Annotated in this window: 46 protein-coding genes and 1 tRNA gene; 25 read left to right on the top strand and 22 right to left on the bottom strand. The window is 41.6% G+C overall.

Translation table 11 applies throughout. From position 1 onward, the window contains the following. Nucleotides 1-162: 162 nt before the first annotated feature. The 4 genes from V7K46_RS05520 to V7K46_RS05505 all read right to left on the bottom strand — a co-directional run bounded on the left by V7K46_RS05520 (nt 163) and on the right by V7K46_RS05505 (nt 1,837). Complete coding sequence (locus V7K46_RS05520) at nt 163-606, bottom strand: type II toxin-antitoxin system VapC family toxin (protein ID WP_335111608.1); 444 nt, start codon at nt 604-606, stop codon at nt 163-165. Next, on the bottom strand, nt 594-833 hold the full coding sequence (locus tag V7K46_RS05515) for a hypothetical protein (protein ID WP_335111607.1): 240 nt from the start codon (nt 831-833) through the stop codon (nt 594-596). The genes V7K46_RS05520 and V7K46_RS05515 overlap by 13 nt, the downstream gene beginning before the upstream one ends. Before the next feature lie 91 nt (nt 834-924). After that, nucleotides 925-1,089 (bottom strand): hypothetical protein, encoded by a 165-nt coding sequence (locus V7K46_RS05510; protein WP_335111606.1) that lies wholly within the window; start codon nt 1,087-1,089, stop codon nt 925-927. A gap of 205 nt (nt 1,090-1,294) precedes the next feature. Beyond that, a complete protein-coding gene (locus V7K46_RS05505; protein ID WP_335111605.1) occupies nt 1,295-1,837 on the bottom strand; it encodes a hypothetical protein in 543 nt (180 codons plus the stop codon). A gap of 297 nt (nt 1,838-2,134) precedes the next feature. Between V7K46_RS05505 and V7K46_RS05500 the strand changes: the two genes are divergently transcribed. Beyond that, entirely contained in the window at nt 2,135-3,775 is a 1,641-nt protein-coding gene (locus V7K46_RS05500; protein WP_335111604.1) for a metallophosphoesterase family protein, read from the top strand. A gap of 169 nt (nt 3,776-3,944) precedes the next feature. Here V7K46_RS05500 and V7K46_RS05495 read toward each other — a convergent pair whose 3' ends face one another. After that, nucleotides 3,945-4,877 carry a serine hydrolase gene (locus V7K46_RS05495; protein WP_335111603.1) on the bottom strand — a complete coding sequence of 311 codons (933 nt, stop codon included), beginning with the start codon at nt 4,875-4,877 and terminating at the stop codon, nt 3,945-3,947. A gap of 9 nt (nt 4,878-4,886) precedes the next feature. Here V7K46_RS05495 and V7K46_RS05490 point away from each other — a divergent pair, with 9 nt between their 5' ends. The 3 genes from V7K46_RS05490 to V7K46_RS05480 all read left to right on the top strand — a co-directional run bounded on the left by V7K46_RS05490 (nt 4,887) and on the right by V7K46_RS05480 (nt 8,371). Then, nucleotides 4,887-5,591 carry a C40 family peptidase gene (locus V7K46_RS05490; RefSeq protein WP_335111602.1) on the top strand — a complete coding sequence of 235 codons (705 nt, stop codon included), beginning with the start codon at nt 4,887-4,889 and terminating at the stop codon, nt 5,589-5,591. Nucleotides 5,592-5,605: 14 nt separating this feature from the next. After that, nucleotides 5,606-6,619, top strand: coding sequence for a glycosyltransferase family 2 protein (locus tag V7K46_RS05485; protein WP_335111601.1), 1,014 nt, complete (start codon nt 5,606-5,608; stop codon nt 6,617-6,619). A gap of 477 nt (nt 6,620-7,096) precedes the next feature. Then, entirely contained in the window at nt 7,097-8,371 is a 1,275-nt protein-coding gene (locus tag V7K46_RS05480; protein WP_335111600.1) for an MFS transporter, read from the top strand. A 37-nt stretch (nt 8,372-8,408) separates the two neighbouring features. Here the strand turns inward: V7K46_RS05480 and V7K46_RS05475 are convergent. Continuing rightward, nucleotides 8,409-8,482 (bottom strand) — tRNA-Arg (locus tag V7K46_RS05475). Nucleotides 8,483-8,516: 34 nt separating this feature from the next. Here V7K46_RS05475 and moaC point away from each other — a divergent pair. The 4 genes from moaC (at nt 8,517) to V7K46_RS05455 (ending at nt 10,376) form a co-directional block, all read left to right on the top strand. After that, the gene (gene moaC / locus V7K46_RS05470) at nt 8,517-9,026 is read left to right on the top strand and encodes a cyclic pyranopterin monophosphate synthase MoaC (RefSeq protein ID WP_442939804.1); all 510 of its coding nucleotides are present in this window, start codon (nt 8,517-8,519) and stop codon (nt 9,024-9,026) included. A gap of 164 nt (nt 9,027-9,190) precedes the next feature. Beyond that, nucleotides 9,191-9,445 (top strand): hypothetical protein, encoded by a 255-nt coding sequence (locus V7K46_RS05465; RefSeq protein ID WP_273767384.1) that lies wholly within the window; start codon nt 9,191-9,193, stop codon nt 9,443-9,445. A 119-nt stretch (nt 9,446-9,564) separates the two neighbouring features. Next, nucleotides 9,565-9,873, top strand: a complete 309-nt coding sequence (locus V7K46_RS05460; protein ID WP_273767386.1) for a DUF3181 family protein — start codon at nt 9,565-9,567, stop codon at nt 9,871-9,873. A 287-nt stretch (nt 9,874-10,160) separates the two neighbouring features. Then, a complete protein-coding gene (locus tag V7K46_RS05455) occupies nt 10,161-10,376 on the top strand; it encodes an acetyltransferase (protein ID WP_334724935.1) in 216 nt (71 codons plus the stop codon). Between the two features lie 129 nt (nt 10,377-10,505). Here V7K46_RS05455 and V7K46_RS05450 read toward each other — a convergent pair whose 3' ends face one another. The 3 genes from V7K46_RS05450 to V7K46_RS05440 all read right to left on the bottom strand — a co-directional run bounded on the left by V7K46_RS05450 (nt 10,506) and on the right by V7K46_RS05440 (nt 12,981). Further along, on the bottom strand, nt 10,506-10,985 hold the full coding sequence (locus V7K46_RS05450) for an ABA4-like family protein (RefSeq protein ID WP_335111599.1): 480 nt from the start codon (nt 10,983-10,985) through the stop codon (nt 10,506-10,508). Between the two features lie 48 nt (nt 10,986-11,033). Then, nucleotides 11,034-12,074, bottom strand: a complete 1,041-nt coding sequence (cobW, locus tag V7K46_RS05445) for a cobalamin biosynthesis protein CobW (RefSeq protein WP_335111598.1) — start codon at nt 12,072-12,074, stop codon at nt 11,034-11,036. A 190-nt stretch (nt 12,075-12,264) separates the two neighbouring features. Then, complete coding sequence (locus tag V7K46_RS05440) at nt 12,265-12,981, bottom strand: biliverdin-producing heme oxygenase (RefSeq protein ID WP_335111597.1); 717 nt, start codon at nt 12,979-12,981, stop codon at nt 12,265-12,267. A 648-nt stretch (nt 12,982-13,629) separates the two neighbouring features. On the opposite strand from V7K46_RS05440, the gene glmM reads away from it, so the two are divergent. From glmM to hpsP, 7 genes are all read left to right on the top strand, one after another. Next, the gene (gene glmM, locus V7K46_RS05435; RefSeq protein ID WP_335111596.1) at nt 13,630-15,099 is read left to right on the top strand and encodes a phosphoglucosamine mutase; all 1,470 of its coding nucleotides are present in this window, start codon (nt 13,630-13,632) and stop codon (nt 15,097-15,099) included. Between the two features lie 406 nt (nt 15,100-15,505). Then, the gene (locus tag V7K46_RS05430) at nt 15,506-16,246 is read left to right on the top strand and encodes a glycosyltransferase family 2 protein (protein ID WP_335111595.1); all 741 of its coding nucleotides are present in this window, start codon (nt 15,506-15,508) and stop codon (nt 16,244-16,246) included. A gap of 66 nt (nt 16,247-16,312) precedes the next feature. Next, the gene (gene hpsL, locus V7K46_RS05425) at nt 16,313-17,959 is read left to right on the top strand and encodes a hormogonium polysaccharide biosynthesis protein HpsL (protein WP_335111594.1); all 1,647 of its coding nucleotides are present in this window, start codon (nt 16,313-16,315) and stop codon (nt 17,957-17,959) included. 11 nt (nt 17,960-17,970) lie between these two features. Beyond that, the gene (locus V7K46_RS05420; RefSeq protein ID WP_335111593.1) at nt 17,971-19,131 is read left to right on the top strand and encodes a glycosyltransferase family 4 protein; all 1,161 of its coding nucleotides are present in this window, start codon (nt 17,971-17,973) and stop codon (nt 19,129-19,131) included. A 47-nt stretch (nt 19,132-19,178) separates the two neighbouring features. Then, nucleotides 19,179-20,159, top strand: coding sequence for a hormogonium polysaccharide biosynthesis glycosyltransferase HpsN (gene hpsN / locus V7K46_RS05415; RefSeq protein WP_335111592.1), 981 nt, complete (start codon nt 19,179-19,181; stop codon nt 20,157-20,159). Between the two features lie 69 nt (nt 20,160-20,228). Beyond that, complete coding sequence (hpsO, locus tag V7K46_RS05410) at nt 20,229-21,425, top strand: hormogonium polysaccharide biosynthesis glycosyltransferase HpsO (RefSeq protein ID WP_335111591.1); 1,197 nt, start codon at nt 20,229-20,231, stop codon at nt 21,423-21,425. A 14-nt stretch (nt 21,426-21,439) separates the two neighbouring features. Then, nucleotides 21,440-22,618, top strand: a complete 1,179-nt coding sequence (gene hpsP, locus V7K46_RS05405; RefSeq protein WP_335111590.1) for a hormogonium polysaccharide biosynthesis glycosyltransferase HpsP — start codon at nt 21,440-21,442, stop codon at nt 22,616-22,618. Here the strand turns inward: hpsP and V7K46_RS05400 are convergent. Further along, on the bottom strand, nt 22,615-22,845 hold the full coding sequence (locus V7K46_RS05400) for a hypothetical protein (protein ID WP_335111589.1): 231 nt from the start codon (nt 22,843-22,845) through the stop codon (nt 22,615-22,617). The two genes, hpsP and V7K46_RS05400, sit on opposite strands and share 4 nt — an antisense overlap. 198 nt (nt 22,846-23,043) lie before the next feature. Between V7K46_RS05400 and V7K46_RS05395 the strand changes: the two genes are divergently transcribed. Together V7K46_RS05395 and V7K46_RS05390 are read left to right on the top strand one after the other, a co-directional pair. Next, complete coding sequence (locus tag V7K46_RS05395) at nt 23,044-23,682, top strand: peroxiredoxin (protein ID WP_335111588.1); 639 nt, start codon at nt 23,044-23,046, stop codon at nt 23,680-23,682. Nucleotides 23,683-24,070: 388 nt separating this feature from the next. Then, nucleotides 24,071-24,655: a Uma2 family endonuclease gene (locus V7K46_RS05390; protein ID WP_335111587.1), complete on the top strand. Its 585-nt coding sequence runs from the start codon at nt 24,071-24,073 to the stop codon at nt 24,653-24,655. A gap of 386 nt (nt 24,656-25,041) precedes the next feature. Here the strand turns inward: V7K46_RS05390 and V7K46_RS05385 are convergent, their stop codons facing one another. The 5 genes from V7K46_RS05385 to V7K46_RS05365 all read right to left on the bottom strand — a co-directional run bounded on the left by V7K46_RS05385 (nt 25,042) and on the right by V7K46_RS05365 (nt 31,320). Then, nucleotides 25,042-25,320, bottom strand: a complete 279-nt coding sequence (locus V7K46_RS05385) for a hypothetical protein (protein ID WP_335111586.1) — start codon at nt 25,318-25,320, stop codon at nt 25,042-25,044. 15 nt (nt 25,321-25,335) lie between these two features. Continuing rightward, nucleotides 25,336-26,010, bottom strand: coding sequence for a DUF305 domain-containing protein (locus V7K46_RS05380; protein WP_335111585.1), 675 nt, complete (start codon nt 26,008-26,010; stop codon nt 25,336-25,338). A 217-nt stretch (nt 26,011-26,227) separates the two neighbouring features. Continuing rightward, a complete protein-coding gene (locus V7K46_RS05375; protein ID WP_335111584.1) occupies nt 26,228-28,459 on the bottom strand; it encodes a dynamin family protein in 2,232 nt (743 codons plus the stop codon). Nucleotides 28,460-28,883: 424 nt separating this feature from the next. Next, complete coding sequence (locus V7K46_RS05370) at nt 28,884-30,962, bottom strand: dynamin family protein (protein ID WP_335111609.1); 2,079 nt, start codon at nt 30,960-30,962, stop codon at nt 28,884-28,886. Between the two features lie 52 nt (nt 30,963-31,014). Then, on the bottom strand, nt 31,015-31,320 hold the full coding sequence (locus V7K46_RS05365) for a DUF3040 domain-containing protein (protein WP_335111583.1): 306 nt from the start codon (nt 31,318-31,320) through the stop codon (nt 31,015-31,017). A 610-nt stretch (nt 31,321-31,930) separates the two neighbouring features. Between V7K46_RS05365 and V7K46_RS05360 the strand changes: the two genes are divergently transcribed. From V7K46_RS05360 to V7K46_RS05350, 3 genes are all read left to right on the top strand, one after another. Continuing rightward, complete coding sequence (locus tag V7K46_RS05360; protein ID WP_335111582.1) at nt 31,931-32,905, top strand: cysteine synthase A; 975 nt, start codon at nt 31,931-31,933, stop codon at nt 32,903-32,905. 236 nt (nt 32,906-33,141) lie between these two features. After that, nucleotides 33,142-33,480: a (2Fe-2S) ferredoxin domain-containing protein gene (locus V7K46_RS05355; RefSeq protein ID WP_335111581.1), complete on the top strand. Its 339-nt coding sequence runs from the start codon at nt 33,142-33,144 to the stop codon at nt 33,478-33,480. Nucleotides 33,481-33,529: 49 nt separating this feature from the next. Next, nucleotides 33,530-34,564, top strand: a complete 1,035-nt coding sequence (locus tag V7K46_RS05350; RefSeq protein WP_335111580.1) for a DUF5331 domain-containing protein — start codon at nt 33,530-33,532, stop codon at nt 34,562-34,564. A gap of 5 nt (nt 34,565-34,569) precedes the next feature. Here the strand turns inward: V7K46_RS05350 and ygfZ are convergent, their stop codons facing one another. The 4 genes from ygfZ to V7K46_RS05330 form a co-directional block, all read right to left on the bottom strand. Continuing rightward, nucleotides 34,570-35,565, bottom strand: a complete 996-nt coding sequence (ygfZ, locus tag V7K46_RS05345; RefSeq protein ID WP_335111579.1) for a CAF17-like 4Fe-4S cluster assembly/insertion protein YgfZ — start codon at nt 35,563-35,565, stop codon at nt 34,570-34,572. A gap of 352 nt (nt 35,566-35,917) precedes the next feature. Next, a complete protein-coding gene (locus V7K46_RS05340; RefSeq protein WP_335111578.1) occupies nt 35,918-36,310 on the bottom strand; it encodes a nuclease A inhibitor family protein in 393 nt (130 codons plus the stop codon). A 422-nt stretch (nt 36,311-36,732) separates the two neighbouring features. After that, nucleotides 36,733-37,209 carry a hypothetical protein gene (locus V7K46_RS05335; protein WP_335111577.1) on the bottom strand — a complete coding sequence of 159 codons (477 nt, stop codon included), beginning with the start codon at nt 37,207-37,209 and terminating at the stop codon, nt 36,733-36,735. 81 nt (nt 37,210-37,290) lie between these two features. Further along, nucleotides 37,291-38,571 (bottom strand): proton extrusion protein PcxA, encoded by a 1,281-nt coding sequence (locus V7K46_RS05330; protein WP_335111576.1) that lies wholly within the window; start codon nt 38,569-38,571, stop codon nt 37,291-37,293. 606 nt (nt 38,572-39,177) lie between these two features. Between V7K46_RS05330 and V7K46_RS05325 the strand changes: the two genes are divergently transcribed. From V7K46_RS05325 to V7K46_RS05315, 3 genes are all read left to right on the top strand, one after another. Beyond that, nucleotides 39,178-40,365 (top strand): glycosyltransferase, encoded by a 1,188-nt coding sequence (locus V7K46_RS05325; RefSeq protein ID WP_335111575.1) that lies wholly within the window; start codon nt 39,178-39,180, stop codon nt 40,363-40,365. A 320-nt stretch (nt 40,366-40,685) separates the two neighbouring features. Then, entirely contained in the window at nt 40,686-41,033 is a 348-nt protein-coding gene (locus V7K46_RS05320) for a DUF3592 domain-containing protein (protein WP_335111574.1), read from the top strand. 244 nt (nt 41,034-41,277) lie between these two features. After that, nucleotides 41,278-41,673, top strand: a complete 396-nt coding sequence (locus V7K46_RS05315; RefSeq protein WP_335111573.1) for a hypothetical protein — start codon at nt 41,278-41,280, stop codon at nt 41,671-41,673. Nucleotides 41,674-41,757: 84 nt separating this feature from the next. Here V7K46_RS05315 and V7K46_RS05310 read toward each other — a convergent pair whose 3' ends face one another. Next, a complete protein-coding gene (locus V7K46_RS05310; protein ID WP_335111572.1) occupies nt 41,758-42,924 on the bottom strand; it encodes a pyridoxal phosphate-dependent aminotransferase in 1,167 nt (388 codons plus the stop codon). 186 nt (nt 42,925-43,110) lie between these two features. Between V7K46_RS05310 and V7K46_RS05305 the strand changes: the two genes are divergently transcribed. Then, nucleotides 43,111-43,779, top strand: a complete 669-nt coding sequence (locus tag V7K46_RS05305; protein WP_335111571.1) for a ribonuclease T2 family protein — start codon at nt 43,111-43,113, stop codon at nt 43,777-43,779. Nucleotides 43,780-43,868: 89 nt separating this feature from the next. Here V7K46_RS05305 and V7K46_RS05300 read toward each other — a convergent pair whose 3' ends face one another. Beyond that, a complete protein-coding gene (locus V7K46_RS05300; RefSeq protein WP_335111570.1) occupies nt 43,869-44,951 on the bottom strand; it encodes a class I fructose-bisphosphate aldolase in 1,083 nt (360 codons plus the stop codon). A gap of 129 nt (nt 44,952-45,080) precedes the next feature. On the opposite strand from V7K46_RS05300, the gene V7K46_RS05295 reads away from it, so the two are divergent. Further along, on the top strand, nt 45,081-45,398 hold the full coding sequence (locus tag V7K46_RS05295) for a hypothetical protein (protein ID WP_335111569.1): 318 nt from the start codon (nt 45,081-45,083) through the stop codon (nt 45,396-45,398). Between the two features lie 621 nt (nt 45,399-46,019). Here V7K46_RS05295 and V7K46_RS05290 read toward each other — a convergent pair. Continuing rightward, the coding region (locus tag V7K46_RS05290) for an AAA family ATPase (protein ID WP_335111568.1) at nt 46,020-48,505 on the bottom strand (2,486 nt) is incomplete at its 5' end.

Below are 48,505 nucleotides of genomic sequence, written 5' to 3'. Positions count from 1 at the left end.
GAATTCGTAAACAACTCATTCAATTTGACTGTCTTCGAGATGCCATAGAAAATATTCTTCGCACAGCGTCCTAACCGTCTTGGCGATTGCTATATCTAGAATCTTTGAAAAAATAATTGTCCTAAGGTGCATGAAATTTATTTAACGCAGCATATCCAGAGTTCAAGATGCTAAAACTTCGCTGAGGATAATAACTGGTAAACCGGGGACATTGCGAAAGCCTTTATCGTTGGTTATAAACTGGTTGCTATTAACAGACAAGGCTGTAGCTGCATGAATAGCATCAGGTGTTTTTAAGTTTGTTGTAGCGCGAAGGTTAGCAGCTTGTCGCAGTATAAATTGACTGATAGGAACTAGTTGCATATTTTCTGACAACAGCAGTTCTTCGTATGCATTGAGCAAAAAGGTATCATTGTTTTTCAAAGGAGTAACTAAAGTCTCCATCAATATAAGTTCACTGCTGACAACTTCAATTTCTCCTATCTGAAATTTTAACCATAGGGGTCGCAGTAGTAAATAGTAATTGGGGTTCCACTCAACACTGTAAATTACGATTGATGTATCTATATAGATGACGCCACAAGAAGGGAGTATTAACTGTCCCATGAATCCCGTTCCTTTTGCAGCTGTCTATCTATTTCTTCAGCACTTTTTGGTGTGCGTTTAGCGTGAACTTCTTCTATAATTTCTATTGCAGAACGCCGTTTTACTTTAGGCTTTTCTGGCAAAATAACAAATACATCAACGGTGTCACCAATCTCGGATTCTGGAAGTTCTATTTCTATTTTGTTTCCTGGTAAAACTTTAGTTGTGATGCGTAAAGCTGCTTGCATGATTTTTTCAACCTTATATAGTTAGGATATTTTCGTAAATATCTGCCATTGTTAGGGTTAACCCTATTGAGTTTAATTTTAGTCTATTGTCCTACAAGCCATACAGGGCAGCGACTCGCTCATCTATTTCTTTCTCCCATATTTCACAGTTAATGCCTTTTGCGTCTAGGCATTTTTTGACTAGTTGAGATATGGCTTCTCGCTCTCTAGTCGAAGCGTTGGGAATGGGAATTTGTTCAACATAAAATGATTTCAATCGAATGCGTCCACCTTTATCAGCATTCCCAAGTACTGCACACTTTTCTGCTATATAAGACCAGACTACTTTATGAAAGGTGGAGAAGTCTACAGATGAAGCGTAATACTGAAACTGTAGCGCTTCTGGGTTGAGTCCAATACAGACCTAATCCCCAGCCCCTTCCCTTGTAGGGAAGGGGAGTAAATTCAAAGCCTCTCTCCTTTTAGGCTACGGTGTACACACAAGTCGGAAAAACTTCATCCACCAAAGATTTGCGGTTCAGCAGCGCTCTTGGTAGGGAAACCCTGTGCAGGCGACTGCTGTTAGCGCAGCGTAAAGCCTGCGGCATGGCAACTCTTAGAGACGCTGTTCGCGTTCGCTTAGAGCGACGCAGGAGCGTCACCTGTACCCTTCGGGATATTGCTACGCGTAGCGTCTCCTGTCTTGAGAAGGGTGCGTTACGCTGGCGTGACAAAGCTAAATTGTTGGAATCATGGCGATGCTTGCGGTTCTTGCTAGCCAACTCATTTGTTATTTCGGCGAACGCATTTGTTATTTCGGCGAACGCATTTGTTATTTCGGCGAACTCATTTGTTATTTCGGCGAACTCATTTGTTATTTCGGCGAACTCATTTGTTATTTCGGCGAACGCATTTGTTATTTCGGCGAACTCATTTGTTATTTCGGCGAACGCATTTGTTATTTCGGCGAACGCATTTGTTATTTCGGCGAACGCATTTGTTATTTCGGCGTCTCCATAACGCACCCTACGAAACAACTAGAATTGAAACCTATGCTAGTCATACTTGTGTGTACACCGTAGCCTTTTAGGAGAGAGGTCAAAGTGTATTGCATACAGACGAAAAGCCCTATGGAGGATAAGTTTTAAACCCTGTTCGCAAAAAAGGCTAATAATAAGATTGCGTTCAGTCGGTGAATACCCTAAAAATTTGGTATGTTACTCATGCTCAGACGCTTAAGTAGCCGTAAAATCTCCTTAGTGGCTATGCTTGCCCTTGTTATATGCTTTATGGTAAGTGTGCGTTTATTTGGGCAAACAATTATGACATCAGCACCCCAACTGCTCACCGACCCATTTTTGCAACTGCCAACTGAAACCTCAGTGCGAGTAGTTTGGTTTACGGAGTTTGCTGGTGTGAATCACACAGTAACCTACGGGGAAAATCTCAAACAAACTGCTAAGGCAAATACTACCAAACTTAGTCGCACGCGTGAAGACCAAGAGTCAAGAGTTGCAAACCAAACCAAAAATAACCAAGTTTATCAAAAACCCGTCCAGCGCGACATTTGGCGACATGAAGCTGAAGTGACTGGATTAACTCCTGGTGTGCGGCTAAACTATCGTGTTACCAGTGGGGGAGAAGACGGCGAGAGTGTTAGCAGTGATGTTTTTAGCCTCGCAGCTACTCCAAAACCGAATACACCATTAAAAATTCTACTCACCTCTGACCATCAGTTAAAGCCGATGACATCTGCAAATCTGCAAAAGGTGGTAGAAACAATTGGACGAGTCGATGGGGTATGGTTTGCTGGTGATTTGGTCAACGTTAGCGATCGCGCCTCAGAATGGTTTGATAATAATAGTGGTGGTGCATTGTTTCCCGGTTTACAAGGTCGTGCTAAATATGAAATGACGCACGACGGTGTTAAGACAACCTATACTGGTGGACAAATAATTCAAAATGCACCTATGTTTACTTGCGTTGGTAATCATGAGGTGATGGGGCGATTTGCCAGGATAGGAAGTTTAGATGGTGAATTTGATGATACAATTCCCCGTGTCCTTGCTCAAAAAATCTACCAGGACAAATCTTTAATAGATAATTCTTTTAATACTAATACCTACGAAGAGATTTTCTCTTTACCAAAAAGTAAAGAGGGTGGAAAAAGGTATTATGCAGTCAGTTTTGGTGATGTGCGTTTGGTGGTACTGTACGCTACGAATATGTGGCGCCCTCCCAGCTTAGATGGAAAGCGTAAGGGTAGATATCAGGAAGCAGAAAAGGATTTAAATAATCCGGAAAATTGGGGTTATGGACAGTTGATTTATGAGCCAATTGCTAAAGGCAGCAAGCAGTACAATTGGTTAGAGGCAGAACTCGACAGCCCTGAGTTTAAACAAGCAAAATACAAAGTCGTGATGTTCCATCATCCGCCCCACACTCTGGGTGATAATATAGTTCCTGCTTATACAGATCCAATTCAAATAATTGAACGAGATGGTAATAATATCAAAGCAGTGCGTTACGAGTACCCGAAAGACGCAGATTATATTATCCGCGATGTTGTGCCTTTACTAGAAACAGCTAATGTGCAATTGGTATTCTATGGGCATTCCCATTTGTGGAACCGCTTTGTTAGTTCCAGTGGAATGCACTTTCTGGAAACATCTAATGTGGGCAATACTTACGGTGCTGCTTGGGGTGATAGAAAGCGAGAAGTACCAATTGGGTATCAAGAGGATTATGTTAAGGTTGGTGATCCCAATGGTTTAGAGCCGATAGTGCCAACAATTGCTCCCTTGCTGGGCGAAGATGGGAAGCCGATGCCTTATATTACGAGTAATGATATTACGGTTTTTAGTATCTTTGATACGGGGACGGGTACGATAAGTAGTTATCGTTTTGATACTCGCAAGCCTGATTCGCAGGTATTGAAGTTTGATGAATTTAAATTGAAATAGTATATATACACAGATGTGCATTGGTGTCAATTTAAGCCGAAACTTTTGAAAATCTCGTTTCCAGGTTACATTTTGAAATGCTATTCATTGGGCTGCTGCCGCTAATGAGGGAGGCAGAGCCTCTGAGTAGGCATTCCCAGTCGAAGACTGGGAACGAGGCAATTTGGAATTATAGACTAGCGATCGCATCGGCAACTAGTTTAGAAACAAAGGGCAAAATTGCCTGACTCTTAGCCTGCGCTTTCCCTTCAGTAAATACCACTAAGAGGTAAGGGCGCTGTTCTGGTATTTCAATATACGCGACATCATGGCGAACTTGACTTGTCCAACCTGCTTTTGACCAAATTTGAGCATTTTCAGTCAGTCCACCACCTAAGAAACCTGTTACCTGATTTTCCTCGGTGTCAGTGGGTAAATCGTTGAGAGTCCGTTTGAGCAAAGCCATCATTGCTTGCGATCGCCCACTTGAAACTGCCACCCCGCCTACAATACTATGCAGTAACCTGGCGATCGCATTTGTTGTTACCATATTGCGATTTTCCAGTAACTCTCCCACAAACGCCCGTTCCCGTCCATAAGGGCCATCACCCCAAGTTTTTTGACAGACGTTAATCGTTTCCATTTCTTCCCAACCCAAGGATTGGTAATAGCGGTTAACAATATTACGCTGATATTTCCAGGTTTCAAAGGGCCCAGTTGGTAAATGTGGGCCTGAGGTGGTGCCACTCAAAATATCCACAATCAAGCTGGTAGCATCATTACTAGAATCTACAATCATATCCTGCAAGGCTCGCTCCAACTCCTTGGAGGTTTGACTCATGCCTTTTTCTAACCATTCGTTTACCGTCACCAGATAAAATAGCTTGACTACACTGGCGGGATAAATCCGCTCAACACCGCGATAAGTGAAACCACGAACTGGGTGATCCCAAAAAGCTTTGGGAGTCAGAGCGCCACCAGTATTTACTAGCACTGGTGGATCGTAAACAACCCAAGTTAACGCAATTTGGTTACGGGCTAAAGTCCCAAATGCTGCCCAAGTTGCATCTAAAATGCCTAACCCAAGATTTTCGAGTTGTTCGTCTTTATTAAAAAAAATCATTCTCGAATAATGTCCTTTAATCTAAAATCCAAAATCCCAAATCCAAAATCAGGGGAGTATCAGTGTCTAGCTAACCTGAACTTATATGATTCTCCTGAATGTACACGCTTGGCAACTCAAGCCGCATCTGGGCGACATTTATGGGTAACATCAAATCATCAAAATTCAGCGGTTGAGCTGTATTTGTGTGAAGATGACTATCCGGGATGGGTATCCCTTTCAGATTTTGATTCATTACAATCTGCTACTGTACCTTATCAGGCTGCAACATTTTCTGAATCTGAAATTAAAAAACTCCTAGCAAAGGTGATCACCTTTACCCAAAAAGCGATGCAACAATCCAATTATTACCTTTGGGGTGGTACAGTAGCACCAAATTATGACTGTTCTGGGTTGATCCAGGCGGCGTTTGCTTCGGTGAGTATTTGGTTACCCAGAGATGCTTATCAACAGGAAGGATTCACTCAACCAATTACTATTGCAGAATTAGCAGCCGGGGATCTAATATTTTTTGGAACTAGCCAAAAAGCAACCCATGTCGGACTTTATTTAGCGGATGGTTATTACATCCATAGTTCTGGGAAAGAGCAGGGACGGGATGGGATTGGGATTGATGTTCTCTCGGAACAGGGAAATGGGGTTAGTCAGTCGTACTATCAGCAGCTGCGAGGTGCTGGTAGAGTTATCAAGAGTTACGAACCACAGAGACGCTGAGGGCGCACAGGAATATGAGGAGTGGGTTGGTTTCCGAAAGGACTAGTGAGGAAAATGGGGCGATTTCCGTAATTGTCCCAGATGTTTCAGTGGTGGTGCCGATACATGACGAGGTGGAAAGTTTGCCGCTTTTACTAGAAGCGATCGCATCTACTTTATCCTCTAGTCAGATAAATTATGAGATAATTTGTGTGGATGATGGTTCTACAGATGGTTCCGGGGAATTTCTCAAACAACAGGCGCAAATCCGCACTGATTTAAAAGCGGTGATTTTGCGTCGCAACTACGGACAAACTGCGGCTATGGCTGCTGGGTTTTATTATGCTGTAGGTAAAGCGATCGTCACTTTAGATGCTGACCTCCAGAATGACCCAGCTGATATCCCGATGTTATTAGCAAAGCTGGCCGAAGGTTACGATTTGGTGAGTGGTTGGCGACAAAAACGCCAAGATGGTGCTGTAAATCGGTTACTTCCTTCCAAAATTGCCAATTGGCTAATTCGTCGCACCACTAGCGTGAATATTCATGACTATGGCTGTTCACTGAAAGCCTATCGGGCAGAACTGTTAGCAGATATGAATCTCTACGGGGAACTACACCGATTTTTACCTGCCCTGGCATACATTGAAGGAGCTAGAATTACTGAAATACCAGTGCGTCATCACGCCCGTCGCTTTGGTCAGAGTAAATATGGGATTTGGCGGACATTCCGGGTGTTGATGGATTTGTTAACCATTCTGTTTATGAAAAGATTCCTTACCCGCCCAATGCACGTTTTTGGGCTATTGGGCTTGATTTCAATGGTTTCGGGGACAGGGATCGGAATTCACTTGACGTTCGTCAAATTTGCTTTCCATGAGGACATTGGCAATCGCCCTCTGCTGATTTTGGCAGTTCTCATGTTAGTAACTGGAGTGCAGTTATTTTGCTTCGGTCTTTTGGCAGAATTGCTCATGCGTACTTACCATGAATCCCAAGGACGGCCTATCTATCGTGTGCGAGAGGTGGTAGCAAAAAATATTGACTAAGGTAACAATAGTTATGGAGGAATGGCATTAAGAAAAGCCGAAAGGCTTGTGTAACCTTGTTCCCAGTCTTCAGACTGGGAACGAGTTCCAAGAGGCTCTGCCTCTAGTCAAGAAAGAGGAGGCGGAGCCTCCCAAAAAGTTTCCCAGCCTCCAGACTCTTAACGAGGCAAAACAAGACTTTGGACTTATCTTAGTGCCATTGAGTTATGGGGCATTGGGCATGAGTAAACAGTCAAGAGTAAATATTGGTTTACTTTTGACTCCTAACTCCTAATACCATTTCTTTGTGAGGCTGCGCCAAACCCTTTTAACTTCTTTCTTTCTTTGTGTCCTACCCTGCGGGAAGCCCCTTTGTGTCTATGCGTCCTTTGCGTCTACGTTTTTCTTTCTTACACTTAAATATGGTTTAGCGTATCTTCATACAGAATTGGTATAACTCCTAACGATTGACAAAAAATTCATTAAATTGCATCTACTTTGAAAACATTTAATATCTTTGATGCCGAACTACGGCGCAACCTGCTGATTTTATTTACAGCAGGTTTATTATTCTGGTCGAGCATATCTTCGCTCTTACCAACTCTACCGCTTTACATTGATGATGTAGGCGCAAGCAAACAAGAAATTGGGATTGTGATGGGCAGTTTCGCCATTGGGTTATTGCTATCTCGCCCGATGCTGGGACGATTAGCCGATAAAGATGGTCGAAAAATTGTCTTGTTGATTGGTACGATCGTAGCTGCGATCGCACCCTTTGGTTACTTGGCAACCCAATCAATTCCACTGTTGATCCTGGTGCGAATTTTTCATGGCATTAGCGTTGCCGCTTTTACCACTGGCTACAGTGCCTTAATCGCAGATTTAGCTCCATCCGAAACTCGTGGTGAAATCATTGGTTACATGACCTTAGCAACTCCCCTTGGTTTAGCAATTGGCCCTGCCTTGGGTGGGTATTTAGAAGCTACAAGTGGTTACGGGATATTATTTCTCTTCTGTGCCGAATTGGGTTTTGTCGCTCTCTTAGGAATTGTACAAGTCAGGAATCCGCCAGTGCAGACACAACAGCAAACAGAGGGAAACGATGTCTACGACGGGCTACGCCTACGCAACTTTTGGCAAATTTTGAGCAGTCCACGGGTAAAAGTTCCAACTATAGTTATGTTGCTGGTTGGTTTGTCTCTCGGTGCTGTACATACCTTTGTGTCGTTATTCCTCAAATCCACCGATGTGGACTTTAATGGCGGACTGTTTTTTACAGCTTCGGCAATTTCAAGTTTTAGTATCAGAGTGTTTGCTGGTAAGGCAAGCGATCGCTTCGGTCGTGGTTTGTTTATTACCTTTGGTATTTTTTGCTACGTTTTAGCCTTAATACTGCTGTGGCAGGCTCACAGCGTAATCTTTTTCTTACTGGCTGCGATCGCTGAAGGTGCTGGTGGTGGTACACTGATCTCCATGATGATCACGATGATGGCAGACCGCTCACTGCCGCAAGAACGGGGGCAAATTTTTGCTCTATGCATAGCTGGACTTGACCTGGGAATTGCGATCGCTGCTCCTCTTCTGGGTATCATCGCTGAACAGGTAGGCTACCGCGATATGTTTGGCTACGGTGCTGCGATCACTTCTGTTGCACTTGTCCTTTTCCTCACCCAGTCGAGCAAAAACTTATCCAACTCTCTGCGCTTTGCACTAGGTCTAGCTCCAGATGCTTACGCCTTGAACAACTTAAAAATTAGGAGTGAGGAACTTTAATTCCTCACTCCTAACTTTCAACTTTAATCTTTAAAAACGGGCGAGGAGGGATTCGAACCCCCGACACCGTGGTCCGTAGCCACGTGCTCTAGTCCACTGAGCTACACGCCCTCACCGACAATCTATATTAACACGTTCTAATCAAATGATGCAAGATAATTCTCCATCTAATTTTGCCAACTTAACCCATCTAGATCGCCAAGGACAGGCACAGATGGTGGATGTGTCTGACAAAGCACTTACCGTCCGCCAAGCAGTAGCCGCTGCCAATGTGCGGATGCTGCCTGCAACCTTCGCTGCCATTCAAGCCGGAAATGTGCCAAAAGGAGATGTGTTAGCAACTGCAAGATTGGCTGGGATTATGGCAGGCAAGCAAACAGCCACTTTAATTCCTTTGTGTCATCCGTTGCCTTTACAAAAAATCGCAGTCGAAATTATACCCGATCCGCAACTACCTGGTTATCAAATTCAAGCCACAGTCAAAACCAAAGCTGAAACTGGTGTAGAGATGGAAGCCTTAACTGCCGTTTCTGTGGCTGCCCTGACTTTATACGATATGGCAAAAGCTCTAGAAAAGTCGATTCAAATTGAATCGATTCGTTTAATCAGTAAGAGTGGCGGGAAATCAGGAGATTATTTCCTGCAAGAGCATTAGATAAGGGCGCATTTTACTTTGAAAAAAATCTGTAAGTATGCTGCCAATTGTTCTGCCCGTTGGCTTTTTTAATTAGATTATCACTGGTTATAGAGGTCTAATAGCAACCGCTGCCCCAAATACCTTAGAATGAGTAAGTGTATTTAAATCTGTAACAAATATTTATGCCTCCTCGTTGGCCTCGCGAACCCGATCGCAAAGACCCTGATTACCGCAAGATAGATGATCGGATGAATTTTGCCATCCATGTGGCGATCGCTGCTAGTATTAATTCTGGCTTGTGGTTTTTCCACATTTTGAAAGCCACTACCTGGGAGTGGCTGCCTGGGGTGACTTTAAGTTGGACAGGAATATTGTTAGTACATCTAATTTATATTGCTGCGATCGCTAACTACAGTGATCCATCTAAATCCATCTGAAGACGGACTACTGATGCTGGGGCGATTGTAACCTGTGGTAGTAGGATTAGCCTCTCAATTGAGCGATAATCAAAAAAAGCCTAAGATTTTGCGCTCTTTTTTAATGTAGGGTTATTTTTATGGCTAAGACTAACACCACAGAACTACTAGAAGCCCTAGCAGCTGAAATTGGCGAAAACGTCTACATAGACATTGCCAAATGGCACCTTTATTTATCTAATGCCAAACTGCATACCCTTGTAGCTGAACAGTTGTATCCCTTAATTACTTCTAATAATGTAAATGAAGACCAAGTTATAAAAGTCTTGAAATCAATTCCAGTAAAAATTGGTGGAGGGAAAAGCGAACTTCCTTTAATCGATTTACTACCACTGCAATCCCAGGTCACCTTAGTAGATATTTTAGAAAAATATCAACGCGAAATCTAATCGCTAAAATCAAGATTATTTTAATTAGATAATTTTATCGGTCAGCATTCCCTTATTCAATTTTCGATTGATATACTGAATTGGGGATTTGTTTGCTGTATCAATTTTATAAAAAAATAAAAACTACAGATACACATAGATAAATCTCGTGTAATTTATGTATGCATATCTGGTAAAATTTCCTTTAATAATTAAGGAATGTCAGTGTTCTAAATCAGTTGAGATTTGAGCAAGTTTATCTTGAGACTGGTTTTGAACTTTCATGCAAACTCATTGAGGCAATTTCTATGCTTTTACAAGTCAAAGATAGTGGAGAATTGGTAAAAATTCTTGAAATTCAGGAATTACTTGACCCTAATAGTGATGTTGTTCACGCAAAAGACCAAGAAGGTCAAGAAGAACAGCAACCTGAAACTTTTAAAAAAGAAAATCTCGTTTTCCCTTCAGGTGAGGTTTTACCACGCTGTTGGTTAGATGCCGACTATAGACATGACAACGCTTAATAATTTTAAAATCAGATAATTGGTAATAGCAGTAAACTGATTCCCTAATTATCAAGCCACAGATCCCTGACTTCTTTGAGAAGTCGGGGATCTGCTTTTTCATAAACAATTTATGATTACTATATATAATTATGTGCCAGATGATGCAGCTTTTTCTCCTACCGTCACCGCTTCATTCTGCTGAAACTTCGGGAAAAATGTCTTAGTAATCCAGCTAGTCAAGATGTGAGACAGTAATCCCAAAGGGCCAGCAAAGAAACACAGTGCAAGGGAGTGAATTGTCCAAATACCTGTTTTTTGCCCTTCCCAATAAATCCAGCGACCGACGAATAAATCCATCGCTAAAAAATGAATCCAACCCGTTGCAGCAGCTGTTTCATTTGCAAAAAATCGCGCAATATCAGCTAATTGGGGATTCGATAAAGCTTGGGCATTTTCTGGCGTAATGCTGTTGATAAACAAATACAAATATGCTCCAGCTAACAGCACAAAAGGCAGATATGATTCCATTATCCGTCGTGTCACTTTCCAATTTGGCAAGAGAATCATCAATGTCCAAAAAGGCAATACGAAAAGATTGGCAACGTTAAATAGTTGAGAAATAGTCATAGTTTTGTAAAGTCAGGATTGAGGATTTAAGTTAGGAGTTATAAGTACTTATAAAGCTACTAGCTGCGATTCGATTTCTGAGGATTTCAAATCACGACCGATGAAAACTAAGCGAGTTTGCCTGGACTCTTCTGGTTTCCAGGGGCGATCATAAAATTTATCAAATCGAGTTCCTACACCCTGCATCACTAGGCGCATGGATTTATTTGGCACTGCCACAAAGCCTTTAATCCGGTAAATTTCTTGTTGTTGTGCGAATGTTTGCAACAGCAGTTGCAGCTTTTCTGGGTCAAAGGTACGATCCAAAATTAAATTAGCTGAGGTAATTTCTTCGTCATGATTGTGGTCTTCTTCGGTATCGTGATGACTGGGACGAGAATCTAAGTTGTCTTCGACTGCGGCTTGAAATCCTAATAATATAGATGCATCAAGTTGAGAACGATCGCTCTCGACAATCTTCACCACTCTGGGCAACTCTTGTTTAATCAATTCTTCAACTCTAGCTTTTGTCTCGGCATCTACCAAGTCAATTTTATTTAACACCACCAAGTCTGCACAAGCAAGTTGGTCTTCAAACAGTTCTTGCAAAGGTGTTTCGTGTTCTAGACTATCATCTGCTTGCCGCTGGGCTGCGATCGCCTCTGGATCACTGGCAAATGTCCCTGCTGCTACCGCCGCACAATCAACTACCGTAATCACGGCATCCACAGTGGCCGCATTCCGAATTTCCTGCCAGCGAAAAGCCTTCATCAGCGGTTTTGGTAAGGCTAAACCAGAGGTTTCAATCAAAATGCAGTCGATGCTATCTCGCCGCTTGATTAACTCTTGCATCGTCGGATAAAACTCTTCCTGCACAGTGCAGCATAAGCAGCCGTTGGTTAATTCAAAGATATTACTGTCGCCCTCAGCATCTTCCGGGCAAATTTGACAGGATTTTAACAATTCGCCATCAATTCCGAGTTCGCCAAATTCATTGACTAAAACCGCAATGCGGCGTCCTTGATTGTTTTGTAGCAGGTGGCGAATTAGGCTGGTTTTTCCACTACCCAAGAAGCCTGTGATCACTGTGACAGGAATTTTTGTTGCCATTATTTAATCAATTGTGCCTGTTTATATCTTCCCTGATCGCTGACTAGATTAGGAATCAGAGTTTATATATTCTGTAGATAGAATTAGCTAACAAACAGCAGTAGGGGCAACGTCTCCGCGATCGCCTGATTTTATTCAGGTGAACCCAGAGAGGTTACCCCTAGATTTACAAAATTTTACTTAATAAAATTTACTTAGCGGTGACGAGTTCAGTACTACCGCGTGTACGACGCCGTGTGAGACTATTGTACAGCATCACACCGATCGCCTTGATCAAATTGCCTTCCAATTCTTGAAACATATTCATGTTCGTGCCAAAAGCGGCGTTAGCTTCATCAACGATGCGATCGGTTGTAGCATCATCAAGGGGTAATTCGTCCAAAGTTTGACGATATTTCGCTTTGAATGCCTTCTCATCAGGAATCTCTGGAAACTCATAAAAGGCTGTTCCTTGCCCATCAGACAAATTCATCGCCGTTACAGCAATATTTTTGAGAATTTGTCCCCCAGATAAGTCACCCAAGTAACGAGTATATGAATGAGCGATTAACAGTTCCGGTTCTGTGGCAGATATTTCTCGGATGCGCTTTACATAAGCTTCACCTGCGGGAGATAGTTTGATTTGCTCTCTCCAGTTAGCACCAAAGTAATAACCCAGGTCTTGCTCTAGAGTATACTTGCGGTTTAGCTGGGGAAAGTTAATTTTAGAAAGAATTGGGTGCTGGCTATGCTTTTCCATTTCCTCTTCCATCGCTGAGTAGACGAAGTAGAAGTTAGCAACTAGTTTTCGGTAAGAGTTTTTCTCGACTACTCCTCTTAAAAAGCACTTGACAAAACCTACATTTTCTGCCATTGTGTGGGCTTTTTTAGTGCCTACACGTAATTTGGTTGCTAAATTGCTGCTCATGCTAAAATTCTCAACTTTAAAAAGTTAACTGCCGGAGTTTTAATTCACTAACGGCTAAAAAAGCCATTAAAAGGTTACCTTAAAACTATTTGATGAGAATTTATATTAAAATTTTTTAAGCCCCCATCGTTTTGTAGTTTTTTACACAGCAACAACGCTAATACCAATTACCCGTGAGGTTGCTCCTAAACTGGGGGATTTTGCCCCAAGTCTGACCAAGCTTGATTTTGTACAGTTTCACTAACAAGGGGATATAACTTTACATTCCGGCGTTTTAATTTTTTGTTATTAGCTAAATTTCGCTTTCATTCTCAGCTTTCCTGAAAAACACTTGTGATGAAATAATGGTAATATTTATTACAATTTGTTTTAGCGATTAGGATTGAAAAGTGTGAATTAATACAAACAACAATTAAGACTAAAGTTGAGGACATAAAAGGAATAGTCAGCTAGAATGTGGAAACTTTACTAAAAACGGAAAACCAATACTGACTTTGTAAAAGATTTTCAATCAAAATTACTTACGTATTTTTACGTAGTTTGTTTTTGATTTAGAATGAATTTCTAAAGATAATAAAGCATGTCAAAATTGCTGAATAAAGTCTTAAGTGCTATTTTTCAGTGTGATTGTGTGGAGTATTTAAACATATGGTTTCATCTATAACTCGGACACCAGGCATTCCTGGGGATTCTACTTCCGAAGCTGAGGAATTAGACAAAGGGATTGAGAGCAGTTTTGCATTGAATTTAATCCCATTACCAGCAAATCCCTTATTTGGCACAGATGGTATTCGCGGAAGAGTCGGAGAATTACTAAGTGCGCCCTTAGCATTACAAGTTGGTTTTTGGACGGGTATTGTTTTACGTAACAATGCTACTCAAATAGGGCCAATCATTCTCGGACAGGACTCTAGAAACTCCAGCGATATGCTGGCAATGGCTTTGAGTGCAGGTTTAACAGCAGCGGGGTTAGAGGTTTGGTATTTGGGATTATGTCCCACTCCTTGCGTTGCCTATCTTACCAGCATCAGTGATGCCATCGGCGGAGTGATGATTTCTGCCAGCCACAATCCCCCAGAGGACAATGGTATTAAAGTTTTTGGTGCGGATGGTGGGAAGTTACCTCAAATATTGCAGGCAGAAATTGAAGCGGGACTGCGTGGCAAGATATCACCTATTGCTATCAGTAATTACGGACGGCATTACTCACGTTTGGAGTTAGTGGGGCATTATAGCGAGGCGTTGAAAAAACCCTTAAACAGTGCCCTAAATCTTCAGGGAATGAAGATTGTCTTAGACTTGGCGTGGGGAGCAGCAGTAGGATTAGCACCATCAGTATTTACAGAAATGGGGGCAGAGGTGATCTGCTTGCATAACGAAGCAGATGGCGATCGCATTAATGTTAACTGCGGTTCTACTCACCTAGATATTCTTGCAGCAACAGTACAAGAACACAACGCTGACATCGGCTTTGCCTTTGATGGCGACGCCGATCGCGTCTTAGCAGTAGACAATACCGGAAGGCAAGTTAACGGCGATTACATTCTCTACCTATGGGGAAGCCAATTACAACAAAACCAACAACTGCCAGATAACCTGATTGTATCTACAGTCATGGCTAATTTAGGTTTTGAGAAAGCTTGGCAACAAATTGGTGGTAAGCTGATTCGCACCGCAGTCGGCGACCAATATGTACAAGCAGAAATGCTGCGGACAGGGGGAATGTTAGGCGGCGAACAATCAGGTCATATTCTTTGCCGTCATTATGCCGTGACTGGAGATGGCTTGTTAACAGCCTTGCATGTAGCAGCTTTGGTGAAACAGGCGGATATTTCCCTAGCAGAATTAGTAGATCAAAGCTTCCAGACTTATCCGCAACTGTTGCGGAACGTGCGAGTCGTAGATCGTGATCGCCGTTTAGGATGGCAAGATTGCCAACCTGTACAACAAGCGATCGCTCTTGCTGAAGCTGCAATGGGTGATTCCGGCAGAATTTTGGTTCGCGCCTCTGGCACAGAACCAGTGATCAGGGTTATGGTAGAAGCAGCCAATGCCGACCTTGCCAACCACTGGACAAATGAATTAGTTTGGCAAGTCCAGCAACACATAGCCGTCTAAGTTACTCCCTTCACCGTCTAAGATTACCTATCTACTTTTCTTCTTCCTTCTCTTCTCTACCAGAGGTGCAAGGAAAGGGTCTTCACGGTTCGTTATATTGGGTATTCTTAGTGGAGAAGGGAGTGGCTACTATCTCACCTTTCAAAAGTGCAACTTTTTCGTCGTCACAACTTTTGCAAATTAACCAGCCTTGGTCATCTGTAGAAGACGTAGTATTTGCACTTTTACGTATATTCTAAACCTCTTTTCTAACAAGGAAAGAGGTCTATGCATGTTCTTTGGTTATCTTCTATAGCAATCCGAATTGAAATGTGAGAAAATACGGAGATTAAAAGTACGTATTTATAGGCATCTTTGCGATTTTTTCTCTCACGAATGATTTAGGATTGCTATATAAGGTAATAAAATGCTTGTTTTTGTTATCCCACTTAAAAGTCCGCAAGTTTCCAATTCCTGGGAGCGTGTCACACAATCATTTGAAAGATGCATCAAATCAATTTGCAATCAAATCTCTCCTGATTTTCACGCTATTGTCGTTTGTCATGAACAGCCAAAAATAGAATTTAATCATCCTCAGATAACATACATTACAGTTGACTTTCCTCCTCCCAATGAAACAAACCCTATAGCTAGAGGAGACACAGATAAAGGGCGAAAAATCTTGAAGGGATTAATCTATGCTCGTCAATTTTCTCCAACTCACACGATGGCAGTTGATGCAGATGATTGCATCAGTAAAAACTTAGCCACATTTATTAAGCAACATCCTAACTCTAATGGATGGTTTGTCAATAAAGGTTATAAATATAAAGAAGCTAGTAAATATATATATATTAAAAGAAAAAATTTCTATTCAATGTGCGGCACATCCAATATTATCCGATATGACTTAAATTTCCTCCCAGAAAATGCAGAATATAATCGGGGTTATGGATACTACAAATATTATATAGACCACGGTAAAGTTAGAGGTGTATTAGAAAATAAAGAGAAACCTATTGAATCATTACCATTTCCTGGGGCAGTTTACATTGTGGAAACAGGGGAAAATCTTTTTTACGGTTCGATGAAGTTAAACTTCAATATTTTTGATCGAAAATCCTTAACTCAATCAGTTAAGGATGAATTCGGTTTGTACACGCTATAGCCATTGCAATCCATTTGTATGTAAGCTATAGATTGTTTTTTAAGGCTGATAGGCTACAGCGCCACTATGCCAAAATCCAAGTCAAAAAATAAAAAATCAAAAAAACAGGCTAAAAAAGAAACTCCTACTCTTAGCCTCAAAGAACAGTTAGCCCAAAAGCGCAAAGCAGCCCAAGCACGTAAAGAATTCACTAGCTTACTCACCACTGCCACTATTGGCGGTGTCTTCTTTGGCATTGTGCTTTTTTTTGTAGGTGGAATTAAAGCAGCAGTTCCTGGTGTTTTGGGGATACTCATCATCTCCCTTTCCTACAAATACCCGCGCCAAGCGCTATATGCCTTCATCATTTACGTACCTATTGGGGGTACTATCACTTACTACTTGGGCAATAGTCCCATACTCCAATTAGCTAAAGATGCTTTTTACGTTCCAGCGCTAATTGGACTTTGGCAAACTTGCCGTAAACAAGGGTTACCCATAATTATTCCCCAAGGCATTAAAACCCCACTTTATATTGTTTTGGGTTGCAGTCTGCTAACGCTGTTGTTCGTTAATGGTGGACAGCAGTTTAACCCACCTAGTGTGGGACTATTGGAAAAAGCGCCCAACGAAATACCCTTAGGCATGGGAATTCTGGGACTAAAAGTATTTTTAGGCTATGTCCCCCTGATTGGTTGTGCCTACTATCTAATTCGCGATAAGCGGGATTTTCTATTTTTATCGCGCCTCCAGATTGTCCTCATACTCATTTGCTGTGTGCTGGGATTTATTCAATACCTGTTACTACTAACTGGTGTATGTCAAGGCACTAGAGGTCTTGAAGGAAATGCCCTATTTGTCACATCACTAGAAGCCCGGTGTTATTTTGGTGGAGCGCTCTTATATAGTCCCGAAGAAGGGGTTATTCGCTTACCAGGGACATTTGTAGCTCCTTGGCAGTGGGCATGGTTCTTAATTTCCAGCACCTTTTTTACCTTTGCCACCGGCTTCACCGACCCTTCCCCAATATGGCGGCTAGTCGGTTTAGGTTCTTTAGTGACAGTCTTTATCAATGCTGTAATCTCTGGACAGAGAATTGCCTTAGCCTTAGTACCAATCTGCTTTGGGATTTTACTATTGCTTACTGGTCAAATTGCCAACCTTAAACGATTTATCCCTATAGGGATAGGACTTGCTTTAGTTTTGGGAATTGTGATGGTGACTAACCCTGCTGTCGTGCAAGAGAGAACCGAGAGTTTTACCGGTCGCTGGGACGCTTCGCCACCTCAAGATTTTATTGTCCAGCAATTTGAAGAGAATTGGAAAAACGTAGACGGCCCCTTGGGAAGTGGCTTAGGTCGAGCAACTAACTCTGCTCGTGTAATGGGTTCAACCAAACTTGTAGAAACCTACTATCCCAAAGTCCTTTATGAAGTTGGAATTCTTGGAGTACTAGCTTTTCTGGGTTTAGTAACAAGTTTAACAATTATTGGCTTTAAGACCTATCGCTCCATAAAAAACCGTAATTTCCGCAGTTACGGAGCAGCTTTGTGGGTGTTTATATTGTTTATTAGCTACAACACCTACTACTATCCTCTAGATGTTGATCCGGTTGCTGTCTATTATTGGTTTTTTGCCGGAGTTCTTTTTAAATTGCCAGAACTGGAGAAACAAGATCAAGAAGATGCCAACCCTCAGCAAAAAAACAAGAGAAAACGTCTAAAAACAATTTAAATGAAATAAAAATGGCAAAAGTTATCATAGCAGGTCAAAAACACCTCAGCATTCCAAACCTACCTCGAAATTCTCGGCATACACTCATTCGCCCCAAGCCTTTCCCCGCAGGCAGATATCCTATAGAAAAAATTTGGTATCCTTTAAGCAGCTTTATGGCTTGGCAACCTGTATGGGGAAGATACCAAGCAATTCATTCTTTCAACAGAATTTTATATACAAATAAACCTTGGTTTTTCACCTTTGAGGATCATCGTGTTTTATATAGAAATCCTCAAAATAAAAGTGAAGCTGCAATTTATGAATTATTAAATAATCGGTTAGCGTTAGACAATTGCCAAAAACTTATCGCTATTTCCGATTATGCCAAATTGAGATTAATTAAGCGGATAGAAGGTTGGAAGATAGAAGAAAAAGTAAGTAATAAATTAGATGTTATTCATCCAAACTTCCCAGTCAGAGTTAGCCAGCCCAAACTTTATCAGGAACAGCAAAATCTCCAGCTTGTATTTATCGGAAATCACATTGCCCGCAAAGGCGGAGTTGTTGCTTTAAGACTCGCCAAGAAAGCTGAAAAATTAGGTTTACCTATTACTGTACATATAATTTCAGATATGGGGCATGGTTCAGGAGTCCCGACTGATTTTCCCGATACCACGAAATATATAGAGGATTTAAATTTACTAAAGTTAAATAATGTTGTGTTTCATAACAATATTGCTAACGACAAAGTTATTGAGTTATTATCGCAAAGTCATTTTCAAATAATGGCGACATTACATGATACTTATGGTTATAGTATCATCGAAGGCTTTTCCGTTGCAACTCCTGCGATTACAACAAATGTATGTGCTTTACCAGAGTTTATTCGTAATGGCGAAAATGGCTATATTTTAGAATTACCAATTAATGAACTCAGGCACTGGAGCAATTGGTTGCACGGAGATAAAATCAAAACTAATGAATATTGGGAAATTTTAAACAGCACCTATGACTATTTGGCAGAGCAAGCATTGCAACAAATCATTCAATTTTTTGATAGAAGTGATAAACGAGAACATTACGAATTTTTAAGTGCAGGAGCATTAGCTCAAGCGCAAATTGTGCATAACTCCGAAAAGCAAAATGAGTTATTTGATAATCTTTATGCAGCAGTGTCAGAAGTATATTAATTTTTATAAGGTTATTATCAAAGTAAAAAAATCGCTTAATAAAAATTATGAATAATTATCCTTTAGTTACTGTAGTTATCCCGACCTATGGTCGAGAGGAAGCGCTACAGGATAGCATTGTAGATGTCCTGAAACAAGACTATCCAAATTTTGAGGTTTTAGTGGTAGACCAAACCCCAAAACACCAACCAGAAATTCAAGCCTACCTAGAAGAGATGGTGGGGGCAGGTAAAATTAAATGGTTGCGCTTAGATTGGGCGAGTTTGCCAGGGGCGCGAAATTACGCTGTGCGGCGGTCTTCTGGTGAAATAATATTATTTATTGATGATGATGTTCAGCTAACCCCAGAATTGTTAGCAGCCCATGCGAAAAATTATTTGCAAAATCCAGAAGTGGGGGCTGTGGCCGGACGGGTATTTGACAGAATGAAATTGGGTGATTCTGGAGGAGATTTACAGATTGAATATCTGCCTCCCGAAGCAATGGACCCAGGAATTGCTTGGTATCATATTGATTTAGTACATACTATCAAACCCCAACAAGTGCTAACAGCAAGGGGTTGCAATATGTCATTTCGCCGTGAAATTTTTACTAAGTACGGGCTGAGGTTTGATGAGAGGTTTGGCGGTAGTGCAGTGCGGGAAGAGTCAGATTTTTGTTTACGGGTGCGACAAACAGGATATAAGATTTGGTACGACCCAGAGGCCCATTTGGTGCATCTAGGCGAAGAAACAGGGGGTTGTCATGATATTAGTATGCGATCGCTCAAATATCAACTCACCTTTTATCACAACCATTTCCTACTAGGGCTGAAAAACCTTACTCCTATTCAAGCTTTACGCTTATACGGGCGTTTATTTGACTGTCACGTTCTGGGACGCCCACCTTGCCATAAAAGCGGTTCCCCCATCAAAATTGCCACTCGTGCTATTTTCTACACTTTAGGTTTTTTCAAAGCCTTGGGTACTGTTATCCAATCACTATGGAACGATGGTCAAATTTACAGTCGATTGGATGAACAAGTTTAGTTAGGAGTCAGGAGTTAATGAAAAACAAAGGACAACTGACAAAAAATAAATAAGAATTAATAAATATCAATGAAAATCTTAGTTGCTAGTCACACTTATATTGTAGACCTCAACTGTGAGAAATTACGCGCTTTATCTCAACTAGAACCTAACATTGAAGTGACAGTTATAGTCCCAAAGCGTTGGAAACCAGGTGGCGTGCAAAACAGAATTATTGAAACTGAATACCGAGATGAAGGCACATTTAGAATAGTTCCAGTTTCTAATCTTAGTCAAAATCATCAGGGACTCCTTACCTTTGGCACTGATTTAATATCTTTGTTAAAACAATTTCGTCCCCAAATCATCCAAGTGGAACAAGGGTCTAGAGGACTGGCTTATACTCAGATGATTGCCTTAAATAAGCTATTAGGATTCAAGGCAAAAAATGTATTTTTTACCTGGTGGAATTTACCCTATGAACTAAAATTACCAGTTGCTTTATTAGAAAAATATAACCTCAATCACAGCCACGGCATCATTTCTGGCAATCAGGATGGGGCAGAAGTTTTGCGACAACGGGGATATAAAGGAGCAATTAAAGTCATGCCGCAACTGGGTGTAGATGAAAGTCTATTTACTCCCAAAGCCCAACCAGAATTAGCAGCTAAGTTGAGCATTAACAAAGAGGATTTTGTAGTAGGTTTTGTGGGGCGATTTGTACAAGAAAAGGGTTTATTAACACTTTTACAAGCCTTAGTAAGTTTGAAAAATAAACCTTGGAAATTACTGCTGTTGGGACGCGGAGAGTTGCAAACTGAGTTAATCAAAATAGCGGCAAAAAATAATATTAAAGAACGGTTAATTTTGATAGAAAGTGTACCCCATGAGGAGGTTGCAAACTATATCAATTTAATGAGTACTTTAGTACTGCCTTCAGAAACAACTTACAAGTTTAAAACCTTAACTTCTGTTGGCTGGAAAGAACAATTTGGTCATGTGCTAATTGAAGCAATGGCTTGCCAAGTACCTGTGATTGGTTCCGATTCTGGTGAAATTCCCTATGTAATTGGTGATGCTGGTTTATTATTTCCTGAAGGTGATGCTCAAGCCCTTGCTAATTGCTTACTTCAATTAATGGATAAACCATATTTTGCTCACACTCTCGGTGAAATGGGTTATCAAAAAGTAATGATTAAATATACAAATAAAGCTTTAGCTAAACAGCAATTAGAGTTTTATCAAGAATTGGTTAATAGTCAAGAGTCGTTGGTTATTAGCAAATGACAAATGACAAAAAAATGAAAATATTACAAATCGTTCCCTCAATTTCTCTGATTTACGGCGGCCCCAGTCAAATGGTACTAGGATTAGCTCCAGCTTTGGTAAAAGAGGGAGTGGAAGTTACAGTTCTCACAACTGATAGTAATGGTGATAATGGTCAAACACCTTTGAATATTCCCTTAAATCGCCCAATTGATCAAGATGGCTATGAAATAATTTACTTTCGTTGCGCCCCATTTCGTCGCTACAAATTTTCCCTAGATTTATTAAACTGGCTAAAACGTCATGCTCATGAGTTTGAGATAGCACATATTCATGCTCTATTCTCTCCTATAAGTAGTGCTGCTGCTATTGTGTGTCGTCAGCAAAAGCTACCTTATATTTTCCGTCCTTTAGGTACTCTCGACCCGGCTGATTTACGGAAGAAAAAACAATTAAAACAGCTTTATGTTGCAATTATAGAACGTCAAAATTTAGCTGGTGCCGCAGCAATTCATTTTACCAGCGATCAAGAAGCTAAAATATCAGAACGATTTGGAGTATCTACGCCAGATTTGGTGATTCCCTTGGGTGTGATTCCTCCTCAATCTCCTCTTAAAAATGTATGTAGTCAGTTAGAAATACCAAAGGATGTGCCTTTAGTGCTGTTTATGTCACGAATTGACCCGAAAAAGGGATTAAATTTGTTGATTCCGGCGCTAGAAAAGCTATTAGCAGTTGGTTATAAGTTTCATTTTGTCTTAGCTGGGACAAATCCCCAAGATCCAGATTACGAACAAAAGATAATATCCCAAATTCAAAATTCACCGCTGCGATCGCACACTACAATTACTGGCTTTGTCACTGGTGAATTAAAAGTTAGTTTACTACAAGCTGCTGATTTATTCGTTTTGCCTTCCTACTACGAAAATTTTGGGATTGCTGTAGCCGAAGCGATGGTAGCAGGAACACCTGTGATAATTTCTGACCAAGTGCATATTTGTCAACAGGTGCGTAATAGCGAGTCGGGTTGGGTATGTGCAACAGATGTCCAAGCACTGGTAGAGTTACTGCAAGAAGCTTTGCAAAACCCCGCAGAATGCCAACGACGGGGATTAAATGCCCAAAAATATGCATTGGAAAATTTTAGCTGGGATGCGATCGCTAGGCAAACAATCCAAGCCTACCAGAAAATTCTGGCAAACAAATCAATTTAACCCAACGCAGACAATAGCAGTTTTTGCCAAATAGGCGCTAGAAGTGCTTTGACAACGATATCCGCAACCACAAAACCAATCCCAATTAACATATAAGTTTTAGGAAAGGGAGACTTAGGAACTTCGCCTCTAATCTGAGTTACTAGATTTAATCCTAATGCAGCTAAAGCCACTCCAGTTGCGATAAACCCGATTATCCGCAAAATTGACCAAGGATACCACCCCAAATTAGAGCTTGTCAGCTAATCCCTAGTTCCTAATCCCCAGTCCTTTTGACTAATCTTTACCTTCCCCATCTCTTATCCAAGAGTGGTGACAACCTAAAATTTTGTTTCAAACCGCTAAAGCCCGATTGGGGAATAGGGGTTTTATGTCATGATGGCAAAGTAGAACACATATGCTTTTCTAATTACAGGGAATCTCACATGGCTCTCCGTCTAGGTGACACAGTACCCAACTTTACGCAAGCCTCAACACACGGCGACATCGATTTTTACCAATGGGCAGGTGACAGCTGGGTAGTGCTGTTCTCTCACCCTGCTGATTTTACACCTGTTTGCACAACAGAACTCGGCACGGTTGCCAAGCTCAAACCAGAATTTGACAAGCGCAATGTCAAAGCGATCGCACTTAGCGTTGATAACGTTGAATCCCACAAAGGCTGGGTGGGAGACATCGAAGAAACTCAAAGCACCACCCTCAACTACCCAATTTTGGCGGATGCGGATCGCAAGGTTTCTGACCTTTACGACATGATCCACCCGAATGCTAATGCGGCCGTAACAGTGCGATCGGTTTTCGTGATTGACCCCAATAAGAAACTCCGTCTCACTTTCACTTACCCCCCCAGCACGGGACGCAACTTTGATGAACTTTTGCGGGTGATTGATTCTCTGCAATTGACTGATAACTACAGCGTGGCGACACCAGCTGACTGGAAAGATGGAGAGGATGTTGTAATTATCCCCTCACTCAAAGATCCAGAAGTACTCAAAGAAAAATTCCCCAAAGGTTATGAGGAAGTCAAACCCTATCTGCGGGTAACTCCTCAGCCTAACAAGTAAATCTGAAAATGATTTCGGATAAAAAAGCAAAGGCGAGGCAGCGCGGTCTTCTCCCATTCGTGAGAGGCTAGCGCCTGCCGTAGGATGCCCGTTCGCCCCAAGGCGTCCCGTTAGGGAAGGGCTGTAGGGGGTTTCCCCCATGAGCGACTGCCGTCGCAAAGTTATATCGCTGTTCTCAGTTGGGTGCAGTACAGTTTTGACCTCACTTCCAAACCTCTCTCCTGCTTTTTGAGAGGCTTTGAGTCTTACTCCCCAACGCTACAAGGGTTGGGGTCGGGGGTTAGGTCTGTATTGGACTCAACTGCAAACCACTATATCTTGGCGTCTTTGTTTCTTTGCGTGAGAATATAGTTACTTGGTTAGGCATCTCAACCTGGAGGAAATCTTGATGTTTTCATCCCCTTTGGTTTTACAAATTCCGTCATCAATGCAAATGACAGACGAACAATTTTTTGAGTTCTGTCAGATGAATCGTGATTTACGCATTGAGCGGAATAAATTTGGAGAGATATCAATTATGCCACCTACAGGAGGGACAACAGGCAACCGTGGAGGCAACATCTTTGGACAGCTATGGGTGTGGTCGGAACAAGATGGTACAGGTATAACTTTTAGCTCTAGTACCGAATTTAAGTTATCAACAGGTGCAGAACGCTCTCCAGATGCTTCCTGGATTCAACTAGAACGGTGGAATGCTCTGTCTCCAGAACAGGAGCGAAAGTTTGCTCCCATTTGTCCAGATTTTGTAGTCGAACTCAAATCTTCTAGCGACAACCTCCAAACTTTGAAGGAAAAAATGGAGGAATATATGAATGAGCCAGGAATACAGTTAGGCTGGTTGATTGACCGTAAGCAGCGTAAAGTTTATATTTATCGTCCTGGATTGCCAAATGAATGTTTGGATAATCCTGCTACGGTTAGTGACGAGTCGGTATTGCCTGGGTTTATTCTGAATATGAGTAAAGTTTGGTAGAGAAAGTTTTATAAAGCAGTTTAACTTATTCACAAGCAACAAGGTTAAAAATGTTAGCTAGTGTTGAAGTGACATATCGTAATGGTCGAGTGGAACTCACTAAACAACCCACCAATGTATGTGAAGGAACGCGAGTAATTGTAACTTTTATCGAGGTCGGATGAGATTAACCTAGCCTCTCAAGGAATTAACGAAGCGCAGGCTGAGATTTTGCGATCGCATCTAGCAACTTTTGCAGATGACTGGGATAGCCCGGAAATGAGTATCTATGACAACTATGACGCAACCAAAACAAATTTTGTTATTTGCCAATTGAGAATGCGCCGCACTTCATCATGAAAGAGAGATTAGGCAGTAGAGGGTTGCTGGCGAATCTACACAGATACTTAATACAGCATTTCATTAATTCGTAGTAAATTAAATTTGGCAATGCCAATGCGTCCCTCTACAATGCCAATGCGTCCCTCTACAATGCCAATGCATACCTCTACAATGCCAATGCATACCTCTACAATGCCAATGCGTCCCTCTACAATGCCAATGCATCTCTCTACAATGCCAATGCATCTCTCTACAATGCCAATGCATCCCTCTACAATGCCAATGTGTCCCTCTACAATGCCAATGCGTCCCTCTGCATTTAAAAACACTACGATTTTATGCAAAACAGCCTCTTAGGCTCACTTGTTATACCAAGTTTTTCGCCACTGCTGCATTTGCTTAATCTCTGTATTTTGTGCCTTAATAATTTCTTGGCCTAATTGCTTAATTTCAGGGCGCTTAGACTTACCCAATACATCTTTTGCCATTGTTACAGCCCCTTCATGGTGAGGAATCATCGCATTGATAAAGCGCAGATCAAATTCTGCATCAGCTGCACCTAAGTCTTGACTCATCATCATTCCTTTCATTTGGTCAGACGACATCTCCATCATGTGACCCATTTGACTGTCATAAGCCATTGGTTTATCTCCCGCCTTGGGATACCAAGCTTGTCGCCACTGCTTCATCTGAGTGATTTCTTGATCTTGCGATTTGATAATATTGTCTGCTAGTTTTTTGATTTCAGGGCGTTTTGATTTCTGCTGCGCTTCTTTAGCCATTTCCACAGCCCCTTGATGGTGTGGTATCATAGCGTCGATAAATCGTAAATCAAAGTTAGCGTCGGCTGGGCCTAAATCCATAGCCATGCTGTGATTCATTTGCTTGTCGCTAACATTGGTAACGGTTGAGTTTGGGGTTTGGCTTTGGTTCTGGGAAGCCGTATTGCTACAGGCTGTGATTAACCCGCCGGCTGAAGCGATCGCAGTCAAGGTTAACGCCAAAAAGCCATTCCTCAAAGATAACAGTTGCATAAGTCTCACCTAATAGTTTCCTAATTCTATATTTACTCCTTAGCTTTGCAACCAGAAATGAAATTACAGCAGATTGCAACTTAGTGAGGTACAGATTATTGTAAGGGCACAACAATGTTGTGCCCCTACGTGTGTACCTCATTTACCTGAAAAACGCTGTAAGATGAAATGTTTCTAAAGATACCCGACTCCTTAGAGAAGTCGGGTATCTTGTTGTTCATTTCTCACTCAAAATTGTGTAAGCTTCATTAACTAAGTGCATTTTCTCTTGTGCTTGTTTTAGCAGTTGCGGCTGATTCACAAACAAATCGGGATGCCATTTCTTTACTAAAGTTCGATAAGCCTGCTTTACCTCAGCCTGAGAAGCATTTGCTTGCAATTCTAAAATGTTGTATGCGTGAGTAATCTTATCTGTTTGGGCTTGGTTGGGTGTTTTGTTGCTTTGAGTTGTATTTTGCTGTTTGTCAGTTTGAGAACCAGGCGATGTCTGACGACAAGCCTTAGGGCTACGCATCTCTGCTTTCATTCGCGCTATTTCCTCATTGAGTTCCCAATCACGAAATTTCGCCTCCAACTCTTCTGGACGGGGAGAGGGAGAAGCTTTTGGCGGTGGTGGAGAAACAAATTCTACCCTTGTCCCAGTATTCTTAGCAGTATTTTCATGTTGTTGCTTAATATCAGGATCTTTTTGTGAAAAAGTTTTAACTCTCTCTGGCTGTGGCGAATATTTTCTATTGATATTCGTGGATTTGGGTATTTTTTTATAAGGTTGATGATTTGAGAGGATTTTTACTTTTTCTAACTCTTGTAGCAACTGATTAAAACCGTTTTGTAACTGCTGCAAAATTTCATGCTTATTAGTAATCTCTAATGGTTCTTGACTGAGTTCAAAACAAATTATTTTTTCGGCTTTCTGCTCATATTCAGTCAAAATTGATAACCCTTGAGCGCTGAAGTGAGATAAATAATCTTCAATTGCAGTTATACAAAGTTTAGCAACTTCCTGATGATAAGAATCCTTTGCTAATTGTTCGTCTTGTTTTTGGATATTTTTATTTAACAAATAAGAAATACTCCCGACGACAGCAGCACCCACCGGGCCGCCTAACAACCAACCAATACCACTACCAACAGCGATGGAACCAGGTTCACTCAAATCATCAATATTGCTTGACTTTGAGGGTAGTATTACTTGTGGTTCGTTAGGAAAGGGAATTAATAAATCTTGCGGTCGTTCTTCGTGGAAAAATTCGTAAGCTTGATCAAGCCATTTCACCGCAGCCAATTGCAACTGAGTCAGGTCTTTTTTAAGAGTATTTGTTTGCCAAGATTTAAAGTTATTTTCTGCCAATGCAACTGCTGCCTCAGCTTGATATTTTGTAAGTAGCTTGGGTAATGCTAGCCAATATCGTAACTCTTCCACACTAATAGCAAAACCTTTATAAATTAAGTTGGCTGCTTTTTGTTTAATTTCAATTTTAGTATTTTGTTTATCATCAAAGGATTTTATTTCAATAGCAATATAGTCAATTTTAGCTTTTAATGAGAGTTGGATTTGAGAAGCGATCGCTAGCACTCTTGGCAAACGCACACTACCACGATTTGGTTGCAAAATTCCCACAATATTTTGCAAAGCTGTTTCAAAAGCTGCTAAACCGCTACTATTGGCAGCAGCAACATCGCCTTTTAATCTGGCTCTTAAGGCAGGTAAAGCATCGACGCGATATAAATTACTAAAACCTGGAGGTAATTCGGCTCGAAAGCTTTCCGCAACAAACACCAGGCGATTTTGGACTTGTTTTTGCTCGTCGGGTTCGAGTAAGTTAATAAAATTGGCAACAAATATAACTGTTTTAATACCGCGATCTAATAGCCAATCTCGTAAATTTTCCCGCTCACCCAAAGTCATTAACTTCCGTGCATCTAATAATTGGATAACTAAATCTGCACTTAATAGTTGCTCCCGGACTAAATTATCTTGTTCTTCTCTATCATTTGTTCCTGGTAAATCGAGTAATTCTACACCTGTTTCTAAGAAGGGATGCGGACAAAAAATTTCTACAGATGCTACATCTTTTCGCATCTCTCTATTACCATCAAGAATTGCAAATTCTTGTAAAACTTCTGTGCCACTGCGATAGATTTCTGTACCATCTACCAACATGATACGAGTTTGCACATCAGAGCCATACTTGACAGTAATCGCTGCGCCTGTGGTGGGAATTAAATCAATTGGTAAGGTACGATTCCCTAGCATGGCATTTAGTAAGGTAGATTTGCCATGATTAAAAGGGCCAAATACCGCAATCCGAAAGCTAGGATTAACTAAATGATTGCAAATAGTAATTATATCTTGATGCAGTTGCGATTTGCGTTCTAAATTCAGTAATGCCGATGCAGATTTGAGAGAATCTGCTAAATCCTTATAACCTTCATACTGTTGTTCCATAGTTCCTCGTTAGTTCCTCGTTCCCAGCTAGAAGCTGGGAATGCATATAGTTGAGGCTCCGCCTCACATTATTATGTTTATGCTATAGCAATCCTAAATGAGTCGTGAAAATCTCCGATTCCTCTTTCTGCGCTACGGGCAGTTTGCTCAAGTCGGGAAACCCGCCCATGCAACTGCCCTCCTCTGTGCCTCTACGGTTAATTTATTTTTACAAACGATTTAGGACTGCTATAGGCATAATTAAATATACAATAAAATTCTAGTTCCTAGTGAGCGAATCATCGCTCATAGCAAAGTTTATCAGGACTAAAACCCTTACTACAAACTTTAATTTATTTACGTTTAGCTATTTATGGTTATGGGAGGCAGAGCCTCCCAGTAGGCATTCCCAGCTTCTAGCTGGGAACGAGAGTAATGAGATATATTAGCTATAGAAAGCTAATAAGTTGCTATAAGCTGCCTCAATTTTTTGCAACTGAGCTATTACATTTTCCTGTAAATCTTTTAAACGTTTGAACTCACTCTCACGGTTTATCTCGCGGGTTTTTTTCTGCTTGACTAGATTATCCAATTCAGATTTGCGAGATACAATATCATCGCTAATCCGCTTACTCACTTCTCTTTCGTAAGAGTCAAAACACTCTTTTACGGCATTGTATACAACTTGAGATTGCTCATGTGCCACTTGGGGTAGGTGTTTAACTAACTCCTTTTTAGCCGTTTTAACTAACTCTTTACGCGCTTGATCTGCTTGCAAAAATCCTACTCCCAAACCTAGCAGCGCAAACCCGATGGGACCAAGAAAAATACCTGTCACTGCGGTAATTATCCCACCAACGCCAATAACAGTGAAGTAGTTTAACAAGATATTTTTCCAATCAAATCCAGCCCCGGCTAGTGCGAAACCAGCAAGATTTCCGTTAGATAGTGATAACAATCCCATTGCCCATTTTGCCCAGCCAGGAGAGTTATCATCTTCAGTAGTAGTGGTATTTACTTTAACGTTTTGTCCAGTGAGCTTTTCTGTAATTTGATCTGTGACTTGACTGTATGATGCGCCATATTGTGCAGCACTACGAGAAAGTTCTCTAAAAGCTGCATTAATATCTTTTTCAGCAGTTAATGTCCAAGCAGCAGATTTATCAGTGATATATTGCTCAAAGGCTTTTTGCAGTGCGGTGTTAAATGCTTCTCGTTTACCACTACTGAGAAAATCAAACAGGTTTAATTCTGGCTGATAGCGTAAAAAATCGGTTTCAAAGGTATTACCTAAGTTTAAAACGTAGCTACGAAAAGATTCCGAAATTGTTCTTGCTTGAGTGTCTCTTGTATTGATAATTTCTTTTTGGAATTCATCTCGAATACCTGTGAGTTTGTTAAACTCAGGTTCTACTGAATCGATCCGTTTTTTCAATTCATTTACATCTTGGTCAAGTAATGGTAAGCGTCTAGCAACTGCTTCGCGGGTATGATTGCAGGCAAGTCTTGCTAAGGTTCTGACTTGACGGAGTTCTGCGATCGCCCGTTCTCTGGTAAGAAAAGTATTAAGCGAATCCATAAACTTCGGAAAGCCAGTCCCCTCTAAATCAGCTTGGGGATTTTTCAACCGTCGTCTGAGTGCTTGAATTGACGAAAGCTCAAATACGCGTTCGTCATAAATATTCTGACCTTCTACAGTACAATATTCTGCTAAATTCGCGTTAAATACCTGCCGCAATCTCTCCTCAGATTCTTTTAACTCCTCTACATCATCAGGATCAATCAATGATTCCCGCACCTGATCCCAAGCATTAACTAAAAAGAAAACCGTCAATCCTCTACCTTTGATATAATTTTCTAGGTAGCGACGCTCACCCAAAGTACAAGGTTGAGAAGCTCTCATTACAAATAGAATTGCATGGCAGTTATTTACATAACCCAAAGATAATTCGTTTCGCGCTTCTGTATCATTCAATCCTGGACTATCGACAATTTCAATTCCCTTTTCTAATAGCGTTAAGGGATACTCAACTACTGCATAATCAACATCTGGAAATGCTTGTTTTTTCTCCTGCTCTATTTTTTTAGCCTCAGTTGGATCAATGGTATATTTATATTTAAAGTTCTGAAAATCTAGCTGTTGCGGACTTTTTCCATCATTAAAATGAATGGTGACTTTCTTTTCTGGTCCATAGCGTAAAACTGTTAACACTGCGGTACAAGGGTTAACATCGCTCGGTAGTAATTTTTCTCCAATTAAGGCGTTAAGAAAGGTGCTTTTTCCCCGTTTCATATCGCCCAAAACTAAAAGGCGAAATACACCTTGACGGAGGTTTTTACTAGCTACTGTAATATCTTCAATATCTCGCTCTAAACTGAGTTTTCCTGATGAAGAGTCTCCAGCCAACTCAGCTTTATTAATTATTTCAGCCAGTTTACTCAAACACACAGAAATCTCAGAGCGCACTTGAGCAACACGCTCTAAATCTTGGATAAATCTGTCAGTTGTTACCTGCTCAATCATCATAGTTACACCTTTATTAAAGATTGCTTTTTTTAGATTCAAAAAATAATTTTTAAGACACCCACCCCAGCGCTGCAACAACAATAAACCCAGCCACCAGTGAGACTATTTTCACTGCAACCAGCCCTACCACACCAAGAGCAAACAGCTTCCCACCGAAAATCACTTTTTTTATCCAAGGTTCCTGGGAATTTTCTGGCTGATGCTTCACAGTTTCATCCAAAGCTGTATCGGGAGCATACATTTTAGCTTCCATTTCCTGGAGCCGCAAATCAACTTCTCGTTGTATACGTTGCCGGTGTTCAAGTTCTTTTTGGCGATGCCTACGGCGGGCTACGCCTACGCTTTCAGATGTCATCGGTATCCACCCCATCTAAGACAATGAAATGATATCAGCGTTTACTCATCAATCATGCTGTATAGTAACTCACCGAAATATTTTCAATCCCCAGTAAAATTACTATTTTAATTTTCATTGTCTGGTAAACTTAAGCTAGAGTTAGATCCCCCAAAATGCACTTGCTTTCCGGAAATTTGTGGCAAAAACGAATATTACCGGATCACTAAAAATTAGTATTACCTGGGTTTGTTTTGAATATGAGTAAAGTTGGGTAGTGTTAAAATAATATTTGTGAATGTGAATAGCTATTACACACAGAGGCGATCGCTCCTCACCAAGCTTCGTTCTATATTTGAGTAAGATGTAGTAGCAATTTTGAACAACAAACCGCTACACTGCTACGTACTTGCTTTGAAAATAGAAATAGGCGATGCCTTCTCTGTATTCGCGTAACGTGTCGCAGACAGAGGCTTCTCCAACGAGACGCTAGGCGTAGCTTGCTTGTATTGTAGGGGTACGCTAACGGCAACCCCGAAGGTGTATGCATCACATTTAGGTAAATAAGCTGTAAATCATGCCACTGCTATAAGCCAAAATTTTTATAGATACTCACACAGGTACAGTCAAAATGGATATTAAAAATGGCTTCGTCGGCGCTGTTGGCAATACACCTCTGATTCGCTTAAACAGCTTCAGCGAAGAAACAGGATGTGAAATCCTTGGTAAAGCAGAATTCCTCAATCCTGGCGGTTCCCTCAAAGACCGCGCCGCACTTTACATCATCCAAGACGCAGAAGAGAAAGGTCTACTCAAACCCGGTGGCACCGTTGTAGAAGGAACTGCTGGTAATACTGGCATTGGACTAGCACATATTTGCAACGCCAAAGGCTACAAATGCCTAATTATTATTCCCGATACTCAGTCACAAGAAAAAATAGACGCACTGACAGCACTCGGAGCAGAAGTCCGTCCCATCCCCGCTGTACCCTACAAAGACCCGAACAACTACGTCAAGCTATCTGGCAGAGTCGCTGCTGAGTTAGAAAATGCTATTTGGGCGAATCAGTTTGATAACTTAGCCAACCGCCGCGCCCACTACGAAACCACAGGCCCGGAAATTTGGGCGCAGACAGATGGTAAAATAGATGCATGGACAACTGCAACTGGTACTGGCGGTACTTTTGCTGGTGTGGCATTGTACTTGAAACAACAAAATCCAGCAATTAAATGCGTTGTTGCCGATCCGCTGGGTAGTGGACTTTATAGCTATATTAAAACAGGCGAAATTAACATAGAAGGAAATTCCATCACCGAAGGCATCGGTAATGGTCGTGTCACAGCCAATATGGAAGGCGCACCTGCTGATGATGCTATCCAAATCGATGACAAAGAAGCTTTGCGAGTAGTTTACCAACTGCTGAGGAAAGATGGGCTGTTAATGGGCGGTTCAACAGGTATTAATGTTGGTGCAGCTGTTGTTTTAGCGAAGCAGTTGGGGCCAGGACATACCATTGTCACCATCCTATGTGATAGTGGTTCCCGGTATCAGTCGCGGATATTCAACCCGGAATGGCTAGCCTCAAAAGGACTTTCAATAGATTAGTTATGGGGCATTGGGCATAAGAGGCAGAGGGGCAGGGCGCAGGGGGCAAGGGGGAGAATTAAAATTACCTCTTTCGCATCTGCTTCCTGCTCCCTGGTTACTGAGCGCAGTCGTAAAGCCTGCGGCATAGCTACGCTTAGGGCGCAGCCTCTCGTAGAGAAGTATGCTCCCCTGCTTCTTTCCTACTCCCTTTCTCCTCCTCTGTATCCTCTGCGTTTGGAGCGGTTCGTTAAAAAATGTCAAACATAAGTCAACCATCAAACTTCCCGATAATAGACCAACCCTCTTCTGCTAAATGTGTACAGGTTTGTCAAAATCGCACCTGCAAAAAGCAAGGTGCCCTCAAGGTTTTAGCAGCTTTTATGGCTTTGCCAATCCCTGGTGTAACGGTAACGGCTAGTAGCTGTTTGGGACAATGTGGCAATGGGCCGATGGTGCTGATATTACCGGATATGGTCTGGTATAGCGGCGTTCAACCCGATGAAGTATCTCTACTGATAGAAAATCATTTGCTAGGTGGTCAAAGAGTCGAACAGATGCTCTATTATCGGTTTCATCCCCAGAAATCAAATTAATTAACTAATATCAAGGTCTGTAATCTTGTTGACTGAAGTGAGGCATCCAATGAATATCCAGCAGCTGCGTCAATCCTTAAAACAAAAGTGGCTGATTTACTACGAGCAAAATATTCCCTGGCTGGTCAAAATCCGAATTTGGGGGACTTACGATGGTCTGCGGCGTCCTTTGTCCGGTTTTATTTTGGCAACATTGTCTGTTTTGGAACCCCAGTTTGATGAAATACTTTCTTTTATGCTGGATCTGAATAACGATCCAGATAAAATAGTCGCTGCTTTAGGTCTTAACTTCAATCCTGATCAAGAGTTACGTTTAATAAAATCAGAACATTCTATGGCTACCAGCCAAGTTGAAAGCAAATTGCCACATGAGAAGCATTCTGAGGATCAACATCTGTCATCGGTTGTAACTGCCAGCCAGATTGCGCCTCATTCTCCTGCCAAGACTCTAGACTTCAACTTGCCACGTGCCGATCAACTTGTGCCATCATTTACAGCTACCACTGAGGTAGTTCACACACACAAACCTGAGTTGATAGCTGCATTTGCTACTAAAATTGCTCCTGATACTCCAGTAAAAACGCCATCCTCCAGTTTCATAAACGAATATCAACCACCGCGATCGCACTCTGGTAAGTTATCTTCAGAAGCATCGCTGACAATGACCAGTGAGGTTAACAGCAAAGTCAAAACTATGTCATCTGTGGCATTAGCTACCGAGGTTAAGAGCAACGACAAAACAGTGCGTAGCAGCAAAGCAGCTTGTAGTCAGACATCGCCCAAGGGGTGGCTCCCTGTAGGTGCATTGCTGGCAACTACCATTGAGATTTGTAGTAACCGCAAACCAGTGCGTAGCAGCAAAGCAGCTTGTCGTCAGACATCGCCCAAGGGGCGGCCCCCTTCAGGAGCATCGCTAGCAATTACTACCGAGGTTAAGAGCAACGGCAAACATCCGAATATCCAACCACAACACGTTCAAAGCAAAGTTAATTTAATACCAACTAGTAATGCCCGTAGTCTAGCTTCTTGGGTAGATGAATTCTGTTACGGCGCTCGGGATAAAGAGAAAGATATTTTGATTTGAATTGCTTATGGGTATTCCTGAGAAACAAACGGGATTTCTACTACTTCACCTTCAATTTCTCCCACTTGGACTTTCAAGCCTACGCCACCAGCTTTAGTGCGAATGTAACCTAGTCCAAAATAACCATCAGCAGTTTCTGTGTAACTGGTAAGTTTGCCGACCTTTTCATCTCCAACTGCGATCGCACTTCCAACTGATGCCGGGGCACTGAGGCGGATACCTAAAAGGTGTTGTTTTACACCTTTGTATGTGTTTAACCGAGCGATGGTTTCTTGCCCAATATAGCAACCTTTATTAAAAGAAATTGTTTGCCACAAACCAACCTCCAGAGGATTGTAATCATCTGTGAGTTCAGCATCTGGGGCGGGGCGGCCTTGTAAGATTCGCAAGGCATCCCAAGCGCGATCGCTCATCTCTACCGCCCCAGCTTCTAACAATTTGTTCCACACCGAAGATTTATCAGTATAGGGGAAAGTTAAGGTGTATCCGGGAGCCGCTAACCCACTACCCACAGCAATCCGCACTCCCTCAGCGGAAGCAATTGTGTATACTTTGTGACTACCGTTAGGTTGCCCGATGAGTTCCCCAATACCCAACTTTTCTAAAACAGCGTCGCTTCCTGGGCCAATCAGGCTGAAGGTATTGGTGTATTGTGTGATATCAGATAATTCCACCTTATCGGCAAAGAAAATATATTTATCTAGCCATTCCATGAGAAACTGGCGGCGATTGGGTGAAACCAGCAGGATTACTGCATCTTCTCTAACGTAGGCGGTTGCTAAATCAATTGTCCTAGCTGTGGAAGTGATAAAAACCGTATCACAACCTTGTCCTGGCTTAAGTATTTGGAAATTGTTAGTACTTTGGTTGTGTAAGAAATTGAGGCGATCATCGCCAGACACTTTGATGCGTCCCCAGCCAGAGCGATCGCATATAGCAACCCCAACTCTGGCGGCTTGGATGGCTGCTGCGTCTTTACTGTCGATTGTAGATGTTGGCATGGTGATCAGAAGTTGCCCTGTTTCAATGTTGTCGCACTGAAAATCTTAGCAAATAAGCGTTTGCGGCTTCAATGCACCTCCGGTTTTCTTCTAGCGTATAATCAAATACAAAAGAAAGTGCCGAACAATAAAAACTTATTAAACAAACTTTTGCTGCAAGTGTATGGCAGGAAAGTAACTAGTTTGTGGCACAGTGCTTGGAGATTGATATTGCTAGCCAGGGCGAAACTGAAACTGAGTCTGTAATAGAAGCGCAAGTCGATAATTTATAAGTTTGGATAATTTCAAAAACGAGAAAGCCTAGCCGTAAAGATGGCTAGGCTTTTATTTAGAGAAATTTCCAAACTGCTTACTAGGTTTCAACCAGTTTTGTTAGGACTCCAGCTAAGTCACCATCTTTAGTTTGTCCTATGATGTAAGCGTCAATATTTATTTTTCCAACCCGATAAACGCTGATGTCACTAAGATTATCTTTAAGTGTCTGGACAAGTGTTTGAAATTTTTGAACATCTTTTTTCTGTAATTCATTGTGCCACTCTTGCTCAAAAGCACAATTACGAAAGAGATAGTCCAAATCTACTACTTCTATTGGCAGGTTTTGAGAACCTGTTAACTGTAATATTTTCTCCTGTGTTGCAGGTGCAGCACCTTCCCACTGAACAACCTCGAAAGGGTAATCCGACTCGCTCATCATTAACAAGCCAGTACTAGCTTCCTTCAGTTTTTCAACAATCTCGCCGCTCATAGTTATCAGTTTTTAGCAACGCTCATACTGTATCATTCAGCTAGCAGCAAGGTGGGAAGCTGAAAGAGATACTATTGTATTTCCAGTGCAAGGAAGCAACGCCGGAGCGATCGCTTCCATCGGGCGGGTAGGTCGGGAGCAAAGTTCAGTTTCCTTTACTGCGATCGCTTCGCTGACCCTGTATCAAGACTGATCGCCTGACTCATTCTTCACTGTTCAATAGCTTTCAAATCTGTAGCCCTTATCCTGCACAGCTTAGAGCTTTTATTAGTCCCATTCCGGCATTAATAAAAGACCTTAACCCCGTCATCAGGGGATAGACTTCTTACTTTTCAAACTCCGACGCTCAAACAGTGGGAAATCTAGCAAAACAAGACCACCTCACATACTTGAAACTTCGATAATGAGCAAATTACGACTTTTCATTTTCGCCGCTTTGGCATAGGACGCATCGCTTCACGTCCCAACATAAACATCCCCGTAACACCCAAACTGACAAACCAAACATATTCATACCAATATCGCTGAATCTGTTCAACCGTTCTGAGTTCTGGACGCAAGGTGTTTAAGTACAGCAGCAGCACTAATATCATCAGCGCCCCAAAACCAACAAAGCTTAAGCCAACATGAATTCGTGCAGGTCGCAGTTCAAAATCACTAATACTATCTAGGTCAATTTCTGCCAGTTCCTTAAAGGAGTCATCTGCCAAAGATGAGGTTGCTTGGAATCTATTGCTTAGTTTTGGTGGCAAAATCGGCGACAGTGTTGCTACGGTTGGGCGACGTAGCAAAGCCTCAGTATCTCGCAACAATTCCAATGGCTTACGGGTAGTAGTTGGTTGAGCAAACTCTATGTTATCTGTGGGAGTTGGGGCATTGGCTTTGCTTTCAAAATCCATAGTACGCTTTGGAAGAACCAGGATATACATAGCCTAGCGAATCATAAGACAAATGCGTCAAAATAATTATAAATTATGAATTTACTCGTCCATCTCTTTTAATGTAGCTAATGCTGACGGAGATAAGCGACTCAGATAGCGGAATATCCAGTATTTAAAGATAGTGTTTAAAATCACTGGAAATGTAGCAATAAAGAAAAATATTACATTTCTACTGGCTGGCAAACCTAAATGTTCTGCCGATCCTTCAAGAAGAACCTCCCACCCATCTGGTGAGTGAAATCCTACAAATATATCTGTAAACAAAATAATTAAAAAAGCTTTAGCGCTATCGCTGAGACCATAGACAATGGTATCCATAAAAGACTTCACAATCAGAATTTCTCTTTTGCTGAAAGCGATGATTATACTAAAAGAAATTAGTGATATAAAATCTGCAAAAACATTACTAATGGCGCTATTACTTTGAATATGAGATTTTTCAGCTATTTCGATTGCTTTGTCTTTGATTTTGTCTGTTATTACCTCTGAAGAAAGTGGTGGCGCTTGATTGAGTAAATGTTCAAATTTCAATGCTTGCTCAAAATTATGTAATTCATGAAGAGCTTCTTTCTGTATATCATAATTGAGGAAAGTTTGAATTTGATCTCCTCTAATCTTTTCTAATAGGGGAACTACTAAGAATTGCTTAGAAAAATGCTGAGTTAAAAACGGTACAATAATTAGAATTAATAAAAATCTCAGAGCAGTTTTTGTCCGATTTCGAGAACTTCGGTAACTTCTAATAAATTCTTCTTCTGCCTGTGGGGAGAATCCTGCTTTAATTCTGTTAACTGTTTTGCCAAAAGACCTTGGAATTGCCCCAGTTTTTTGAGATGGAAGTAGAGCTTGAATATTATTGATATTAGATGAGTCTAGCTGTTTGTTGATTTCGCCCTGGTTAACTTGTAGTGGTTGAGAAGTTGATTTTAACTCGCTATTGCTAATTAGTTCATCTTTGATAGCGTACTTTTCTACAATTTCATCAATAACCTTTAACTTTTCTAATAAAACAGAATTAGAGATATTGACAATTCCCCGACTAAGCCGGAACTCTGCCAGCCTGATTTTGATAATAGTTAAATTCTTATCAAGGTATCCTTGCCAGTAAGACATCACATTTTCAGTATAATTGACTGATTCTGATGATATTTTTTTGTTGCCAAAATGTTCGCTCTCGATATTTTTAATTCTCTGAGCTGCTTGTTGAGCTTCTAAGAGCGCCCTTTCTGGTGTATCTAAAAACCAATACTGAAGCGATCGCAAATATTCTTTGAGATTTTGGCGAAGTAAATTTGCTGTCTTGGTGAATGAATTTTTCATGATATATATGACTATTTATATAATCTGTATTATAGTTATACAAGCATCACAAATGGGTAATATCTAGTTTAAAAGATTATTAACTATTACCCCAGACATATAAGATAAATCTACTATTTTGAGTGTACACCTATTAGAGGATTAGGTACAGGTAAGGGGTGATTTTCTCTGATTTTAAATCGACCCGTATCGGCATCGTCAGCAAAGACTTCTCCACTCTCAATTTCATAAATCCAGACGTGAAGGGTAAGTTGACCTCTGTAGAGTCTAGAGCAAATGAGTATGTAGATGATGTGTCAATAATGTGACCCTGATGAGAATTAGACTTTACAGTTTGATATAGGAGGCTTTGTAGCGACTCACCCTGTTAAGATTTTTTAGGCTTATTTAGAAAAATTCTCAAAGAACTAAAATAGATATATCTTGAGTAAGTTTTAGTAAGTTTGTCTAACAAGTATAACTTGAGCATTTTGATGGTAAATAAAATATCCTTATCATGTCCTTTGTTAAAAATTCGCCATATGATTATCTGATGCTATATCGGTGCAAAATAAAAGTTGGTGACTACAGCAAGCAAAAAATCTGAACCCAGAATCTATTGGCAATATGAAACTCAGTCTGTGCATGATTGTGAAAAACGAATCAGCAACACTAGCTAAATGCCTGAACAGTGTCAGAAAAGTGGTGGATGAAATGGTAGTCTTGGATACAGGTTCAATTGATCGCACTCCCAATATTGCCCAACAACTCGGTGCAAAAGTCTATCATTTTAAATGGTGTAATGACTTCAGTGCTGCGCGTAATGCAGCTCTAAAATATGTCACTGGTGATTGGATTCTGGTATTAGATGCTGATGAAACTCTCACACCAGCAATTTTACCGCAATTGCGGGAGGCGATCGCAAGAGATGAATACCTGCTCCTCAACCTCCTCCGCCATGAAGTTGGTGCAGAACAATCTCCCTATTCTCTGGTTTCCAGGCTGTTCCGCAATCATCCAGATATTCGTTTTGACCGTCCTTATCATGCCTTAGTAGATGATAGTGTGTCAGCAATTTTAACCAAAGAACCCCATTGGCAAGTAGGTTATTTACCAGGAGTAGCACTTTTACACGTAGGATATCAAAAAAGTGCGATCGCTCAAAATAACAAATATGCCAAAGCAGCTACGGCGATGGAAGGGTTTCTCGCGACTCATCCTGATGACCCTTATGTTTGCAGTAAATTAGGGGCATTGTATGTGCAAACTGGGAAAATTTCCCCAGGTATGGAGTTGCTTAGACGAGGAATCACCACTGCTGAAGAAAACTACGATATTTTATATGAACTCCACTATCATTTAGGCATTGCCTACAGTCGGTTGCAAAAATCTCCACAGGCTATTTATCACTATAAAGCTGCAATCAAATTGCCAATTTACCCCATGCTCAAATTAGGAGCATACAACAACTTGGGTAACTTACTCAAAGCAGCAGGTGATTTCGATGGTGCGAAAACTGCTTACGCCACAACTTTGAAAATTGACCCAACTTTTGTTGTTGGACATTATAATTTAGCGATGATATTTAAGGCTTTGGGTTTATTGACAGATGCGATCGCATATTATCAAAATGCAATCGAGTTAAATCCCAACTATGCCGAAGCGTATCAAAATTTAGGGGTAGTGTTGCTCAAAGTTGGCAATCATCAAGATAGTTTAACAGCTTTTAGAAAAGCGATCGCCCTTCATGAAAGGCATAATCCCGAAGAGGCGAAGAGATTACGCCAGGGGTTGCGGGAGATGGAGTTGATGTAGATGTCAGGGTCATCGGGCAATCACTGAGAAAAAGCAGTTCTGAAATTAGTCGCAACATATATTCGCAACAGATGATCTATCTTCATCTCTGTTACCAAATTTTGTTTGCACTGTGGTGCGGTTGTTTGTGTGAATGCGGGGAACTTGAAAAACTTTAAGCTGGGAACACAAAACATGAGATTTGGAACGCCAAAATTCAGATTGGGGTATAGTCTCAAGACTTACCTCCCCTAGTTTTCCCCGATTGTTATCTAATCTAAAAATATTAACCTAAAAGTTGAAATCAAAACTTTTGGCGACATCGAACTTTTCAAGATTTTATGAATGAAGATACAAAGTTCTCTCGTATATTTGGTTCAATATTCGGCGGTGTTGGTAGCATAATTGCCGTCACGGGCATAATTATTGGACTGAATACTCGTTCCTTTGTCACCTCGGCAATACCTGCACAAGGGACAATAATCGATTTGGTGCAACGTTCATCAACTGATAGTAAGGGCAGTTCTTCTTATGTCTACTATCCAGTGGTGAAATTTACTGCCCGTTCTGGTGAATCAACGGTTTTTGAAGCGGATACAGGCAGCAACCCACCAGAATTTACTAAAGGTCAGCAAGTAGAAATATTATACAGTCCTCAAAAGCCAGATTCTGCCAGGATCAACTCTTAGCTAAGTTTATGGTTTTTACCTATTATGTTTACCAGTTTAGGATCAATTTTTGCCTTGGTTGGAGGAATTGTACTAGTCAGGTCGTTTCCACGTTTGATGAGTTCTAAATAAAAGTATGCTGTAGAATGTGTAGAATTCGTTTGGTTTAAGTGTTGAGGGACGGTGACGTTCAGTCATGGGAAAATCCGCAGTTATGATATTGAAATTATTTTTATTCGTTTTATTGGAACGCATCACTTGAGGTTTGGAACTCGAAACTTCAGGCTTTGAACTCGGAACTTCAACAGGACTTACGCAAAATCATGATAAAACGAACCGCAAAGGACGCATTCGCGCAGCGTCTCCAAGAGTTGGACACAAAGGAATAAGAGTTTCAGAGAGTTATTGCGTAAGTCCTGTTCAAGCTTGGAACTCGGAACTTCAAGCTTGGAACTCGGAACTTCAAGTTTGGAACTCGGCACTTCAAGCTTGGAACTCGGAACTTCAACCTCGGAACTCGGAACTTCAACCTCGGAACTCGGCACTTCAACCTCGGAACTCGGAACTTCAACCTCGGAACTCAGAACTTCAACCTCGGAACTCGGAACTTCAACCTCGGAACTCGAAACTTCAACCTTGGAACTCGAAACTTCAGGTTTGAAAATGAACTCCACCCGTTCTGAGTCGAAAAGGTGGAGTTAATAAGTTGGAGAGTTGGTAAATTGTCCTCACAAATGACAACTAACTAAATACGCGACTTGACAAATTTCTCTAATCTATCCATTCCCTTTTCAATCGTCGCCATATCTGTGGCGTAGGAAAGGCGAATATTGTCATCAGCACCAAAAGCAATTCCAGGAATGACTGCAACTTGATGTTTTTCCAACAAAGCGTCACAAAATTCTAGGGATTTTAGACCGGTTTTGCTGATATCAGGGAACAGATAAAAAGCGCCATCTGGTTTTGCAGTACTCAATCCCGGAATGGCGTTGAGTCTGTCTAACATTACCTGTCGCCGTTTAGCGAAGGCTTGGCGCATTTCTTCGACACAATCTTGATGACTTTCCAAAGCTGCGATCGCACCATATTGGGCAAAGGTACACACGTTAGATGTACTATGCCCTTGGATGGTACTCGCTGCTTTAATAATCTCCACTGGCCCCGCTAAATAGCCGATACGCCACCCAGTCATGGAATAAGCCTTCGCAAACCCATTACTGATCAAAGTCCGGTCAAAAATTTCCTTCCCTAGAGAACCGATGCTAATATGTTCTGCACCGTCGTAGAGAATTTTTTCGTAAATCTCATCAGAGACGACAAAGATATCTGCATCAACTACTACCTTCGCCAGTGCTTTGATTTCATCTGGCGTGTAAACCATCCCTGTAGGATTAGATGGGGAGTTGAGGATAAATAACTTCGTCTTTGGCGTGATTGCTTTACGGAGTTGTTCGGGAGTAATTTTATAATCGGTCGTGGCATCTGTAGAGACAATCACCGGGACTCCACCGACTAAAGTCACCATTTCGGGATAACTTAGCCAGTAGGGCGCAGGGATAATTACCTCATCACCTGGATCTATTAGCGCCACTATTAAGTTGTAAAGAGAATGCTTACCGCCATTGGTGACGATCACATTCTCTGACTTGTAATCAAGACCGTTATCAATTTTAAGCTTGTGGGCGATCGCTTCCCTTAACTTTGGTTCTCCAGCTGCTGCACCGTATTTGGTTTTGCCTTCATCCAAAGCTTTGACTGCTGCGGCTTTAATATGCGCTGGGGTATCAAAATCTGGTTCTCCGGCGCTAAAACTACAAACATCTATTCCTTCTACCTTCAGTGCCTTAGCCTTGGCTGCGATCGCTAAGGTTAATGAAGGTGTTACCTGACTTACTCTTGCTGCCAGCTTCATTCTTACTATTTTTGGCAAATCTTTCACTTATCTAAGGATATCCCAGAATCCCTACCAAGATTTGCTTTTTCTGAATTCGTTGGGGATTGGGAACTGGGGAAAAATTCCTGACCTTTGATTCTTGATCCTTGACTCTTAAGAATGTATTTTGTATAACTTGAGTTTTAGGGAAAACTAACTGTTTATATGCAGATTAAGAAACTTTTGATTGCATCTTCTCTGTTAATTACTGGTCTTTTTATACCTAATGCTGCCATTGCTCAAAATCGCGGTACTCCGGGTCAATTTGATTTTTATGTACTGACACTCTCTTGGTCACCAGATTATTGTGCGACAAATGGTACCCGTGACCCGCAGCAGTGTGGTTCTGGAAAGAAACTTGGTTTTGTACTACATGGTTTGTGGCCACAGTACCAAAGTGGTTATCCTGCTAATTGTTCCACGCAAAAATTACCGTCGGAAGTAAAGCGACGGTTTGCCAATTTGTTTCCTAGCCCTAAACTTCTCGATCATGAATGGGAAAAACATGGTACTTGTTCCGGGAAAACTCCTGCCCAATACTTGGCATTTAGTAAAAAGTTAAAAGATGCGATCGCTATTCCCGCAGCTTATAATCGTCCTAATAAACCCTTGCGTACCACAATTACAAATTTTAAAAATTCATTTGTGAGTGCTAATAATCAAATTACTGCTGATGGTGTAGCACCTTTTTGTTCTGGTTCGGGAAGATTTTTGCAAGAAGTCTTCTTTTGTTATTCCAAAAACGGTGAAGCTGGTATTTGTAGCGCGGAGATTTTGAAGCGATCGCAAAAAAGTTGTGGTCAACCAGATTTTCTATTGAGAAACGTTAGATAAAAATGGGGAGTGGGGAATAGGGAATAGGGAATGGGGGATTGGGCATTAGTTATTTTTTCTTGCTCCCTCATCTCCCCACTCCCCACTTCCTAAGCTATTGTCACATCTGGCGATAAGTAAACATCCTGAATCGTATGAAACAGTTTTACACCTTCCTCAAAGGGACGTTGGAAGGTTTTTCGCCCAGAAATTAATCCTGAACCACCAGCGCGTTTGTTAATTACAGCAGTGCGAATGGCTTCGGCGAAGTCATTTTTACCAGTCGCGCCACCAGAATTAATCAACCCTACACGCCCAGAGTAACAATTCAGTACTTGGTAACGAGTTAAATCAATTGGATGGTCAGTTGTCAGTTCTGTGTAAACCCGCTCATCGGTTTTGCCGTAACTCTTACCAGTAGCTTTGGCAACAGCACCGTAACCATTGTTATTTTCGGGTAACTTTTGTTTGATGATGTCGGCTTCAATCGTCACACCCAAATGATTCGCTTGTCCGGTGAGGTCAGCCGCAACGTGGTAATCTTTATCTTGTTTAAAAGCGTTATTCCGCAGATAGCACCAGAGAATTGTCGCCAAACCCAGTTCATGGGCGCGTTTAAAAGCTTTGCTGATTTCTTGGATTTGTCTGGTAGACTGGTCTGAACCAAAGTAAATTGTCGCACCTACGGCGGTGGCCCCTAAATTCCAAGCTTGTTCCACATCAGCAAACAATACCTGGTCAAATTGATTGGGGAAAGTCAGCAATTCGTTGTGATTGATTTTGGCAATAAAGGGAATTTTGTGGGCATATTTGCGCGAAACAATCCCTAATGTCCCCAAAGTAGTAGCAACCGCATTGCAATCTGCGGCGATCGCTAATTTGATAATATTTTCTGGGTCAAAGTAAATCGGATTGGGCGCAAAAGACGCACCTGCTGAGTGTTCAATCCCTTGGTCTACCGGTAGAATAGACAGATATCCTGTGTTTGCAAGACGACCAGTAGAATAAAGTAACTGGAGATTACGCAATACTTGAGGGTTGCGATCGCTGTTAAGCCAGATTCGATCTATAAAGTCTGGCCCTGGCAAATGTATTAAATCCTGAGAAACTTTTGCTTTGTAGGTAAGCAGGTCTTCAGCCTCTTTACCTAGCAATGACTCGATAGAATTAGCCTCTCTGAGCGTTGTAGTCATAGCGCTTTCCTGAATAATTTAGCAAATGACCTTTGCCTTTAAGATAGCATTTTTAATATTGCTAACCTGGTTGTACAGCTATCTTCTCGTCATTGTGCTAATAATCGTTGAAAGAACAAATAAAATTCTATGAGTAAGTTTCAAATCGATATCGATTTCAGCAAAACTGATTTAGCTTCCCTTGAGACAGAAGAAGATTTTCAAACAGAGGCAAAAACATTACTACCAAAGGTACTGGTAAAACTAGGTGAAAGTGTAGGTGAAAAGACCTGGGAAGAATTACAGCAAAAGCTGCAAGGCGCTGGAGGTAAACTCAAATCTTCTCCAAGTGAGAAACGCAGGTTTATTCAAGAAACAGGAAGAACTTATCAACGAAATGCCAGTAACAGAGAAAAACAAGAACTCGAAGACTATATAGTAGAGCAATTACGCCAGCACAAGCAGTAAATATCTCCCTAAGTCTGATGTTCGTGTATTTTAACTTCTATTTTTAGCAGTAGTTTTGGTAGGGTGCATTACGCCAAAGGCTAACGCACCACTTTACCTAACTTCTAGTATTCAATCCGTTCGCGGCGATTCCCAAGCAGATTATATAAAGCGTCGCTTTGGTAAATAAAAACTCTAGGCAATGAATAGTTTAGCTTAGATGAGTGTTTGAACTCCGTCAACGAGTCTTTGATACTCGTGAATGAGTGTTTGAACTCCGTCAACGAGTCTTTGATACTCGTGAACAAGTGTTTGAACTCCGTCAACGAGTCTTTGAACTCCGTTAACGAGTCTTTGATACTCGTGAATGAGTCTTTGATACTCGTGAATGAGTGTTTGAACTCCGTCAACGAGTCTTTGATACTCGTGAATGAGTGTTTGAACTCCGTCAACGAGTCTTTGATACTCGTGAACGAGTGTTTGAACTCCGTTAACGAGTCTTTGAGATTATGTCCGGCTGAATATTTGTCATTACGAGCAAAGCAAAGCGATTGCAACATCCTTGGAATTGCTTCGCTTCTCTACGAGACGCTTTGCGATCGCTCCCAATGACATATCATAAGTTAATTTACCGGACATGATTCAAACAAACCAGCGGCGAATCAACTCCACCTGGAAGCGATAGCCGTCGTCAACTTCCTCAATTAACTCCCGTTGCAACAGCAAGCTGAAAGTAATATTAGCATCGGAGAACTGTTGCAATAAAGTTTGACGACTAACTCTAGCCCCTTCCCCTTGAGCAGCGATAAAACGTAGAATAGCTTGTCCGGTGGCGTCTACTTGATTATTTTGAATATCAGCAAAGAAAAAGCTCCCACTTTGCAAAGCTTCTGGTATCGCGGCTTCCACATCCCCTAAAGTTGCCAATCGCCGCATAGAGGGGTCTTGTTCGTTTTTAAGGACAATAATTTCTGCACATAATAGTTGTACTAAGAATGGGTGACAACGGGTGAGTTGTAGCACTCGCTCAACGGCGTTGGGTTCATAGCGGAGGGTAAAATCTTTGACGGGACATTCAATTAATTGTCGTGCTTCCACTTCTTTGAGGTAGGAGATATGCACAACTTGGACATTAATCAGATAACTAGCCCAGCGCTGATATTCTTCGATAGTATGGGAGCCAGCCAGCAACACCTTGAAGCGGGGACGGTGTTGGATGAGGTTACGCAGCATACCCAAAACATCCTGTTGATCAAAGCGACCTTTGGCTATAGCGTTGTCTAGCACCTCGAATTCATCTAGCGCTAGTAAGGCGGTATTTTGTTCTAGAGCCTGTTCTACTTTATCTAGCCATTCATAAAAATAAGTGAAGGGGTCAGATTTTAACACTTCGCGGGCTAGGGATGGTAGAGTTACACCTTGCTTTTTCGCTGACTTCTCCATATCTCTAGCCAGGTTGTAGAGAAAACCTGCATGGTCACTAGCTGATGAAGGTGCGCCTTGCAAGTCTACAAACATCGGGATGATGGTATTAGGTAGTAACCTTCCGATGTTGTTGAGGAGGGAAGTTTTACCCATACGTCGCTGACCGTATAGTAGCAGAGGTGGACGACGGCGATCTAAAAGTAATTGCTCAATGCGTAAGCCAATGTCATCACGCCCCGTGAAAATTTCTTGCTCTAGTGTGAGCGGTACACCAATAATATAAGGGTTGTCAATTTCTTTATTTTGTTCAACTTTGATAGCTAGTTCTTCTATATATTTGTTGATTATATCCAGCCATATTTTACCAAAAGGTAGAAAGGAAGAAGCATATTTATTATTAATACGATTGAAGTTTTCTAACTGTCCATTTAACTTTTCTGATACAGCTTTAAGAGCTATTCGCTGGTTGTAATTACTTCTTTGTTCTAATGCTGCGTTTACATCCTGACTGATGTGAGTAAAGATACGTAACACAGAATTAATTGAGTTACCTAATTCGTCAACTTCTATAGTGCGATGAACCTGACGTATAGCTTCTACATCACCACATTTTCTTAGGCTTAGTGCATCTTTGCAAATTTGAACAACCCAATTTTGGAGACTTTCATTGACATAATTAATGGCAGCTTCACCCTCGCTTGGGTTATGTTCTATCACTAAAAGTAAATACTTATCTAAACCATATAAAGGTATACGTTGCAATTGATCCCAAAAGGCTGAATGATAGCGTAATGAACTTGAATAAGGCTGGTTGATGCGGTTTTTTTCCAACCGATAAAGTGCTAAATTCCATAATTGGAGCAATGGGTATAAAACTATTGGTCGCCATAAATTTATAGTGAAACCCAGAGAGAACAGCACAGCAAAAGTAACACCATATACAACGCCTAACGCTACACCATGTACCATACCACCAGCTACACCAAAGCCTAGACCTCCTGGTATACCGAACGAAAAGCCGACTCCTATTACCCCATTGAAATATTCATCATCAATTTTTTCTACCACGCCAAACGCCACGCCTAACCCCATGCCAAACGCCACGCCTAACCCCATGCCAGACGCCACGCCTAACCCCATGCCAAACGCCACGCTAGACGCCACGCCAAACGCCATGCTAGACGCCATGCCAAACGCCACGCCAGACGTCACGCTAGACACCACGCCAAACGTCACGCTAGATGCCACGCCAAACGCCACGCTAGACGCCACACCAAACGCCACGCCTAACCCCATGCCAGACGCCATGCCAAACGCCACGAACGCCACGCCAAACGCTACGAACGCCACGCTATATGTCACGCTTAACCCCACGACATCCTCAACTTCCTCTACTTTCCCTATGCCAAACATCACGCTATACGCTACGCTTAACGCTATGCCAGACGCCACGCTAGACGCCACGCCTAACCACAGGCTTAACGCCGCGCCTTCCCCTACGCCAAACGCCACCCCTAAGACCACGCCAAACGCCACCCCTTGCACCACTGAAAACGCCACGCTAGACGCCACGCTAGATACCACACCATCCCCTACGCCAAACGCCATGCCAAACGCCACCCCTAAGGCCACGCCAAACGCCACCCCTAAGGCCACGCCAAACGCCACCCCTAAGGCCACGCCAAACGCCACCCCTAAGGCCA

It is taken from the genome of Nostoc sp. (assembly GCF_036917395.1).
In the GTDB taxonomy this organism is placed as follows: Bacteria; Cyanobacteriota; Cyanobacteriia; order Cyanobacteriales; family Nostocaceae; genus Nostoc.
Note: the sequence above shows the minus strand (reverse complement) of the source record. Positions and strands in the feature narration are given on the sequence as shown.

What these genes read in the sequence shown, in the direction of transcription:
- V7K46_RS05520 (WP_335111608.1), bottom strand. Translation starts at nt 606, where the DNA reads ATGGGACAGTTAATACTCCCTTCTTGTGGCGTCATCTATATAGATACA.
- V7K46_RS05515 (WP_335111607.1), bottom strand. Translation starts at nt 833, where the DNA reads ATGCAAGCAGCTTTACGCATCACAACTAAAGTTTTACCAGGAAACAAA.
- V7K46_RS05500 (WP_335111604.1), top strand. Translation starts at nt 2,135, where the DNA reads ATGACATCAGCACCCCAACTGCTCACCGACCCATTTTTGCAACTGCCA.
- V7K46_RS05495 (WP_335111603.1), bottom strand. Translation starts at nt 4,877, where the DNA reads ATGATTTTTTTTAATAAAGACGAACAACTCGAAAATCTTGGGTTAGGC.
- V7K46_RS05490 (WP_335111602.1), top strand. Translation starts at nt 4,887, where the DNA reads ATGTCCTTTAATCTAAAATCCAAAATCCCAAATCCAAAATCAGGGGAG.
- V7K46_RS05485 (WP_335111601.1), top strand. Translation starts at nt 5,606, where the DNA reads ATGAGGAGTGGGTTGGTTTCCGAAAGGACTAGTGAGGAAAATGGGGCG.
- moaC (WP_442939804.1), top strand. Translation starts at nt 8,517, where the DNA reads ATGATGCAAGATAATTCTCCATCTAATTTTGCCAACTTAACCCATCTA.
- V7K46_RS05465 (WP_273767384.1), top strand. Translation starts at nt 9,191, where the DNA reads ATGCCTCCTCGTTGGCCTCGCGAACCCGATCGCAAAGACCCTGATTAC.
- V7K46_RS05460 (WP_273767386.1), top strand. Translation starts at nt 9,565, where the DNA reads ATGGCTAAGACTAACACCACAGAACTACTAGAAGCCCTAGCAGCTGAA.
- V7K46_RS05455 (WP_334724935.1), top strand. Translation starts at nt 10,161, where the DNA reads ATGCTTTTACAAGTCAAAGATAGTGGAGAATTGGTAAAAATTCTTGAA.
- V7K46_RS05450 (WP_335111599.1), bottom strand. Translation starts at nt 10,985, where the DNA reads ATGACTATTTCTCAACTATTTAACGTTGCCAATCTTTTCGTATTGCCT.
- cobW (WP_335111598.1), bottom strand. Translation starts at nt 12,074, where the DNA reads ATGGCAACAAAAATTCCTGTCACAGTGATCACAGGCTTCTTGGGTAGT.
- V7K46_RS05440 (WP_335111597.1), bottom strand. Translation starts at nt 12,981, where the DNA reads ATGAGCAGCAATTTAGCAACCAAATTACGTGTAGGCACTAAAAAAGCC.
- glmM (WP_335111596.1), top strand. Translation starts at nt 13,630, where the DNA reads ATGGTTTCATCTATAACTCGGACACCAGGCATTCCTGGGGATTCTACT.
- V7K46_RS05430 (WP_335111595.1), top strand. Translation starts at nt 15,506, where the DNA reads ATGCTTGTTTTTGTTATCCCACTTAAAAGTCCGCAAGTTTCCAATTCC.
- hpsL (WP_335111594.1), top strand. Translation starts at nt 16,313, where the DNA reads ATGCCAAAATCCAAGTCAAAAAATAAAAAATCAAAAAAACAGGCTAAA.
- V7K46_RS05420 (WP_335111593.1), top strand. Translation starts at nt 17,971, where the DNA reads ATGGCAAAAGTTATCATAGCAGGTCAAAAACACCTCAGCATTCCAAAC.
- hpsN (WP_335111592.1), top strand. Translation starts at nt 19,179, where the DNA reads ATGAATAATTATCCTTTAGTTACTGTAGTTATCCCGACCTATGGTCGA.
- hpsO (WP_335111591.1), top strand. Translation starts at nt 20,229, where the DNA reads ATGAAAATCTTAGTTGCTAGTCACACTTATATTGTAGACCTCAACTGT.
- hpsP (WP_335111590.1), top strand. Translation starts at nt 21,440, where the DNA reads ATGAAAATATTACAAATCGTTCCCTCAATTTCTCTGATTTACGGCGGC.
- V7K46_RS05395 (WP_335111588.1), top strand. Translation starts at nt 23,044, where the DNA reads ATGGCTCTCCGTCTAGGTGACACAGTACCCAACTTTACGCAAGCCTCA.
- V7K46_RS05390 (WP_335111587.1), top strand. Translation starts at nt 24,071, where the DNA reads ATGTTTTCATCCCCTTTGGTTTTACAAATTCCGTCATCAATGCAAATG.
- V7K46_RS05380 (WP_335111585.1), bottom strand. Translation starts at nt 26,010, where the DNA reads ATGCAACTGTTATCTTTGAGGAATGGCTTTTTGGCGTTAACCTTGACT.
- V7K46_RS05375 (WP_335111584.1), bottom strand. Translation starts at nt 28,459, where the DNA reads ATGGAACAACAGTATGAAGGTTATAAGGATTTAGCAGATTCTCTCAAA.
- V7K46_RS05370 (WP_335111609.1), bottom strand. Translation starts at nt 30,962, where the DNA reads ATGATTGAGCAGGTAACAACTGACAGATTTATCCAAGATTTAGAGCGT.
- V7K46_RS05365 (WP_335111583.1), bottom strand. Translation starts at nt 31,320, where the DNA reads ATGACATCTGAAAGCGTAGGCGTAGCCCGCCGTAGGCATCGCCAAAAA.
- V7K46_RS05360 (WP_335111582.1), top strand. Translation starts at nt 31,931, where the DNA reads ATGGATATTAAAAATGGCTTCGTCGGCGCTGTTGGCAATACACCTCTG.
- V7K46_RS05355 (WP_335111581.1), top strand. Translation starts at nt 33,142, where the DNA reads ATGTCAAACATAAGTCAACCATCAAACTTCCCGATAATAGACCAACCC.
- V7K46_RS05350 (WP_335111580.1), top strand. Translation starts at nt 33,530, where the DNA reads ATGAATATCCAGCAGCTGCGTCAATCCTTAAAACAAAAGTGGCTGATT.
- ygfZ (WP_335111579.1), bottom strand. Translation starts at nt 35,565, where the DNA reads ATGCCAACATCTACAATCGACAGTAAAGACGCAGCAGCCATCCAAGCC.
- V7K46_RS05340 (WP_335111578.1), bottom strand. Translation starts at nt 36,310, where the DNA reads ATGAGCGGCGAGATTGTTGAAAAACTGAAGGAAGCTAGTACTGGCTTG.
- V7K46_RS05335 (WP_335111577.1), bottom strand. Translation starts at nt 37,209, where the DNA reads ATGGATTTTGAAAGCAAAGCCAATGCCCCAACTCCCACAGATAACATA.
- V7K46_RS05330 (WP_335111576.1), bottom strand. Translation starts at nt 38,571, where the DNA reads ATGAAAAATTCATTCACCAAGACAGCAAATTTACTTCGCCAAAATCTC.
- V7K46_RS05325 (WP_335111575.1), top strand. Translation starts at nt 39,178, where the DNA reads ATGAAACTCAGTCTGTGCATGATTGTGAAAAACGAATCAGCAACACTA.
- V7K46_RS05320 (WP_335111574.1), top strand. Translation starts at nt 40,686, where the DNA reads ATGAATGAAGATACAAAGTTCTCTCGTATATTTGGTTCAATATTCGGC.
- V7K46_RS05310 (WP_335111572.1), bottom strand. Translation starts at nt 42,924, where the DNA reads ATGAAGCTGGCAGCAAGAGTAAGTCAGGTAACACCTTCATTAACCTTA.
- V7K46_RS05305 (WP_335111571.1), top strand. Translation starts at nt 43,111, where the DNA reads ATGCAGATTAAGAAACTTTTGATTGCATCTTCTCTGTTAATTACTGGT.
- V7K46_RS05300 (WP_335111570.1), bottom strand. Translation starts at nt 44,951, where the DNA reads ATGACTACAACGCTCAGAGAGGCTAATTCTATCGAGTCATTGCTAGGT.
- V7K46_RS05295 (WP_335111569.1), top strand. Translation starts at nt 45,081, where the DNA reads ATGAGTAAGTTTCAAATCGATATCGATTTCAGCAAAACTGATTTAGCT.